The organism is Pseudomonas sp. SYWMCR5 (assembly GCF_057197165.1).
In genome coordinates this window covers 565,366-623,036 of record NZ_JBXUNH010000002.1, presented here as the reverse complement: position 1 = coordinate 623,036, position 57,671 = coordinate 565,366, and the positions used below count along the sequence as shown (strand labels likewise).

36 protein-coding genes (2 of these 36 only partly in view) are annotated in these 57,671 nt (G+C 64.6%); 9 read left to right on the top strand and 27 right to left on the bottom strand.

Features of this window, described 5'->3' with window-relative positions; translation table 11 throughout:
* On the top strand, positions 1-184 hold the end of the coding sequence (locus tag AC2CGW_RS08660) for a pirin family protein (RefSeq protein WP_484573881.1). It extends 686 nt beyond the left edge of the window; the window shows 184 of its 870 coding nt (coding positions 687-870); its start codon lies beyond the left edge, outside the window; it ends in the stop codon at positions 182-184.
* A gap of 29 nt (positions 185-213) precedes the next feature.
* Here AC2CGW_RS08660 and AC2CGW_RS08655 read toward each other — a convergent pair whose 3' ends face one another.
* The gene (locus AC2CGW_RS08655; RefSeq protein WP_186665429.1) at positions 214-441 is read right to left on the bottom strand and encodes a DUF6555 family protein; all 228 of its coding nucleotides are present in this window, start codon (positions 439-441) and stop codon (positions 214-216) included.
* A 236-nt stretch (positions 442-677) separates the two neighbouring features.
* Between AC2CGW_RS08655 and AC2CGW_RS08650 the strand changes: the two genes are divergently transcribed.
* Positions 678-956 carry a DUF1652 domain-containing protein gene (locus AC2CGW_RS08650; protein ID WP_484573880.1) on the top strand — a complete coding sequence of 93 codons (279 nt, stop codon included), beginning with the start codon at positions 678-680 and terminating at the stop codon, positions 954-956.
* 23 nt (positions 957-979) lie between these two features.
* Here the strand turns inward: AC2CGW_RS08650 and AC2CGW_RS08645 are convergent, their stop codons facing one another.
* From AC2CGW_RS08645 to AC2CGW_RS08600, 10 genes are all read right to left on the bottom strand, one after another.
* On the bottom strand, positions 980-1,267 hold the full coding sequence (locus AC2CGW_RS08645; protein ID WP_186664939.1) for a hypothetical protein: 288 nt from the start codon (positions 1,265-1,267) through the stop codon (positions 980-982).
* A 116-nt stretch (positions 1,268-1,383) separates the two neighbouring features.
* Complete coding sequence (locus tag AC2CGW_RS08640) at positions 1,384-2,220, bottom strand: ABC transporter permease (protein WP_186719272.1); 837 nt, start codon at positions 2,218-2,220, stop codon at positions 1,384-1,386.
* A gap of 1 nt (position 2,221) precedes the next feature.
* A complete protein-coding gene (locus AC2CGW_RS08635; RefSeq protein WP_484573879.1) occupies positions 2,222-3,007 on the bottom strand; it encodes an ABC transporter ATP-binding protein in 786 nt (261 codons plus the stop codon).
* A complete protein-coding gene (locus AC2CGW_RS08630; protein WP_484573878.1) occupies positions 3,004-4,014 on the bottom strand; it encodes an ABC transporter substrate-binding protein in 1,011 nt (336 codons plus the stop codon). Before AC2CGW_RS08630 ends, AC2CGW_RS08635 begins: the two co-directional genes overlap by 4 nt.
* A 114-nt stretch (positions 4,015-4,128) precedes the next feature.
* Complete coding sequence (locus tag AC2CGW_RS08625) at positions 4,129-4,746, bottom strand: START domain-containing protein (RefSeq protein ID WP_186664932.1); 618 nt, start codon at positions 4,744-4,746, stop codon at positions 4,129-4,131.
* 121 nt (positions 4,747-4,867) lie between these two features.
* On the bottom strand, positions 4,868-5,704 hold the full coding sequence (locus AC2CGW_RS08620) for a bifunctional allantoicase/(S)-ureidoglycine aminohydrolase (RefSeq protein WP_054890674.1): 837 nt from the start codon (positions 5,702-5,704) through the stop codon (positions 4,868-4,870).
* A gap of 159 nt (positions 5,705-5,863) precedes the next feature.
* Entirely contained in the window at positions 5,864-6,559 is a 696-nt protein-coding gene (locus AC2CGW_RS08615; protein WP_484573877.1) for a sel1 repeat family protein, read from the bottom strand.
* 158 nt (positions 6,560-6,717) lie between these two features.
* Positions 6,718-7,812 carry a hypothetical protein gene (locus AC2CGW_RS08610; RefSeq protein WP_484573876.1) on the bottom strand — a complete coding sequence of 365 codons (1,095 nt, stop codon included), beginning with the start codon at positions 7,810-7,812 and terminating at the stop codon, positions 6,718-6,720.
* A gap of 25 nt (positions 7,813-7,837) precedes the next feature.
* Complete coding sequence (locus AC2CGW_RS08605; protein ID WP_186664924.1) at positions 7,838-8,476, bottom strand: LysE family translocator; 639 nt, start codon at positions 8,474-8,476, stop codon at positions 7,838-7,840.
* A 2-nt stretch (positions 8,477-8,478) separates the two neighbouring features.
* Positions 8,479-9,255, bottom strand: coding sequence for a YqcI/YcgG family protein (locus AC2CGW_RS08600; protein ID WP_186719279.1), 777 nt, complete (start codon positions 9,253-9,255; stop codon positions 8,479-8,481).
* A gap of 163 nt (positions 9,256-9,418) precedes the next feature.
* Between AC2CGW_RS08600 and AC2CGW_RS08595 the strand changes: the two genes are divergently transcribed.
* Positions 9,419-10,339, top strand: coding sequence for a LysR substrate-binding domain-containing protein (locus tag AC2CGW_RS08595; protein WP_186708153.1), 921 nt, complete (start codon positions 9,419-9,421; stop codon positions 10,337-10,339).
* A gap of 62 nt (positions 10,340-10,401) precedes the next feature.
* Here AC2CGW_RS08595 and AC2CGW_RS08590 read toward each other — a convergent pair whose 3' ends face one another.
* The 5 genes from AC2CGW_RS08590 to AC2CGW_RS08570 all read right to left on the bottom strand — a co-directional run bounded on the left by AC2CGW_RS08590 (position 10,402) and on the right by AC2CGW_RS08570 (position 15,861).
* The gene (locus tag AC2CGW_RS08590) at positions 10,402-10,866 is read right to left on the bottom strand and encodes a nuclear transport factor 2 family protein (RefSeq protein WP_063544979.1); all 465 of its coding nucleotides are present in this window, start codon (positions 10,864-10,866) and stop codon (positions 10,402-10,404) included.
* Positions 10,867-10,995: 129 nt separating this feature from the next.
* A complete protein-coding gene (locus AC2CGW_RS08585; RefSeq protein WP_288376659.1) occupies positions 10,996-11,211 on the bottom strand; it encodes a hypothetical protein in 216 nt (71 codons plus the stop codon).
* Positions 11,212-11,311: 100 nt separating this feature from the next.
* Positions 11,312-12,493 (bottom strand): MFS transporter, encoded by a 1,182-nt coding sequence (locus AC2CGW_RS08580; protein WP_484573875.1) that lies wholly within the window; start codon positions 12,491-12,493, stop codon positions 11,312-11,314.
* Positions 12,494-12,572: 79 nt separating this feature from the next.
* Positions 12,573-13,376 carry a 2,5-didehydrogluconate reductase DkgB gene (gene dkgB, locus AC2CGW_RS08575; protein WP_186708149.1) on the bottom strand — a complete coding sequence of 268 codons (804 nt, stop codon included), beginning with the start codon at positions 13,374-13,376 and terminating at the stop codon, positions 12,573-12,575.
* Positions 13,377-13,611: 235 nt separating this feature from the next.
* Entirely contained in the window at positions 13,612-15,861 is a 2,250-nt protein-coding gene (locus AC2CGW_RS08570; protein WP_484573874.1) for a TonB-dependent siderophore receptor, read from the bottom strand.
* On the opposite strand from AC2CGW_RS08570, the gene AC2CGW_RS08565 reads away from it, so the two are divergent.
* Complete coding sequence (locus tag AC2CGW_RS08565) at positions 15,839-16,009, top strand: hypothetical protein (protein ID WP_484573873.1); 171 nt, start codon at positions 15,839-15,841, stop codon at positions 16,007-16,009. The two genes, AC2CGW_RS08570 and AC2CGW_RS08565, sit on opposite strands and share 23 nt — an antisense overlap.
* A 127-nt stretch (positions 16,010-16,136) precedes the next feature.
* Here the strand turns inward: AC2CGW_RS08565 and AC2CGW_RS08560 are convergent, their stop codons facing one another.
* From AC2CGW_RS08560 to msuE, 8 genes are all read right to left on the bottom strand, one after another.
* Positions 16,137-17,786: a cyclic peptide export ABC transporter gene (locus AC2CGW_RS08560; RefSeq protein ID WP_484573872.1), complete on the bottom strand. Its 1,650-nt coding sequence runs from the start codon at positions 17,784-17,786 to the stop codon at positions 16,137-16,139.
* A gap of 16 nt (positions 17,787-17,802) precedes the next feature.
* Positions 17,803-19,137, bottom strand: coding sequence for a lysine N(6)-hydroxylase/L-ornithine N(5)-oxygenase family protein (locus AC2CGW_RS08555; protein WP_186664914.1), 1,335 nt, complete (start codon positions 19,135-19,137; stop codon positions 17,803-17,805).
* A gap of 115 nt (positions 19,138-19,252) precedes the next feature.
* Positions 19,253-20,113 (bottom strand): formylglycine-generating enzyme family protein, encoded by an 861-nt coding sequence (locus AC2CGW_RS08550; RefSeq protein WP_484573871.1) that lies wholly within the window; start codon positions 20,111-20,113, stop codon positions 19,253-19,255.
* A 14-nt stretch (positions 20,114-20,127) separates the two neighbouring features.
* Entirely contained in the window at positions 20,128-21,405 is a 1,278-nt protein-coding gene (gene pvdN, locus AC2CGW_RS08545; protein ID WP_484573870.1) for a pyoverdine-tailoring periplasmic protein PvdN, read from the bottom strand.
* Between the two features lie 15 nt (positions 21,406-21,420).
* Positions 21,421-22,773, bottom strand: a complete 1,353-nt coding sequence (gene pvdM / locus AC2CGW_RS08540) for a pyoverdine-tailoring dipeptidase-like protein PvdM (protein WP_484573869.1) — start codon at positions 22,771-22,773, stop codon at positions 21,421-21,423.
* A 194-nt stretch (positions 22,774-22,967) separates the two neighbouring features.
* Complete coding sequence (locus AC2CGW_RS08535) at positions 22,968-24,083, bottom strand: sigma-54 interaction domain-containing protein (protein ID WP_484573868.1); 1,116 nt, start codon at positions 24,081-24,083, stop codon at positions 22,968-22,970.
* A 10-nt stretch (positions 24,084-24,093) separates the two neighbouring features.
* Positions 24,094-25,281 carry an acyl-CoA dehydrogenase family protein gene (locus AC2CGW_RS08530; protein WP_186708137.1) on the bottom strand — a complete coding sequence of 396 codons (1,188 nt, stop codon included), beginning with the start codon at positions 25,279-25,281 and terminating at the stop codon, positions 24,094-24,096.
* A gap of 9 nt (positions 25,282-25,290) precedes the next feature.
* A complete protein-coding gene (msuE, locus tag AC2CGW_RS08525) occupies positions 25,291-25,839 on the bottom strand; it encodes an FMN reductase (RefSeq protein WP_484573867.1) in 549 nt (182 codons plus the stop codon).
* Positions 25,840-26,203: 364 nt separating this feature from the next.
* Between msuE and AC2CGW_RS08520 the strand changes: the two genes are divergently transcribed.
* The 4 genes from AC2CGW_RS08520 to AC2CGW_RS08505 all read left to right on the top strand — a co-directional run bounded on the left by AC2CGW_RS08520 (position 26,204) and on the right by AC2CGW_RS08505 (position 53,808).
* The gene (locus AC2CGW_RS08520; protein ID WP_484573866.1) at positions 26,204-39,106 is read left to right on the top strand and encodes an amino acid adenylation domain-containing protein; all 12,903 of its coding nucleotides are present in this window, start codon (positions 26,204-26,206) and stop codon (positions 39,104-39,106) included.
* Positions 39,103-50,505: an amino acid adenylation domain-containing protein gene (locus AC2CGW_RS08515; protein ID WP_484573865.1), complete on the top strand. Its 11,403-nt coding sequence runs from the start codon at positions 39,103-39,105 to the stop codon at positions 50,503-50,505. Before AC2CGW_RS08520 ends, AC2CGW_RS08515 begins: the two co-directional genes overlap by 4 nt.
* 136 nt (positions 50,506-50,641) lie before the next feature.
* On the top strand, positions 50,642-51,799 hold the full coding sequence (macA, locus tag AC2CGW_RS08510) for a macrolide transporter subunit MacA (RefSeq protein WP_484573864.1): 1,158 nt from the start codon (positions 50,642-50,644) through the stop codon (positions 51,797-51,799).
* Between the two features lie 2 nt (positions 51,800-51,801).
* On the top strand, positions 51,802-53,808 hold the full coding sequence (locus AC2CGW_RS08505; protein ID WP_484573863.1) for a MacB family efflux pump subunit: 2,007 nt from the start codon (positions 51,802-51,804) through the stop codon (positions 53,806-53,808).
* A gap of 52 nt (positions 53,809-53,860) precedes the next feature.
* Here AC2CGW_RS08505 and AC2CGW_RS08500 read toward each other — a convergent pair whose 3' ends face one another.
* The 3 genes from AC2CGW_RS08500 to AC2CGW_RS08490 form a co-directional block, all read right to left on the bottom strand.
* Entirely contained in the window at positions 53,861-55,180 is a 1,320-nt protein-coding gene (locus AC2CGW_RS08500) for a hypothetical protein (protein ID WP_484573862.1), read from the bottom strand.
* 88 nt (positions 55,181-55,268) lie between these two features.
* Positions 55,269-56,600 (bottom strand): hypothetical protein, encoded by a 1,332-nt coding sequence (locus AC2CGW_RS08495; RefSeq protein ID WP_484573861.1) that lies wholly within the window; start codon positions 56,598-56,600, stop codon positions 55,269-55,271.
* A 132-nt stretch (positions 56,601-56,732) separates the two neighbouring features.
* Complete coding sequence (locus AC2CGW_RS08490; RefSeq protein WP_484573860.1) at positions 56,733-57,389, bottom strand: helix-turn-helix transcriptional regulator; 657 nt, start codon at positions 57,387-57,389, stop codon at positions 56,733-56,735.
* 206 nt (positions 57,390-57,595) lie between these two features.
* On the opposite strand from AC2CGW_RS08490, the gene hisN reads away from it, so the two are divergent.
* Positions 57,596-57,671, top strand: the 5' end (the start) of a protein-coding gene (hisN, locus tag AC2CGW_RS08485) for a histidinol-phosphatase (RefSeq protein ID WP_186719302.1). It continues 716 nt past the right edge of the window; only the first 76 of its 792 coding nucleotides appear in the window; it begins with the start codon at positions 57,596-57,598; the stop codon falls past the right edge of the window.

The window sequence follows — 57,671 nt, the reverse complement described above, 5'->3', positions numbered from 1 at the left end:
GCGCGAGGGTGAGCATGCCAGGGTCACTGCATTGGAGGACGCCACGCTGTTGCTGCTCAGTGGCGAGCTGATCGATGAGCCGATCGTGGGTTATGGCCCCTTCGTAATGAACACCCAGGCTGAAATTGCCGAAGCATTCGACGACTTCCATGCAGGGCGTTTTGGGCAGATGGTGCCGTCCTGACAGCACACCCCGCGGGGTAGCCGCAGCCTTCAGCCAGAAGCGCGCCAGCTTACCTCGCTGATGCCATAGCGCTCGGCCATGGGTCTGCTGACTTTCTTGATCTTCTCTCGGCCATAGCGCCCGATCTTGCCAACACCGGCATCGCAGCTCGCCCAGTGCCACGCTTCGGCATTATCCATGCGCTCGGCGCGAATGATGAATGACTTGTGCTGGCCATGCAGCGCATAGTCGATCACGAAAAGTTTTGCATCAATCATCGCTACCCGATTCCTCAGCGCAACGCGCAACACGACGGTCCATGGCTTGATGTTGTGAAATCGAGACGGCCGATAAAGTTTGCGCCACCTTCGTCGAACACGACGAACGGTAGTTTTACCGCCGTTTGTCGCATCGCCCAGGTAACCGATTGAACGGGCCATCGTGCAACGGTTTCACTCGCTAGAGTGGATAGGGCTTTTACATCACAGGCCAATATTGAAGAGAGGGTCATGACATGTCGTTGATCGGCGTTTCGATGCTGGAGATGCGTCAGATGATCGAGCAGGCCTGTCTGCCCGATCGTTGCGAGGTCAGCAGCCCGGATGGCGTCAACCTGACCATCCGCGTGGGGCGTGGTGAGAGCCTTGAAGAGGGTTACACGCTGACCGGAATACCGCTGGCCAGCCTGAACAGTTGTCGTGACCTGGTAGCCTTGGTCTGGCAGTTGCGTGAGGGGCAACGAGCAGGGCATGGCCCTGACGGCAAACTGACTACGCAGAAGGTAGCGTTCTAGCGCGCTACCGGCCGTTGACCGAATCACTGCAGCTCAAGCAGCAGATTCAAACCACCATCGCCGCATTTGCCCCGGTCCCGCACTATCCCCCGATATCGGCGTCCCTCCCACGCGAAGGTAACGCTATGGGCACGTTCAACCTTGTCGGGAAGTGGCGGGTGTATGTGCAAGCGCAGCGCGGGACGCCCTTGTAGATCAAGAGCGGCGAGCTGGGCGTGACATTCGACACTCTGTGCCACCGGGCCGAACAGCGTGTCGCGAACATAGTCGAGCTGCAGGCAACTGCTGGGCGCGCGGCCGGGCATCTTCATGGCTGTTGCCTGCGCGTCCGGTGATCATACGCACCAAAGAGTGATTGCATGGGGAATTCTCCGAAGGACCTAAGCATGTTGAGGGCGGCGGCCGGGCGGTGTTCCATTGGTATTTTCTACCGCCGTCCAGGTTCATCGTCCGGCTGCTGGCGCCAGGCTGACAGACGCCGTTCCAGGCCGGCGAGCAAGACATCGAAGAGCAGGGCACAGCATGTGAGAACGATGATGCCCGCCAACACGGTGTTGACATCGAAGGTGGCCTCGGCTTGCAGGATGAGGTACCCGATTCCGCGAGTCGATCCCAGGTATTCACCCACCACGACCCCAACGAACGCCAGGCCGATGACGGTGTTCAGGCTGGAAAACACCCAACCTAGGGCGGCAGGCAGATACACGATACGAACCAGTTGCCAACGGTTGGCGCCAAGCAGTCTCACGTTAGCCAACAATGCAGGGCTTACCTCGCGCACACCCTGGTAGACATTGAAGAACACCGCAAAGAATACCAGCGTGATACCCAGCGCGACTTTCGAGGCGATGCCCAGCCCCAACCACATCACCAGCAAGGGCGCCAGCACCACCCTGGGGACCGCATTGGCGGCCTTGATGAACGGTGACAATACCCGTGCCAGCGTGGGGGTCAGCCCTAACCAGAGGCCGACTGCCAAGCCTGAGGCGAGTCCGAGCAAAAAAGCCAGTATCGTTTCGGTCAGTGTGATCAGCAGGTGAGGGTAGAGCGTGCCGGGAAAATTCAGTGTAGTCAGCAGGTGGTCCCGCCAGTACAGCTCCAACGAGCCGTTGCCAGTGCTCAACCAGCGCCAGAGTTGCTGCAGAACTGCGTGGGGGTGACCGACAAAGAACGCCAGATCGTCGTCGGCAGCCAACCACGACCAGAGTGAAAGCATTGCGAGCAGCAGGGCGGCGCGCAGTAGCCAGAGGGTGGTCCACGACATGTCAGCCTCGGTCGTTTGTGGGGGTGGGAGGCAGGTGCCCCAGCGCGTGCCAGAGACGCTGGTACAGGGCTGCGGACTCGGGATCCTTGCGTAGTGACAACGTGTCGCGTGGGCGTGGCAGGGGAATTCGAATGTCTTCGATGCACCGGGATGCGGGGCCGGCGTTGAATACCAGGACGCGGTCAGCGAGGGTGATGGCTTCGTCGAGATCATGGGTGACGAATAGCACCGATTTGCGTCGTTCGCCCCACAATTCGAGCAACAATTGCTGCATGGCTTGGCGCGTTTGCGCATCCAGCGCAGCGAAAGGCTCATCCATGAGCAGCAGCGAAGCGTTGTGGATCAGCGCCTGGGCTAGGGCAACACGTTTGCGCATGCCGCCGGACAATTGATGAGGGTAGTGATCGGGAACGTCGGTCAGCCCGACCCGCCTCAACCATTGAACGGCTTGCTGGTTGGCGTGTCGCTTGTCCAAGCCGCGCAGTTGCAGGGGGAGGCTCACATTGTCGAGCGCCGTGCGCCACGGCAACAGCGCATCGTGTTGAAACATGTAGGAGGCGTGGCGGTTCAACCCGAGCAAGGGTTTTCCATGGCAGCGGATCTGCCCGCCGTGGGCCGGTTTGAGCCCTGCGGCGAGGTCGAGCAGGGTCGATTTGCCGCAACCGGTAGGGCCAAGCACGCAGACGAACTCACCTTCACGTACAGTGAGATCGACCCGTGCCAATGCCAGCAAGCGATCGTGGCGGGCTTCCACGTCGAGCATTTCCAGAGCGAGGGTGGATGTCATGGTTGCAAGGCTTGATCAACGAATTGATTGGTCCAGGTTGCCTGGAGGTCGATCTGGCGTTCGGCCATGATCGGGTCGAAACTCTGCAGTGCCTGCAAGGCGTTGCGCGCCCCCTCTTCAGGGAAGCGGCCGTTTACGCTGAGGGATGACTGGATGTTTCGAAACGCCTGGCGATAAAGCGCCGCGTCGCCCATCAGGTAGGGTGTTGGCACCAGTTCGGCGACTTCGGCATCCGTGGCGTCGTGTAGCCAGGTCAGTGCCTTGAGCATGGCATTGGTCAGGGCTTGGATGGTCTGTGGGTTGTTCTGGATATAGATGCTTTTGGCATAGAGGGTGTTCGCCGGCATGGGGCCGCCGAACAGGGCTGCGGTGCCGGCTGGCGTGCGCGCATCTGCGATCAGGCGTATTGCCTGTTGTTGTTCCAGCAGGCTGATCAAGGGTTCGGCGTTGGCCAGTGCGTCGATCTTGCCGCTCAGCATCGCCTGCACGGCTGTCGCGCCGGTGCCAACGGTGGCAAATGCAACGTCCTCGGGGCTGAGCCCTCCCTGTGCCAGCACGCGGTTGGCGAGCATCTGGGTTGAGGAGCCGGGCGCACTGATGCCGATGGTCTTGCCTCGCAGGTCTGCGATCGACCGATAATTCGACAGAGTTTTGGAGGAGATGCCCATGGCGAGCTGGGGGGTCTCGCTTGCCAGCACGAACGCCTGAAGTGCCTGGCCGCGAGCCTGCAGACGCAAGGTGTGCTCGTAGGCACCGCTGACCACCTGTACGGCATCGGCCACCAGCGCTTGCGCCGCCTTGCCGCCACCGGTGAAGTCGATGACTTTCACATCGAGGCCTTCATCGCGGAAATAACCCTGCTCCAGTGCGACTGTCAGCGGCAGGTTATAAATGACCGCCTGGCCACCGACGCCCAGGTGGACAGGGGTCAGAGCCTGTGGTTGCTTCTTGGCCGTGGCGGATGCTGCAACCAGCAGCATCAAGCAACTGAAAACAAATGCGCGCATGGCACCTCCTTGTTGTGGAGGTTCACAGGGTAGGGCATCAAGGCTTGGGTGAGAGGGTGAGACGCTCCGAATTGCGTGTAGGAGTGCTCCTAAAACCCCTTTGGCTACTGAGCGTCAGGGTTGACGTTCGGCTACCGCTCTCAGCGTTCTGAGCGTGACCATTGGCGCGTCGACCACAAAGCGATTGGCCAGCCAGCCCGGTACATCGCCAGCGGGATCGGCTTGCAGGCGATAGGTGACCTGGGTATCGCGTTCGGCCAGTGGGTGCATGATCCACTCACCTTGCAATTGGCGCACGCGAATGAAGCCAGGGGCCTCGGGCACCTTTTCCGGGTCAGCGCTGAGCCTGCGAACCAGCGAGCCGTCGTCCAGCCGCTCGGTGCGTACGCGCAGGACCATGTCCCGCGGTTGCGCGGGCCAAGGCAGCTCGGTGGTGAGGTAGACCCAGGTACTGTCGCCATCGACCTCCAGCAGGCGCATCTGTGCGCAGGCATACAACCATTTGCAGGCGACACGCAGGTTTTCCTGAAGGTCGCTCAGGGTGCGAACACTGGCCTTGATCCGGACAACGCCGCGAAATTGCTGGTAGGGGGAGCCCTGGACGTCGCCAAGATAAATGTCGATGCCGCTTTCCTGATGGGCGAGGCGCCAGTTGTCGGCAGACAACGCAAGCGTCGGCAGCAGGAGTGCGCAGAGCAGGGCGAGGTGAAGTCGGGACAGGAGCTGCGGCATGTTCGGGCTCCACACTGGGGATCACCGTAGTATGCGCGGGAACAGGCAGAACGATCATGAAGATGGTGTTGCGCCGATCAGGGCCGTGGCCGACCCCGATCGGTTGATGCAGGCGGGCGCCTCAGCGCTGCGGATTGAGCGTCAGGTGCACGTGGCGGTTCACGTCCTTGTACAGCAGGTAGCTGAACGGACCGGGACCACCCGAATAGCAGGCTTGCGGGCAGAACGCACGCAGCCACATGAAGTCACCGGCTTCGACTTCCACCCAGTCCTGGTTGAGGCGATATACCGCCTTGCCTTCGAGCACATACAGGCCGTGTTCCATGACGTGGGTTTCGGCAAACGGAATCACGCCGCCTGGCTGGAAGGTCACGATGTTGACGTGCATGTCGTGACGCATGTCGGCCATATCGACGAAGCGGGTGGTGACCCAGCGTCCTTCGGTGCCCGGCATCTCGATGACCGTGGCGTTATCGCGGTGGGTAACGAACGATTCTGGAACCGCCAGGCCTTCGACCTTCTGGTAGTGCTTGCGCAGCCAATGGAACGTGACGTTGGCCTTGCTGTTGTTGCGCAGGCTCCACTCGGCCCCTGGCGCGAGGAAGGCATAGCCGCCAGGCACCAGGGTGTGGTGCTTGCCTTCGACAGTGATGTCGATCTCACCTTCGACGACGAACACCACGGCTTCGGCATTAGGGTCCAGCTCAGGGCGTTCGCTGCCGCCCTCAGGGGCGACTTCGACGATGTACTGCGAGAAGGTTTCGGCAAAGCCGGTCAGCGGGCGAGCGATGACCCACATGCGCATCTTGTCCCAGAACGGCAAGTGGCTGGTGACGATGTCACGCATTACGCCCTTGGGAATGACGGCATAGGCCTCGGTGAACATGGCACGGTCAGTCAGCAGCTCGGTTTGAGCCGGGTGCCCACCGTGGGGGGCGAAGTAGGAGTGATTCGACATGGACAGTCTCGACTTGTTGTTCTCTCCCCGTGCCGTGAACCGCACCGGCCGGTGCGGCGCAGGGGATGCACGGACAGCATAGGGGCGAGGCCCTGGCATCCACAAATTAAATGTTGGAATACCCGGTATTTGCTTGCTGAATGCTGAGCGGCCGTGCTGTCAGCGATTGCTGGTCAGCCGCTGCTGGGCCGCCACGCAACCGTTGATCTCCACCGCCCTCTGCAGCAACGCCTGACGCCGTTGTGGGTCGAGTTCACCTAGCAGGCGATAGACCTCCGCCTGGTAGTCACGCTGACGCCCCCACTGGAGCTCCAGGCCTTGCGGACGACTGCGGTTGCAAGCCAGGCGAGTGGCGGGCTGCGGATAGTAGGCGGCGTAAAGGGTCGCCATGCTCGGAATGGCTTCCAGCGCCTCGCGGTAGGCGGGGGTGGTGTTGTAGGACGGACACCAGTTGGCGATCGCCGTCGCTGGTGGGGCGAAACCCTGGCGCAGGCTGGCTTCGAGCAGTGGACAGGCCGCGTCGGCAATCTTCCCGGCGGGCAGGTAGGTCATGTAGTACAGCGCCAGACGGTACTGCGCCACGGGATGGCCCAAGGCAACCGACTTTTCCAGCAAGGCTACCGCCGTTGGCAATGTGCGTGCCATCGCCTGGCCCTGGCGGCTGAGCTCCGGATCATTGGTATCGGCTGTGCGCAGTGGGCTGGCGCTGTCATCCTCGGTGTCGGCCTGCTCGAGCAGTGGCAATGCCTGGCGGTAGAGCAGGTCGGCATGGGGATCGATGCGAACGTCGAGCGCCTGGGCGGCAAACGGCGTCAGCGCCGCGAACAAGCCCGAAAGGAAGACGGCTCGACTCACGAATGGGCCTCGCAGGCTGGCGCCCAGGTGAGACGAACCAGAAGCGTTTGGGCAGCAAGAGTGTTCATGACGTGTACGCGTTTGCCTCGGGCGACCGGGAGCGGTGATGGATCATTCTAGCCATCCCGAGGTGCTGTCGAAAGAGTCTTTGTTTGCTGTCAGACGAGCTTGAAAGGCGTGACCTTGCGGTTAGCGTACTTTTCCTGGGCCAACCCCAGCTTTGCGGTGATGACCTTGGCCAAGGCGTTGTTGCCCAGATCATTGAAATGCAGACGATCGATGAACAGATGCTCATTGAATACCGGTGAGCTGCTGAGCATGCCGTTCATGTCATAGCAGGGTACGGTCTGCGCCTGACTCTTGATGCGCCGGAAGAAGGTTGAATGCAATTGACTGTCGTAGACACCCTCCAGCAAGCGGTCGAAGTTGCCCGGCTGACGGTCCAGCGCCGACAGCATGGCATGTTCGCTGGCGGGCAACTGCTCGCGGCACCAGGGCAGCAGTGGCTGAAGGATGAACGTCAGGGTGGTATGGCTGTCGGCCAGTAGTTGCTCCCATTGGCACAGGGTGCGGCCGATGCAATCGGCGGCACGAAGCAGGCGTTTTTCCGGCGCTGACAGCGGCCAGGCGCAGGGTGACGGTGGCGAACGACGGGGCGCGAGACTTTGCCCTAGGCGCTGCCAAAACGAGGCCCGCCCGGGTTTGGCCGGTATTTGCACGCCTTCGTTGAAACTGTTGAGAAAACGCTGGTACGGCCGTGCTCCTTCAGGTTCCTGGTCGCCTGCGAGGATTTCGCCAAGCCCTTCCTGGGCCAGGGTGTTGAGGCCACTGAGGACCACGACATGGCCGATCTGGCCGAGGCGATGCTGATGACTGAGGAACATCAGCAGCTCCTGGGTGGCGTTCAGACCGCAGCCGGCCAGGTTCAACCAGATCTCGCCGGTGAGCATCGACAGGTAGGACGCCACGGTGTGTTCATCGGAACTGGCGCCGATACCCAGGGCGGTAGAGCCGCCCACCAGCAGGTTGATACGCGCCGCGCCGCCGCGCTCGGCCAGTGAAAAGCGCTTGCCGGCACAGTGGCTGTAGCGCAGGCCCAGGGCGTCGGTGTTGATGGTGTCGGAGCGGTAGCCACGCTCATGCACGTAAAGGGTATGCGGCGCGCGACGTCCGCCCAGCAGCAGGAAGCGCTGGTAGTCTTCTCGCAGGGGAATGGCGCTGCCCACGTCCGGGGTGATGTCGATCGGTGTCATGGGCGCTCCTGGGTATCGGGCGGGCTCAGGCGGCCAGTTCCTTGAGGTTGTAGAGCAGCCCCCCCGCGGCGATCAGCAGCAGGGCGACGCCAGACGCCAGGCTGATCAGGCGGTTGCTGCGCTGCGAGGCGATCTTGCCGATGGCGAAGATGTAGAGGCTCAAAACCGCGAAGTCGATGGCGATCCACAGCAGCGACAGCACTACCATGCTCTTCTCGAAGGATTCAGTGACCTGGATGAACTGCGGGAAGAAGGCAATGAAGAAGATGATGTCCTTGGGATTGGAAATGCCCACCATGAAACCTTGCAGCAGGCCGCCTCGGCCAGTGCTGCGCGGTGTTTCGACCGTTTCGGCAGCGTGCTCCCGGGGTTGCTGCTGCAGGGCTTCGCGCAGCGTGCCCACGGCAATGTAGCCAATGAACAGGCAGCCCAGCAGGCTCATGCCGCTGAGCCAGGCTTTGTCGATGGCGGCGCTGGTCATGATGATCCAGGCTGCAGCACCAATCAGCACCAGTGACGCCCAGTTGGTGCCGACGGCGGTGAACAGGGCTTTGCGCGAACCGGAGGCGGCAGCGGTATTGACGATCAGCGCCACTACCGGGCCTGGCGTGGCGATCAGCAGCAGGACGGTGAGGGCGTAGGTAGCAGTCAGTGCGGTATTCACGTTCAGTTCTCGATCTGGTTTTCAGGCGTTGCGGTGGCATGGAAGGGGCAGCGCGAAGGTTTGAGCGAGCCCATCTCCTGGAGTTGATATTGCTTCCATTCGAAGTTGTCGTCCTGGCCGAAGAAACCCAGGCTGTCGGGTATTACCCCGTCGTTGTACTGCGCAACCCGTTCACGGATCCGCGCGCGGATGCGCTGGCCACTTTCGGTGCTGGCACTGGCCACTTCGTCGAAGCTTTCCCGTGGATTGATGACGAAAGCGATGCTGTTGCCCAGGTTGCGGCTTTTCATCTGGCGATGGGCGGGAAAACTCATGTTGATGAACAGTGGCATGCCGGCAAAGCAGAATGACCATTGGGTGTCATGCGGGTCACGGGGCACATCCTGCGGCCAAGGCTGGGGATCGCGGGCGTGGACCTGCTGGAGGATCTTCCAGGCTAGCGCTTGCTGTTCGGCCAATGTGCCGTCGATGGTGGTTTCAAGAAACACCAGCAGCGGGTTGCCGATGCGCTGCTTGAGCGGGATCGGCGCGATGGTGCGGACATAGTCGGCGAGACCGCGGGCGATGTCATTGGCAGGATCATCGGCGCGTGCGAAAAGAATGTGGCAGGTGGCGGCGGCGACCGCCTTGCGTCCGAAGAGGCAGGGAAAGCCAGGGTTGCCGAGGATTTCCTTGAAGTGCTCTATGGTCTTGTACGTCCAATGCTGCTTGTTCCGAACATGTTCATCGGCCAGCTCTAGCGCATCCAGGCGATAGCAGTTTCCATAACCCGTAAACATGGTTTCCCCAGGAAATTTCTATAAAGTGGTTTTTCTGCCTTATCGCGGCGTGTTGGTTAGCTGTAATTGTTATTTACCGGCATTTTCGAAGAACCTCCCTAGGTTGTAAAATGCCTGGAACTATGACCTACTATTAGTTTCACTCATGCTTTGGAAGGCGACGATGTCAGAACGGATTCAAGCCCTGCATGCCTTGCGTGCCTTCGAAGTGGCTTCTCGTTACGGCTCTTTCACCCGCGCAGCGGAAGAACTGGCCTTGACCCAAGGGGCGGTAAGCCATCACATCAAGACCCTCGAAGCCATGTTCGGTTGCGACCTGTTCGAGCGCCGCGGCCCCAAGCTGCGCCTGACCGAGCACGGTCGGTTGCTGGCCCAGGAGCTCAAGGTCGGTTTCAAGATCATCGAGAATGCGTGCGCCTTGTTGCGCCAGGACCGTTACGGCCTGCGTCTGAAAGCCGCCTCTACGCTCACCGTGCGCTGGCTGCTCAAGGCTTTGGATGGTTTCAAGAAGATCGACGACAGCTGTAGCGTGCAGTTGTCGAGCGTCTGGATGGACATCGACACGGTGGATTTCTATTCCGAGCCCTACGATTGCGCCATCCTGCTGGGCAGCGGCAAGTTCCCTGCCGATGTCGAGAGCCTGAAGCTGTTCGATGAGTGGCTGATCCCGGTCTGTCACCCCGACTACCTCCAGGAGCCTGAGCCAGACCTGTCGGTGCTGCGCAACTGCGAATTCCTCCATCCCTCGTCCGATCGCCGAGACTGGCGGCGTTGGCTGGCGCGGGTCGATGCACTGGACATCAGCATCGATCAAGGGCAGGTGTTCGACACCCTTGACCAGGGAATTTCCGCGGCGCAGCAGGGCTTGGGCATTTCGGTGGTCGATCTGGTGCTGGCCAGTGCCGACCTTGCCGCCGGGCGCCTGATCACACCCTTCAAGCAGGCCGTGGCGACGGGCGATGGTTACTACATGACCTGGCTCAAGGCCAGCCCCAAGGCCCGGCAGATGAGCAAGCTTCGTGATTACCTGCTTGGCCAGGTACCAGCGCTGGCGCTCAAGGACATCAACTATCTGTACGGCTGAATACCGTTAAAGCACTTCGCCCAGGCCTGTCACGACGGGCCTGGGCGAATGCGTTCGCGAGGTCAGAAACCGAAGCTGCTCAGCCCCGGATGGTCATCCGGACGACGCCCCAGCGGCCAACGGAACTGGCGTTCCTCTTCGGTGATCGGCATTTCATTGATGCTGGCGTGGCGGTTCTGCATCAGCCCATCGGCGGCGAACTCCCAGTTCTCGTTGCCATAGGCGCGGTACCACTGGCCGCTGTCATCGCGGTACTCATAGGCATAGCGCACGGCGATGCGGTTTTCGGTGAAGGCCCAGAGCTCCTTGATCAGGCGGTATTCGTGCTCACGATTCCACTTGCGGGTCAGGAAGGCCTGTGCCTCGTCGCGGTTGGTGGCGAAGTCGACCCGGTTACGCCAGCGGGTGTCTAGGGTATAGGCGAGGGCAACCTTGGCCGCATCGCGGCTGTTCCAGCCATCCTCGGCCAGGCGGACTTTTTCGATAGCGGTTTCGCGGGTAAACGGCGGCAATGGTGGGCGGGACATCGCGGTACTCCTCATGTGCAGGTCCGGAAGAAGTGGCCTGATGGATGAAGCGTAGGCTCAAGCGTGTTCGGAGAGAATCGATGCTGGTGGCAGTTCATAATTGCGGCAAGTGGAATAATCCGACCCGTTTCAGGGCTCGACCTCGTCCACATACGCTTCGAAGAACCAGTCCGGGATCTCCTCGGTGCGATATTGCAACTGCGTACCGTCGGTGATCTCTGCGAGCCATAGTGCGCTTTGCTGCGAGTTGTCGAATATTGCCCGGCAAGTCGCTTGCTGATGATCAAGGGGGGCTCGAGGGGCATCATAGCGCTGGCGGTGCAGGAAAACATCAGGCGGTGTCATGGCGAAGGTCCTGGGGAGGGCCTATTGGAGACTGGCAGAAGACGCGGTTCAGCGTTTCCCCATTACCTGTAGTCCCCCTCCGAAGAACCCTGGACGGCGCTTACAGCGCTTCGCTGATGGTGCCGTTCGCCACCTTGTTGCGTCCACCCAGCCACACCAGCAGCAGCGCGGTCGCCGCCAGCAAACCGCCGGCCATCGGCACCGCGGCGTAGCCCAGGTCGAGGCTGATCACCGCGCCGCCCAGGGCGGCACCGACAGCATTGCCCAGGTTGAACGCGCCCACGTTGATCGAAGAAGCCAGGCCTGGGGCCTCGGCAGCCGCGATCATCACTCGCATCTGCAGCGGCGGTACCACGGCGAAGGTGAACACCCCCCAGACCAGCAGGGCCAGCGCAGCACCGACATGGCTACCCAGCACCAGCGGCATGAGCAGCATGATCACCGCCAAGGTGCCGAGGAAGATCCGTGCCGCGCCGTCCAGTGACCAGTCGGCCAGACGACCGCCGAGGTTGTTGCCGATGGTGAAACCGACACCGATCAATACCAGGCCGAGTGTGACGAACGCATTGGAGGCGCCGGTCAGTTCCGCGAGCACCGGGGCAACATAGGTGTACAGCGTGAACATGGCGCCTGCGCCGAGCACGGTGGTGGCCATCGCCAGCAGCACGCTGGGGCGGGCGATCACCGCCAGTTCCTTGCGCACGTGGGGCACGCTGCCGCGCTCGCCCTTGGGCAGGGCGTACCACAAGGCACTGATGGCGATCAGGCCGAGTACGGCGGTGCCGGCAAAAGCCATGCGCCAGCCGATCTGCTGGCCGATCCAGGTGGCGGCCGGGACGCCGCCGATATTGGCGATGGTCAGGCCCATGAACATGGTGGCAATGGCACTGGCCTGCTTGTCCTTGGGCACCACACTGGCCGCGACCACCGCACCCAGGCCTAAGAAAGCACCGTGGTTGAGGCTGGTGATCAGGCGCGAGGCCAGCAGGGTGTAGTAGTCCGGCGACAGTGCCGACAGCAGGTTGCCGACGGTGAAGATGCTCATCAGCATCATCAGTGCAGCACGCTTGCCGAAGCGGCTGAACAGCAGGGTCATGATCGGTGCGCCGACCATCACGCCAATGGCGTAGGCGGTGACCAGCATGCCCGCAGTAGGGATGCTGGCGTTGACACCTTCGGCAATGACCGGCAGCAGGCCCATGGGGGCGAATTCGGTGGTGCCGATGCCGAAGGCGCCGATGGCCAGGGCAAACAGGACCCGTTTAGAGGAAAGCGCGCTCATCGGAAACTCCGGGTTATGGCGAATTCAGGAATGTCGGGTGTGGCGTCGACCGCAGTCGACGCCCAAGTGCGGTGTGGGATCAGTCCCAGGCCGGCGCCAGGCCATCCGGGCTGACCTCGCGGCCGTTGCGTTCCAGGTCTGCGATCTGCGCCATGTCTTCTTCGTCCAGGCGCAGGTCACGGGCAAGCAGGTTGCTGGCCAGGTTCTCGCGCTTGGTGGAGGAGGGGATGACGGCATAGCCAAGCTGCAGGGCCCACGCCAGGGCGACCTGGGCCACCGTGGCCTTGTGCTTGGTAGCGATCTTGGCCAGTACCGGGTCCTTGAGCACCTTGCCATAGGCCAGAGTCATGTAGGACGTGACGGTGATGCCCTGTTCCTTGAGGAAAGCCGTGAGCTTGCGGTTCTGCAGGTACGGGCTGAGCTCGATCTGGTTGGTGGCGATCTCGCCCTTGCCGACCACCTCGATGGCCTGGCGGGTCAACTCGATGTTGAAGTTCGAGATGCCGATCTGGCGGGTCAGGCCAAGTTTCTTGGCTTCGGCCAGGGCGCCCATGAACTCGCGCAGCTCGACACCGTTGCCTGGGGCTGGCCAATGGATCAGGGTCAGGTCGACATAATCGGTGCGCAGCTTGGCCAGGCTCTCGCGCAGGCTGGGGACCAGCTTGTCGGCAGCGTAGCTGTCGGTCCAGATCTTGGTGGTGATGAACAGCTCGTCACGAGGCACACCGCTTTCGGCGATGGCCTGGCCGACGTCGGCTTCGTTCTTGTAGATCTGTGCGGTGTCGATGACACGGTAGCCCAGCTCCAGTGCGGACTTGACCGAGTCGATGACGGCTTGGCCGGTGAGACGGAAAGTGCCGAGGCCGAAGGATGGAATGCTCATGGATCTGCTCCTGCTATGGGGGAATTCGGGGTCGATCGAGAGGCATTGGCGCCTGGATACATCGACCATTCGAGTGGGGAGCAGTTTGAAGGTTGCAGCGGGGTTGATTAAGAGGGGCGTGGGGCAAGGTCTTTTGACCTGGAATCATGAATAGCCGGTGATTGCTTCGCGCAGCGGGCATTTCGACGGCCTCAGAGCACATCGGGCCTGGCTGGCAGGCCCGATGTAGCAAGGGTTACAGCGTCCACCTCATGGTGACGGTGAAGTTGCGCGGATCGCCGAAGATGTTGGCCCCGGCCGGGTTGCTGATGTTCTGGTAGTAACGTTTGTCGAACACGTTGTTCAGGTTGCCTTGCACGGTGAAGTGCTTGTTGATCCGGTAGGCTGTCATCAGGTCGGTCACGCTGTAGCCGCCCTGCTGCACACCGAAGCTGGTGTAGGCCCGGCTCTGGGTACGGAAGCCGCCACCGATGCTCCACTGGCTCAGGTCACCCGGCAACTGGTAAACGGTGTTGACCTTGAACAGGTTGTAAGGGGTGTCGCTGTCGAAGCGGTCGCCCTTCTGTTGAGTACCGGTTTCCTTGGTGTACTTGGCGGCGGCATAGGTGTAGCCGACCGACGCCTGCCAGCCCTCGGCGAGCATGCCTTGCACTTCCAGCTCGACGCCCTTGGTCTCGACTTCGCCCGCCGCCTCGTAGCAGCTATCGGAGAGGTCCTGGCAGGACGACTGTGGCAGGGCCTTGGCGAGGTTTTCCTGGTTCAACTGGAAGTAGGCCAGGCTCACGTTCAGCGCGCCGCCGAAGTATTCGCCCTTGATGCCGGTCTCGTAGTTGCTGCCGGTGACCGGATCGAGGATGGAGCCGGTGGCCGAGCGGGATTCCTGAGGCTTGAAGATGCGCGTCCAGCTGGCGTACACCGAGTAGGTGTCGTTCAGGTCGTAGACCACGCCGGCATAGGGCGTGAACTCGCGGGTGGCCTTGGAGCTGTTGCCGAAGGCGTAGGTGCCGGATTGGGTCTGCTGTTCGTATTCATACCAGTCCAGACGCGAGCCAAGAGTCAGCTTGAGGTCGTCCTGGATGTTGAAGCGAACGGTGGCGTAGGTGCTGGACTGCTCGACCTTGCCCTTGCGCGACCAGTTGAAGTCGATCTCGGGCTTGGGCACCGAGCCGAAGTCGAACGACAGCGGATCGACCGGGTAATCGAAGGTGCCCAGCGGGCCGCCGCCAGGGCCGTCGTCGGTGCGGTCGTGGCGGTAGCTGCCACCGAGCACCAGTTCATGGGTGCGACCGAACAGGCTGAATGGGCCGCTGACATAGCCATCGACGCTCTTCTGGGTGTGCTCGTAGGTGTAGCGGCCTACGTTGAGCTGCAGCGTGTCGGCGGCCTGGTCGAGGCGATAGAAGCTGGTGCCGAGCATGTCCATCTCGCCACGCAGCCAGGTGGTATTCAGGCGCAGCTTCCAGTCGTTGTCGAAGCGGTGCTCGATCTCGGCGAAGACGCTCTTGTTCTTCTTGTCCCAGTAGGTCCAGGACGGGCTCATGCGGTGCGAGCGGGAGATCGGCAGGAAATTGCCGTTGGCGAAGGTCGGCAGGCCGGACCAATCGGCGCCAGGGTTGTCCTCGCGGTTGTAGTAGCCGCCCAGGGTGAGGGTGGTGTCCTCAGTCAGGTCGAATTCGGTGATGCCATACATCAACTGGCGTTTGTTGCTGTAGTCGTCGACGAAGCTGTCCTTGTCCTGCAGGGCGACGACAGCGCGACCGCGTATGCTGCCGCTGTCGTTGAGCTTGCTGCTGGCGTCGAGCTCGGTCCGAAAGTTGTTCCACGAGCCTGCGCTGGTGGTGATCGACATCTGCGGCTCGACGGTCGGCCGCTTGCGGATCAGGTTCAGCGTACCCGACGGGTTGCCGGCGCCGACCATCAGGCCGGAGGCGCCGCGCACCACTTCCACGCGATCGAACATCGACAGCATCGAGGTGCCGAGGGTGTCGGTGTCGTAGGCCACCGGCAAGCCGTCGATCATGATGTTGTCGACCGAGGTGCCGCGCGAATAGAAGGTCGGACGTTCACCGCCGGTCTTGCGCAGGGTGAGGCCGGGGGTATACAGCGAGACGTCTTCGAGGGTCTGCATGTTCTGGTCGTTCATGCGCTGGCGGGTCAGTACCGTGACCGACTGCGGCGTGTGGCGCAGGGACGTCGGCAACTTGGTCGCCGTGCTCATCGAGCCTGTGGTGTACGAGCCTGTGCCTTCGGTGGTCTCGCCCAGTACGCCGGCGTTGACGTTGGTCGCCCCCAGTTCCACCGCGCCGCCTTCCCTACGGCCGCTGATGGTCACTGTGGTGCCGTTGACGCTGTAGCCAAGGCCCGTGCCGCCGAGCAATTGGCGCAACGCGGCATCGGGCTCCAGCGAACCCTTGACCGCGGTGCTGCGCAGGCCGCTGATCTGGTCGGGGGGAGTACAGCAGTTGCCACTGGCTTTGCTGCCCAAACGCAATCAACGCGCTACCAAGCGCCTGCTGGGGAATGTTGAAGGCCACTTGCTGGGCCTGAGCAACCATCGGCGCCGCCAGCATCATGCCGACAGCGGTGGCGGGCAAGCCGGACGCCATGAGGCGCCGGACAAGCATGGCCTTTGACAACGGGCGAAGGGTAGGGAAGACGTGCATTGGCAGACTCTGTGATTATGTTGTGGATAATGATTTGCATTACATGTGGTGAGACGCACAAACACAGCAGAACCGGAAAAATCCGGTTCTGTTTTTTTCAGGCGTGTGTTAACTCCTCGACGACCTTGCCGGCCTCCAGCCTCACGAGCTGGTCGGCCATGTCGAAGTAGCGGTCATCGTGGGAGATCACGATGATGGTCTTGCCCAGGCGCTTGAGGTCCGGGAGCAGCTCGGTATAGAAGATGCGACGGAAGGTCGGATCCTGGTCGGCGGCCCATTCGTCGAAGACCAGCACCGGGCGTTGTTCGATCCAGGCATTGACCAGCGCCAGGCGCTTGCGTTGCCCGGTGGACAGGTCGGTGGTGCTGAACTGGCCGTCGCTGACCTTGACCTTGTGGGCGATTTCCAGACGCTCCAGGTACTGGTTGGCATCCTCGGGAATCGCCTGGTCACCCTGCACCAGGTCGTCGAACAGGTAGTAGTCGGCGAAGACCGTGGTGAACAGCTGGCGGTAATCGTCCCGCGATTCGGCATCCACAGCCTTGCCATTGACCTTGATCTGGCCCTGCTGTGGGGCATACAGCCCCAGCAGCAGCTTGATCAGGGTGGTCTTGCCGCAGCCGTTTTCGCCGACGATGAACACGATGTCGCCCAGGGCGATCTTCAGGTTCACAGGCCCAAGGGTGAAGGGGCGGGCATCGCCGACCGGCGGGAAGGCAAAGCCGACATTGCTCAACTCCAGGCTGTGCACCTGCGCTGCGGCCTGTCCGGAGTCGGCCAGCAACAGGTGAGGCTCCGGGGTCGCGAAACGCTCCGACAGCTCGGCAATGCGCTGGAAGGCGATGCGCGCCCGGCCGATGATCGGCAGGGTGCTGATCAGGTGTTCCAGCGGCCCTTTCATGTACAGCAGCACCAGCACGAAACCGCTCATGACGCTGGCATCGGCACTGGGCCACAGCGACTGCAGCACCAGGGCCAGACCGATGACCACGAAGAACAGCATCGAGCCCAGGCTCTTGGCGACCACGAAGGTGTTGATCGAGCGTGTCTGCAGATCGCGGATCCGTTCGGCCGTGTCGCTGATGCCATGCTGGAACATGCGCTGGCGGCGCGGACGGTGGATACGCAGCTCCTTGGCACCGGCGGCGATTGCACTGTAGTGCTTCTGCAACTGGTCTTCGGCATCGCGCGCTGCCATGAACCCACGAATACCGCGGGACTGCGCCACCGACTGGATAGCGATGCCGATGGCCAGCGCGGCCAGCATCATCAGGAACATCGGCCAGGACAGCATCGCCAGGTAGCCCAGGCAGCCCAGGGTGACGGTCAGCGAAATCGCCAGTGGCGCGAAGGCGAAAGCGAAGTCGCTGATGGTGTCCACATCGTGGGTCAGGACCGGGATCAGGCGGTGGCTGCGAAAGCGCTCGATCTGTTCGATCGGTGCCGCCAGCACCTTCTCGCCCAGCTCCTTGCGCAGCTTGGCGATGATGTGCTGGCCCACCTGGTTGGTGCCGATGTCGGAGAGGATGCTGCTGACCAACGCCAGGGCGCACAGCCCGACGAAGCCCAGCACCAGCCCCTGGCTCAGCCCGCCTTCGGTGTGCAGCCCGTTGTTGATGGTGGCCAACAGGGCGGTGACGCTCAAGCCACCGACCATGCCCAGGGCAATCGACAGGGCGACCACCGGCCAGAAGGGCCGCAGCAGCGTCAGCAGCTCGCGCACGGCCCCACGGGGTTGTTTGCTCATCGGAAGGTTCCTGTCTTCAGGCGCTGGTCATGCGCAGTGCGGCCGGGGCGTTGCTGGCGTGCTTGCCCAGGTGCTGATACAGCGACTGACCGATTTCTGCGGCACGTGCCGGCAGCACCGACAGCAGGGTGTCGCTGAGCCCGTGCGAGGCTTCGCAGAAGCCTTGCAGGTATACGCTGGCACCGAACTCGGGGCTCGCCAGGGCGCGGTAGTCGCGGTCGACCTCGAAGTCTTTCAGGTGCTGCTGCAGCGGAGCCAGCAGGTCGCGGTGGGAGCGACGCTCGTAGCCGGTGGCGAGGATCACCGCGTCGTAGCGGTGGGTCTGGCGGACATCGGTGGCCAGGTCGCGCAGGGTCAGCTCGATGCCTTCGGCGGTGTCTACCACTGCTTCGATGGTGCGGCGGCACAGCACGGCATGGCGATACTGATGGGCGACTTTCTGGCGATACAGGATGCCGTAGATGCGCTCGAGCAGGTCGACGTCGACCACCGAGTAGTTGGTGTTGTGGTACTCGCCGATCAGTTTCTCGCGTTCGGCGTGCGGCTGGTTGAACACCAGGTCGGTGTACTCGGGGGCGAAGATTTCATTGACGAAGGGGCTGTCGTCGGCAGGCTTGAGTGCCGAGGCGCGCAGGATCATGTCGACCTTGACCGACGGGTAGCTGTCGTTGAGGTCGATGAAGGCCTCGGCGGCGCTCTGGCCCGAGCCGATCACGGCGATGCGCATTGGCTTGCCGCTGTTGCACGGCAGTTGCTGGAGGGCGCTCAGGTACTGGGAGTGGTGGAACACGCGCGGGTCGTTCTTGAACGGGCGGAAGGCATCGGGAACCTTGGGCGTGCCGCCGCTGCCGACCACCACCGAGCGGGCCCGGCGCTGGTGCTCCTGGCCGTGCTGGTCACGCGAGACCAGGCGCAGGTGATCGACCCGGCCATCACGCAGTTCCGGCTCGATGCGCAGCACTTCTTCGCCATACACCGCCTGGGTGGCGAAATGCTCGGCGGCCCAGCGCAGGTAGTCGTTGTACTCCAGGCGGCAAGGGTAGAAGGTGCCCAAGTTGATGAAGTCGGCCAGGCGCTGCTTCTGGTGCAGGTAATTGACGAAGCTGTAGGGGCTGGTGGGATTGCGCAGCGAGACCAGGTCCTTGAGGAAGGAGATCTGCAGCTCGCTCTGGGTAGCCAGGGTATTGCCGTGCCAGCGATAGTCGCTCTGCTTGTCGATGAACAGCGCGTCGAGGGCGTGGCCGTTGGTTTCGGCGAGCTCTTCCAGGGCAATGGCCAGTGCCAGGTTGGAAGGGCCGAAGCCAACGCCGATGAGGTCGTGGATTTTGTCGGGCGAAGAGGTCTGGCTCATGGTTGCGGTTCCTTGGATGGTCGAGTGGGGGCGCCGCGTGGGGCGCCCCGAGTCCTGCGCAAGTACACCGATAGGAACGAGCCGGGGGTGGGAGAATTTACCGCCGTGTGGCGCCTCAGAGCTCGCGGGCTACCCGGAAACCAAGCCAGTCGCCACGGTCTTCGCGTACCGTGGTGTTGCGGTTGCCCGAACGCGAGAAGATCGGCGCTTCACCCCAGTCGTTGCCACGGATGGAGATCTGCGTGCAGCCCGCCTCGGTGCGCGCGCTGCCGTCGGCGGGGGCGCCGAAATAGCTGTCGTGGTAACAGTCGGCGACCCATTCGTAGACATTGCCGTGCATGTCGTATACGCCGAAGGCGTTGGCCGGGAAGCTGCCGACCGGCGAGCTGAAGCTGTAGCCATCCTTGGGGCCGTAGACGTTGGCGTTCTTGCTGATCTCGAAGTTGGCGTCCGGCTCGAATGGGAACATGCCGGTGCTGCCGCCGCGTGCGGCGTATTCGCGCTGGGCTTCGCTGACCATGGCGTAGTGCTTGCCGGTCTTCTTCGACAGCCAGGCGACATAGCGCTCGATGTCGACGTAGCTCATGCACACCGCCGGCTGGCGAGGGCCTTGCGGGTAGCTGGGCTTGCTGTTGGTGCAGCGCCGCCCAGGACGATCGTCGCCGTCGGCGATGACGATGCCAGTGGCCTTCTGGTAGTCGGCCCATTCACCGGCGGTGATCTGGAAGCGGCTGATGGCGAACGGCTTGGCGAATGTCACCGGGTGCTGTGGACCTTCGTCGTCCTGGCGGCCCATTTCGTCGGGCGGGGTGCCCATGGTGAAGGTGCCGGCAGGCAGCACGACCATTTCCGGGCAGGTCTTGTCGCAGTCGCGGAACACTGTGCCGGGCTGGTCCGACGGCGGCGCGGCCAGGGTCGGCAGGCTGCAGGCGGCCAGCACGGCGGCCAGGGTGAGGCGGTGCAGAGGTGCGCTCATGGGAGATGCCTTGTTCAAAGTTGCTGGGTAATCAGGTTCATGACCCGGTCGATCTGTTCTTCGTCGTTGAGCAGGCCTGGCGCCAGGCGGATGACAGGACCAACGTCGCGTTCGACGGCATCGCACATCACCTTGCCGGCGATCAGCTTGGCGGCGAAGGCATCAGGGTCTTTGCCGGGCACACGGAAGAAGGTGAAACCTGCCGAGAACTGCGCGCTGCGCGGCGTCACCAGCTCGATGCGACGATCTTCAAGCAGGCGCTCCTTGAGCCGGGCGTTGAGCTGGTGGATGCGCGCCTGCACATCGGCCTTGCCCAGTTGCAGGTGCAGCTTGAACGCCTCGCCCAGCGACCAGCGGTATTCGAAGGCGTGGTAGCCGCCGGGGGTCATGATGGTGGCGAAGTCTTCATCGCGGGAGAAGGTGGCGACGCTGGGGGTGAGGTGATCCATGCTGGTCGAGGCTGCGCAGATGATGCCGGTGCCGCGCGGGCCGAACATCCACTTGTGGGTGCCGGCGATGAAATAGTCGCAGTTGAAGTCGGCGAAGCGCTGGTTTTCCACGCCGAAGCCATGCACGCCATCGACCACGTAGAGGATGCGCTCGGCCTCGCTGCGGTCGCGGTTGTGACGGCGCACCAGTTCGCCGATCTCGCCGACCGGCAGCTTGACGCCGCTGCTCGAGTGCACCCAGGTCATGCCCAGCACGCGGGTCTCGGGGCGGATGTTGCGCTCCAGGGTGGTCAGCACCTGGTCGGTGGACACCTCCCAGGGGTTGTCGAACAGGCGGATCTTGCGCACCTGCGTACCCTGGCGCTTGGTACGGAAAGCCAGGGTCTTGTGGGTGGAGTAATGCTCGTGCTCGGTGGTCAGGATTTCCTGCTTCGCGCCGACCTGCAGGCCGCCATAGATCATGGCCAGGCCTTCGGTGGTGCTGCCGGTCAGGGCAATCTGCCGCGGGCCGACTTCCAGGTAGCGTGCGGCCCAGTCACGCACTTCGTCCTCGCGCTGCCATTCGTACTGGCTTTCCCAGTCCATCAGGGCGGCGGGGTTGCGGTCGAGGTCGGCGCGGTGGCGGTCGATCGCTTCCTGCACCGGACGCGGGTGGGCGGTGACCAGGAAGTTGGCGAAGTGGGCGATGTCCGGGTCCAGCGGGAACAACGTGCGCAGGTTGCGCCATTTGTCCGTGCCGGTGAGCGCTGCTGGCGACGAGGTTGCAGCCAGGGCGCCAGGCAGCAGCGGCAGGCTTGCGGCGACCAGGCCGGCCTGCTTGAGAAAGGTACGACGGTTGCTCATGCGGGCAGGCCTTGATCAGTGTTGGGTGGTGGCGACAGGTTGACCGGCTTTTTGCACCTGGTCCCAGACCCGCAGGAAGTTGCCCGCCCAGAGTTTGGCGATATCGGTTTCGCTATAGCCGCGGCTAAGCAGCTCGGCGGTGACATTGCGGATCTCGCTGACATCCTTCCAGCCATCGAGGCCGCCGCCGTCGTTGAAGTCCGAGCTGAGGCCGACGTGGTCGATACCCACTTTCTTCACCGTGTAGTCGATGGCGTCCGCGTACTGCTTGAGGGTCGCCTTGGGTTCTTCTTCAAGAATCCCGTACAGGCTGCTGGCGTACTCGCCGAAACGTGACTCAGGCCAGATGGCGATCACCGCATCGCCCGGCATCAAGGCATTGGCCAGGCCCTGCAGGGGCTGCAGGTCGAAGCGCGAGCGCAGCGCCTCGAGTTTTTCCAGCACCGGCTTTTCCAGCGGCTTGAGGTATTGGCCGAAGCCGACCACCTGGATCACGCCGCCGCTGTCCTTGATCAGTTGCATTTCCTTGTCGGAGAGGTTGCGCGGGATGTCCACCAGCGCCCGCGGCGCGGAATGCGAGGCCACGATTGGCGCGCGGCTCAGGCGCACGACGTCTTCCAGGGCCAGGGTCGACATCTGCGAGACATCGATGATCACGCCCAGATCGTTGAGTCGCTTGACCGCCTGTTCACCCAAGGGCGACAGGCCGCCCAGGGCGTCGGCGGTGTCATTGAAGAACGGCAGTGGGCGCGAGGAGTCGGCCCAGTCGTTGTTGCCGGTGTAGCTGAAGCCGAACATGCGCATGCCGCGTGCAGCCCACAGATCGAGCTGGGACAGGTCATGGCCCAGCGGGTAGGCGTTGAGCATGCTGATGAAGATGGCGAACTTGCCTTCGCCGTTCAGGCGCCGGAAGTCGTCGGGGGTATAGGCGATACCGACCTGGTTGGGGAAGTCGCGGACCATGCCGCTGATGATCTTGTAGCGCACTTCCTGCTGCTGGCGCGCCTCGTCGACGAAGCCCGGGGTTGGGCGGTGCGGGGCGTTGGGGCCGTTCCAGATCTCTGGCCAGCCGAAGATGGTAAGGGCCGCACCGGAAAGACGACCGCGATTGGCCTTGACCAGGTCGAACTGCCCCGGGCCATCCTTGTCGATCTCGTTGCCGGCGCTGCCCAAGTCCAGCGGCACCGTGATATGGCTGTCGAACGAGAGCATGTGTTCATGCAGGGCGTTGGCCTGTTCGACGATCTTGTGCGGGTAGCCGGCATCCTGGCGTTGCCAGTAGAAGTAGCCGGCGGCACTGCCCAGGGCGGCCACCAGGGCCAGAGGCAGGCCTATGTACAGGGCTTTGCGGGAGCGGGTCTTGGTCATTGCCATCTCGTTGCAGGGCTGATCGCAACCGCCTGGCGGGCAAAGGGCGGCGCCGGGCAGGGTTCGGGTATCAGGTGGACGAATGGCGTGGGGAGAGATTTACGTGCAGCAGCGGGTTTACCCGCGAAAAGCCCACCACGGCGGGTGACGCAGGCCTCGCCAGCGCAAGGCCATGGGCGCAGGCAATGACGCGATCAGATCGACAGGCGCACCATCCGGTTGTCCAGCGGCTGCTCCGGTGCGCGGCGCTTGTTCACCACCAATTCGCCAATGGCGATCAGCCGCGTACGCGTGACGTTGCGCGACAGCCCCAGCAACTGCGCGGTATGCACCTGGTTGTAATGGCAGAAGTGATAGGCCGAGCGCAGCAACGCATTCTCTACCTTCTCGTACAGGTCGCCCGGCTGTTCCTCGTACAACCGGCTGAACGCCTGCTGCAGCAGTTCATCGATGCCGCCGCCCCTGCTGGCAGAGGCCGTCGAAGGCGGATCGTCCTGACGCTCCAGGCGCAGGTTCGACAGGCGCAAGTCGCGGGCATGGATCAACCCGTCGCCGCAGGTCAGCAGGCTGTGGTGAATCACGTTCTCCAGCTCGCGGATGTTGCCCGGCCAGCTATAGGCCACAAGCTTTGCCTGGGCGTCGGCTGCCAGCTCCACCGGGCCGTAGCCCAGGCGTTCGCTGTAGCTGCGAATGAAGTGGCGCGACAGCGGCAGGATATCGCCCGGCCGCTCACGCAGCGGGTGCAGCGAGAGGGTGACAACGTTCAGGCGGTAGTACAGGTCTTCGCGAAAGTGCCCGGCGTTGATGGCCTTTTCAAGTTGCACGTTGGTGGCGGCCAGTACCCGCACATTGATCGGAATGCTCTTGCGTGACCCCAGGCGCACCACCTCGCGCTCCTGCAGCAAGCGCAGCAGCTTGACCTGGATGGGCAGCGGCAGGTCGCCGATTTCATCGAGGAACAACGTGCCGCCGTTCGCCTCCTCGAACCAGCCGGCCTTGGACGCCAGGGCGCCGGTGAAGGCGCCTTTCTCATGGCCGAACAGCTCGGCCTCGACCAGCGACTCGGAAAAGGCGCCGCAGTTGACCGCAACGAACGGGCCGTCGCGGCGAGCGCTGAGGTTGTGGATGTGGCGTGCGACCAACTCCTTGCCCGTGCCGGTCTCGCCAATGATCAGGACGCTGGCCTCGCTGGGAGCGACCTGTTGCAGGTGGGCGAGCAGCGCCTGCGACCTGGGGTCTTCGAAGACCTGTGCGGTCGCCCTGATCGAGGTAGCCAATGACGGTGAAGGGGGGAGGGTCAGCAATTGCATGGACGTGCCTTTAGGAATAGAAGGACGGGGCAGGGCGTTTGTCGTTCAGCGCCCACTCGCCGAGCTCATGGATGCGGTAGTCCACCGGATCGTGCAGGGTCTGGGTCCTGAGGTTGCGCCAATGCCGATCGAAGCGCAGTGAGGCATGGGTGGCGCGGGCGCCGGTTACTTCGAACAGGCGGTTGCAGATGTCCAGCCCGTGGCGCGTTGCGGCAACCTTGGCGGTGCCGATGGCCAGGGCCAGGTCGCCACGCGCCTCGGCGCTCAGGTTGTGTTCGAGGGCCCAGGCCGCATCGAGCTGGTCGCTGGCGCGGCGGATCAGCAGGCGCACGCTTTCCAGACCCACCCAGAACTCACCATAGTGGCGCAGCACATAGGGGTCTTCGCGGCTCTCACTGGCGCTGGAACGGAACCAGGGGCGACTCTCCTTCAGCGTGTACTGGCGCGCTTCGTCGAAGGCGCCTTCGGCGATACCCAGGAACAGGTTGGCGAAGTGCAGTTGCGCGATCAACGGACGCAAGGCGGCGAACGGCGTGCTCAGCGGGCCGGGGTCGAGCAGCAGTTCGTTGTGCTCGACCCGCACCCGTTCGAAGGTGGCACTGCCACTGTCGGTCTGGCGTTGGCCGATGTTGTCCCAGTCACCGTGCAGGCTGATGCCGGTACGGCCACTGGGGATTGCCGCGATCAGCAACTTGCCGCCGGCGCGCTCGTCCACCGCCGAGGCGATGAGCATTTCCGAGTCGCTGGCGCCGGAGCAGAAGCTCTTCTTGCCGGAGAATTCGCACCACCCCTCGAAATGCTTGGCCTGGGTTCGCGTATCCAGCGGGTTGAGGGCATTGCCCCAGAACCAATGCTTGCGCGCGGTCTGCTCGAACCAGGGTTGCCATTGGTCAGGGCGGGAGAACAGGCGCACGGTGGCCAGCATCAGGTGGTGGAAACCGAACACGTGGGCAATGGAACTGTCGACCCGGGCGAACTCACGCACCACATCGAAGGTTTCGCGCCAACTCGCGCCCTGGCCACCGAAGGCCGTGGGGATGGCCAGTGACAGCAGGCCGCTGTCGCGCAGGGCATCACGCTCGGCCTTGGGGGTGCCGCCGCGTTCGTCGCGTTCGACAGCCGTGAGGGCGAATTGGGCGGCCAGGTCGCGGGCAATGGCAAGCGCCGGACGCGTGGTGGGGGTCACGGGTGCATTCATGGCGGTCACTCAGGCACTCTTGCGCAGCTGATGGTGGGGGGCGAACAGCGGTACGGCACGTTCGGCGGCCAGGCCGATGCGCGCAGCCAGGGCATCACTGGAAACGCGATAGTCCTGCAGCTCGGCCTGACTGGCATAGACGCCGATGGGCAGGGTCAGTGCCTGCAGGAAACTGAACAGTGGCCGCAACTGATGATCCAGCACCAGCGCGTGGCGCTCGCTGCCGCCGGTTGCGGCCAGCAATACCGGGGTGTCGACCAGGGCGTCCTGGCCGATCAGGTCGAACAGGTGCTTGAAGTGCCCCGGGAAGCTGCCCCGGTAGACCGGCGTGGTCACCACCAGCAGGTCGGCCTGTTCGATGTGCTGCAGTTGCTGCTCGACGGTGTCGGGCAGTTCGCTACGCCACAGTGCAGCACCCAGTGGGCGGGCAATATCGCCCAGCTCGATGAGGTGCGGCCGGATGTGCAGATGCTGGCCAAGCTCGGCGAGGATGGCTTCGGTCAATGCCAGGGTGCGCGAAGGGCGGGAAGTACCACCGGAGATGGCAACGACGTTCAAGGGGGGGGCTCATGGCGAGTCTCCTGTTCGGGTGAGCGGGGGACTTTGCTTGAGCAATCGTCGTGCCGAAGTTTCGATGCCTTTTGAATCAACGCGTTGCCGCGTTTTCTGCGACAACCGCCGTGTTGCCGGAGCAGCGGGGTTGTTGATCGGGTGTTGCGCTGCAAACAGTTGGCCGGTGTTGGCTGCTGCACAGTTGGGAACGTTATAGAGGAAGTTTTAACCGCATAAAAGGAATAAGAATTTATATTCTTATTCATTTTTTTATAGTCTGCGCTTTGTCCCCCCTTACCCTGTCACCCCTTGCACCCCTGATCCTTTAGCTTGGCGCCATTTCCGACTGGCAAAAGCAGGATGCTTACCCATGCGCTTCAGCGAACTGATGGCTGTGCTCTCCACCCGTGCAATCCGACTTCACCGTGACGATCAGGACCTCGTCGTCCATGGTGACGACGATGCCCTGGAGGACGCCCTGTGGGATGCATTGGCCGCACACAAGCCGGCGTTGCTGGAGATGCTCGCCCAACAGAACGACGACTGGCTGAGCCCGGCGTTCAAGATCACCCCGCAGATGCTGCCGCTGGTGGACCTCGACCAGCAGGCCATCGACCGCATTGTCGCCAGCATTCCCGGCGGCGCGGCCAACGTGCAGGACATCTATCCCCTGGCCCCGCTGCAGGAGGGCATGCTCTACCACCACCTGTCGGCCGATGCTGGCGACCCCTACCTGTTGCAGGCCCAGCTGCGCTTTGCCGACCAGGCGCATCTGGAGGCCTTCGCCGATGCGCTGGACTGGGTGATCCAGCGCCACGACATCCTGCGCACCTCGATGTACTGGGAGCGCCTGGACGAGCCGGTGCAGGTGGTCTGGCGCGAAGCACCGCTGGGGCGCGAAGCGCTGCAACTGCCTGGCCAGGACGAGCCGCTGGCGCAATTACGCAGGTTGCATGACTCCCGCCACTATCGCCTCGACCTGCGCCAGGCGCCGCTGTTGCGCCTGGTGCATGCCCAGGGTACGGGCAAGGAGGTCGCCGCTCTGTTGCTGTTCCACCACACGGTGATGGACCACACCGCACTCGACATCGTGCGCCGCGAGATCGGCGCCTGGCTGGCCGGCAATGCCGAACAGGTCGGGCCGGCGGTGCCGTTTCGCAACCTCCTGGCGCAGGCGCGTCAGGCGCTGGACGTGCCGGCGCATGAAGCGTTCTTCTCCGCGATGCTGGCTGATATCGACGAGCCTACCCTGGCCTTCGGCGTGGCCGAGGTCGAGGACCCGTCGGTGGAAGACGCCCGCCTGACCCTCGAGCGTGGGCTGAGCCTGCGCCTGCGCGCCCAGGCACGCCGTCTGGGCGTGAGCCCTGCAGCCATCACTCACCTGGGCCTGGCCCGTGTCCTGGGCCAGTTGTCGGGGCGCGAGGCGGTGGTGTTCGGCACCGTACTGCTCGGGCGCATGGAAGCCGGCGAGGGCGGCGAACAGGCGCTGGGCATGTTCATCAACACCCTGCCGCTGCGCATCGACGTCGGCGAGCAGGGCGTGCGCCAGGGGTTGCAGGCGACTCACACACGCTTGACTGGCGTGCTCGGCCATGAACAGGCGCCGCTGGCGCTGGCCCAGCGCTGCAGTGCGGTGGCGGCGCCTGCGCCGCTGTTCAACACCGTCCTCAACTACCGCCATAGCGATGCCGCCGACGCCGCCGAAGTCATTGACATCGCCCCTGGCATCCAGGTGCTGGGCGCCGAAGAGCGCACCAACTACCCGCTGACGATCAACATCGACGACCTCGGCGAAGACCTGCGCATCACCGCCCTGGTCGGCGGCGGGCTGGGCGCCCAGCGGATCGCGGGTTACCTGGCGCGGGCACTCGAGCAGATCGTCGAGGCCTTGGACAACGACCCGGATGCTCCGCTGAACGGGATCGATATCCTGCCTGCCGACGAGCGTGAGCAACTGATCCATGGCCAGAACCGTCCCTTGCTCGAGTTCGCCCTGACGCCGCTGGTGCACCAGCGCTTCGAGGCCCACGCCCAGGCGCGCCCGCAGGACACTGCGCTGATCTTCGAGCAGCAGAGCCTGAGCTACGGCGAACTCAACCAGCGGGCCAACCAGCTCGCTCATCGCCTGATCGAACTGGGCATCGGCCCGGATGACCGCGTGGCGATCTGCGTCGAGCGCGGCCTGGGCATGCTGGTCGGCCTGCTGGGCGTGCTCAAGGCCGGTGCGGGCTATGTGCCTATCGACCCTGCCTATCCTGCCGAGCGCATTGCCTTCACCTTGAGCGACAGTGCCCCGCGGGCCATCCTCACCCAGGCCGACAGCCTGGCACTGCTGGGCGAGGTAACGGCACCGGTGATCGACCTGGACGACCCGTCGTTGCAGCTACAGCCCACCGGCAATCCGAAGCTCGCCGGGCTGCTGCCTTCGCACCTGGCCTATGTAATCTACACCTCCGGCTCCACCGGGCTGCCCAAGGGCGTGATGGTCGAGCATGGCAATGTCTCGCGCCTGTTCTCGGCGACCCACGACTGGTTCGCCTTCAACCGCCAGGACACCTGGGCGCTGTTCCACTCCTTCGCCTTCGACTTCTCGGTGTGGGAAATCTGGGGCGCGCTGGCCTTCGGAGGCCAGTTGCTGATCGTGCCGCAACGCATCAGTCGCTCGCCGGACGAGTGCTATGCCTTGCTTTGCCGCACGGGCGTCAGCGTTCTCAACCAGACGCCCAGTGCCTTCCGCCAACTGATCGCAGCGCAGGAGCGCAGCGAACTGCAACACTCCCTGCGCCAGGTGATCTTTGGCGGTGAGGCGTTGGAGCCCGGGATGCTCAAACCCTGGTACGCGCGCATCGGCAATGCCGGTACGCGTCTGGTGAACATGTACGGCATCACCGAAACCACCGTGCACGTCACCTACCGACCGTTGCAGGCCGCCGACGCGCAACTGGTTGGGGTAAGCCCGATCGGTTCGCGCATTCCCGACCTGCAGCTCTATGTACTCGACGCCCGCCGCCAGCCTGTGCCGACCGGTGTCACCGGTGAGCTGTACGTGGGCGGTGCCGGTGTCGCCCGCGGCTACCTGAACCGCGAAGCGCTCAGTGCCGAGCGCTTCATCGCCGACCCGTTCAACCCTGGCGGGCGTCTGTACAAGACTGGCGACCTGGCGCGCTGGGCCGCCGATGGCAGCCTGGATTACCTGGGCCGCAACGACGATCAGGTGAAGATTCGTGGCTTCCGCATCGAGCTGGGCGAGATCGAAGCACGCCTGGCGGCCTGTGCGGGGGTACGCGAGGCCGTGGTCATGGCGCGCCGCGACAGCGCCGGCGAGCAGCGCCTGGTCGCTTACTGGCTGGCCGCCGCAGGCGCCGAGCCCGATGCTGCCGCGCTGCGTGACAGCCTGCTGTGCCACCTGGCCGAGTACATGGTGCCGGCGGCCTTCGTGCGCCTGGAAAGCTTCCCGCTGACCGCCAATGGCAAGCTCGACCGCAAGGCCTTGCCCGAGCCCGATGGCGAGGCCTTCGCCCGTCGCGCCTTCGAAGCGCCGCACGGGGAAGTGGAACAACGCATCGCGGCGATTTGGCAGCAATTGCTGGGCCTGGAGCAGGTGGGCCGGCACGACAACTTCTTCGAGCTGGGCGGCCACTCGCTGTTGGCGGTCAAGCTGGTGGAGCGCATGCGTCAGCAGGAACTGGCGGCCGACGTGCGCGTGCTGTTCGGCCAACCGACGTTGTCGGCGCTGGCGGCTGCGGTGAGCGCCGATCTACCGACGCAGGTGCCGATCAACCGCATTCCGGCGAACTGCCTGCGCATCGAACCGCACATGCTGCCACTGGCCGACCTCAGCCAGGACGAGATCGACACATTGACCGCCGGCATTCCGGGGGGTACGACCAATGTCCAGGACATCTACGGCCTGGCACCGCTGCAGCAGGGCATTCTCTACCACCATCTGGCCAGTTCCGGCGCCGACCCCTACGTGTTGCGGGCACGCTTCGCCTTTGCCGGCGAAGTGGAGCTGCAAGGCTTCGTCAAGGCGCTGGATTTGGTGATCGCCCGTCACGATATCCTGCGCACCAGCCTGCACTGGGAGGGACTGCAGGAAGCGGTGCAGGTGGTGCATCGCCAGGCGCAACTGCGCATCAGCGAGCAGGCCGACCTGCATCGCCTGGACCTGACGTGCGCGCCGTTGATGCAACTGGTGCGTCATGCCCAGGGTGAGCGGCTGGAGGCGACCTTGTTGCTGCACCATATCCTGCTCGACCATACCGCCGTCGAACGGCTGGTGGCCGAGGTGGGTGCCGCACTGCAAGGTCAGCCGATGCACATCGACAGCGTGCCGTACCGCAACTACGTGGCGCGTGCGCGGCTGGATGCCGATCCTGCGGCCGATGAGGCGATGTTCCGCGAGATGCTCGCAGATATCGACGAGCCGACCGAGGTGTTCGGCCTGCGCGATGTGCAGGGCAACGGCGTGGAGGTGATCGACAGCCACCAGGCGCTGGACGCCACGCTGGCCGGGCGCCTGCGGGTGCAGGCCCGCGCGCTGGGGGTGAGCGTCGCCAGCCTGGTGCACCAGGCCTGGGGGCAGGTATTGGCGCAACTGAGCGGGCGCAGCGAGGTGGTGTTCGGCACTGTGCTGCTGGGCCGCCTGCAGGGTGGCGCCGGGGCGGATCGGGCGTTGGGCATGTTCATCAACACCTTGCCGCTGCGGGTCAGTGTCGATGCCGTTGGCGCCGCCGAGGGTGTGCGTCGTACCCATCAGCGTCTGGCACGCCTGCTCGGCCACGAGCAGGCGTCGCTGGCGCAGGCCCAGCGCTGCAGCGGTGTTCCGGCGTCCCAGGCGCTGTTCACCAGTTTGCTCAACTTCCGCCACAGCAGCGCCAAAGGCGCAGGGGATGGCCTGGGTTGGTCGGGCATCGAACTGCTGGCCTCGCGTGAGCGCAGCAACTACCCGCTGGTGGTCAACGTCGATGATCTGGGGCAGGGCCTGGAACTGACCGTGCAGGCTGTGCCGCAGGTCGATGGCGTTCAGGTGTGCGCCTTGCTGGGCAGCGCCCTGGCGAACCTGGCCGATGCCCTGGAGACGGTTCCGGAAACACCCCTGCATGCGGTGTCCTGCCTGTCGCCCGAGGCGCGCGAGCAGGTGCTGCACGGATTCAACGCCACCGGCCGCGCCTACCCACGCGAACACGCGGTGCAGAGCTTGTTCGAGGCGCACGCCGCCCAAACCCCGGACGCGGTTGCCGTGGTGCACGGTCAGCGCCAGTGGCGTTACGGCGAGCTCGATCAGCACGCCAACCGGCTGGCTCGTCACCTGCTGGAACTGGGCGTGCGCCCGGGGCACCGTGTGGCGCTGCTGCTGCCGCGCTCCTTCGACCTGCTGGCCAGCCAGTTGGCCGTGATCAAGTGCGGCGCGGTCTATGTGCCACTGGATGCCAATGCACCGGTCGAGCGTCAGGCGTTCATGCTCCAAGACAGCCGTGCCACGCTGCTGCTGACCCAGGCCGATCAGCCGCAGGTCGGCGCAACACGCAGGCTAGAGCTGGATACCTTGGATCTGGCGGCCTATCCCGCCCATGGCCTGGACATTCCCGTGGATGCGCGGGCTGCGGCCTACATCATGTACACCTCCGGCTCGACCGGCCTGCCCAAGGGTGTTCTGGTGGCCCATCGCTCGATCGTGCGGCTGGTCATCAACAACGGCTTCGCCGACCTGCAAGGCGAGGACCGCGTGGCCTTTGCCTCCAACCCCGCGTTCGACGCCAGCACCCTGGAGGTCTGGGCGCCGCTGCTCAACGGCGGGCGCGTGGTGGTGATCGATCAGCATCAGGTGCTGTCGCACGAGGCCCTGGGCCAGGCATTGCTGGAGCATGAAGTCACGGTGCTGTGGCTGACCGCCGGGTTGTTCCACCAGTACGCCGCGCACCTGCTGCCGGTGTTCCGTTCGCTGCGTTACCTGATGGTCGGTGGCGATGTGCTCGACCCCCAGGTGATTGCCCGTGTACTGCGCGAAGGCGCTCCGGCGCACCTGCTCAATGGCTATGGCCCGACCGAAGCCACGACCTTCAGTACCACCCATGAAATCCTCGCAGTGGGCGAGGGGGCGATCCCGATTGGCCGGCCGATTGGCAACAGCCTTTGCTATGTGCTCGATGCCTGGCGCCAGCCGGTGCCGATCGGTGCCGTCGGTGAGCTGTACATCGGCGGGGACGGGGTTGCCCTGGGCTACCTGAATCAGCCGGCCTTGACCGCCGAGCGCTTCTTCGAGGATCCGTTCAGCCAGACGCCGGGCGCACGCCTGTACCGTAGCGGCGACCTGGTCAGTTGGCAGGCTGACGGCACCTTGCGTTACCTGGGCCGCAACGACCAACAGGTCAAGCTGCGCGGCTTCCGTATCGAGCTGGGTGAAATCGAAGCGCGCCTTGCGGCGTGCGCCGGGGTGCAGGAAGCCGTGGTGCTGGTGCGCGAAGAGGGCCCGGGCGACAAGCGCCTGGTGGCCTGGTTCAGCACCGAAGACCGCGTCCCGCCGATCACCGAGCTGCATGCGCAATTGCAAGGCCAGTTACCCGACTACATGCTGCCGTCGGCCTATGTCCATGTCGGCCAGTGGCCGTTGACCGCCAACGGCAAGCTGGATCGCCAGGCGTTGCCGCAACCGGGCCAGGCCGCGGTGGTGAGTCGTGCCTTCGCCGCGCCTGAGGGCGAGGTGGAGATCGCGCTGGCCGCGATCTGGGCCGAAGTGCTCAAGGTCGATCGTGTCGGCCGACACGATCACTTCTTCGAGCTGGGTGGCCATTCGCTGCTGGCGGTCAGCCTGATCGAGCGCATGCGAAAGGCCGGCCTTGCCGCCGATGTGCGCGTGCTGTTCGCCCAGCCGACGCTGGCCGCGCTGGCCGCTGCGGTGGGCAGCGGACGCGAGGTGCGGGTGCCGGACAATCGCGTACCCGCCGGCGCCCAGCAGATCACCCCCGACATGCTCAGCCTGGTCGAACTGGACCAGGCCACCATCGAGCGCATCGTCGCCACGGTGCCCGGCGGGGCAGCCAATGTGCAGGAGATCTATCCCCTGGCCCCACTGCAGGCGGGCATCCTGTACCACCACCTGAGTGCCGGACAGGGTGACCCCTACCTGCTGCAGTCGCGCCTGGCCTTCGACACCCTCGAACGCCTGCAGACCTGGGCTGATGCCCTGCAACAGGTCATCGATCGGCACGACATCCTGCGCACCTCGCTGGTCTGGGAAGGCCTGGCGCAGCCGGTGCAGGTGGTGTGGCGCCAGGCGAAGCTGGCCGTGATGCCGGTCGAGCTGGAGGGCGAAGGCGAGGTCATCGACCAATTGCAAGCGCGCTTCGACGCCCGCCAGCACCGGCTCGACCTGTCCCAGGCACCCCTGATGCGCCTGGTCTACAGCCAGGATCCGCGCAACGGCCAGGTCGTGGCAATCCTGTTGTTCCACCACCTGGCCCTCGACCACACCGCGATGGACGTGGTCGGCGCCGAAATGCACACCCTGCTGTTCGGCGACGTGGCCAACCTCAACGCGCCGGTGCCGTACCGCAACTACGTGGCCCAGGCGCGTCTGGGCAGCGATGCGGCGGGCGCCGAGGCGTTCTTCCGCGACATGCTCGGTGATATCGACGAACCGACCCTGCCATTTGCCCAACAGGATGTTCAGGGCGAAGGCCACGGCATCGCCGAGGCGCACCAGGCCCTCGATGGCACGCTGGCCCGACGCCTGCGCGAACAGGCGCGTACCCTGGGCGTAAGCGCCGCGAGCCTGATGCATCTGGCCTGGGCGCGCCTGCTCGGTGTGCTGGCCAACCGCAGCGAGGTGGTGTTCGGCACGGTGCTGATGGGCCGCCTGCAAGGTGGTGAGGGGGCCGACCGGGCACTGGGCGTGTTCATCAACACCTTGCCGCTGCGGGTCGACACCCAGGTGGCGGTGGCCGAAGCAGTGCGTGCCACCCATGCCCGGCTGTCGGCACTGCTCGGCCATGAGCACGCGTCGTTGGCCATGGCCCAGCGTTGCAGTGGCGTACCGGCCGGGCAACCGCTGTTCAGCGCCTTGCTCAACTACCGCCACAGCGCTGCCGATGCGCCACGCGATGGCGAGGGTATCTGGCAGGGTGTGCGTCTTCTGGGCGGCGAAGAGCGCAGCAACTACCCGCTGACCTTGAGTGTCGACGACCGGGGCGAGGGGTTCACCCTGAGCGTGCTGGCCGTCGCCGACATCGGCGCTGAACGTGTTGCGCAGTGGATGACCAACAGCATCGCGCAACTGGTCGCGGCCCTGGAACAAGCGCCGGGCACGCGGCTGGATGACCTGTCGGTGCTGGGTGCCGATGAACGTCGCCGCCTGCTGGTCGATTTCAACAGCAGTGCCCGTGGCTATCCGCAGGGCCAGACCGTGCATGCGCTGGTCGAAGCCTGCGCGGCCTGCTCACCAGAAGCTCAAGCGGTAGTGCAGGGTGACGAAGTGCTCAGCTATGGCGAGCTCAATCGTGCCGCCAACCGCCTGGCCCACCACCTGATCGGCCTGGGCGTGCGGCCCGGGGCCCGGGTTGCGTTGTGCCTGCCGCGCACGCCGCAGCGCCTGGTGGCATTGCTGGCGGTGCTCAAGGCGGGCGCCGCCTACGTGCCGGTCGACCCCGGTTACCCGGCCGAGCGTATTGCCTATCTGCTCGAGGACAGCGCCCCGGCACTGGTGCTCGCCGACACGCACCAGCACAGCCTGGCGCAGCACATCGCACGCCTGGACCTGGACCGCGGCGACTGGCAGTCCGCTGCCGAGCATGATCCGCAGGTGCCGGGCCTGGAGGCCGATGCGCTTGCCTATGTGGTCTACACCTCCGGTTCCACCGGCCAGCCCAAGGGCGTGATGGTCGAGCACCGTACCCTGGCCAACCTGGTGCACTGGCACTGCGAGGCCTTTGCCCTGCGCGCCGGTAGCCACACCTCCAGCGTGGCCGGCTTCGGTTTCGACGCCATGGCCTGGGAAGTCTGGCCGGCCCTGTGCGCAGGCGCCGTGGTGCACCTGCCGCCTGCTACGCTTGCCAACGAACAGGTCGATGCCTTGCTCGACTGGTGGCTGGAGCAGCCGCTGCAGGTCAGCTTCCTGCCAACCCCGGTAGCCGAGCAGGCCCTGCGCCGCGAGCGTCAGCACGCCAGCCTGCGTACGTTGCTGATCGGTGGTGACCGCCTGCGTCAGTTCGAGCGTGATCCGGGCTTTGCCGTGATCAATAACTACGGCCCGACCGAAACCACCGTGGTTGCCACCTCGGGGCAGGTGCAGGTCGGTGGTGCGCTGCACATCGGCACCGCCATCGCCAATACCCAGATCTATGTGCTCGACGAGCGCCGCCAGCCGGTGCCGGTAGGCGCGGCGGGCGAGCTGTACATCGGTGGCGACGGGGTTGCCCGCGGCTACCTGAACCGGCCCGAACTGACCGAGCAGCGTTTCGTCGCCGATCCGTTCAGCGCGCGAGCTGATGCGCGGATGTACCGCAGTGGCGACCTGGTGCGCTGGAACGCCGACGGCACGCTCGACTACCTCGGACGTAACGACGACCAGGTAAAGATCCGTGGTGTGCGCGTAGAACTTGGCGAGATCGAAGCGGCCGTGGCCGCCCAGCCTGGCGTGCGTGACGCGGTGGTACTGGTACGCGGCGAGCGCTTACTGGCCTGGTACACCGAGGACGCACCGGTCGAGGGCTTGCGCCAGGCCTTGCAGGCCAGTCTGCCGGGCCATCTGGTGCCGTTGGCGTTCATCCGCCTGCAGGCCTTGCCGTTGACCAGCCACGGCAAGCTCGACCGCAGGGCGCTGCCAGATCCGGATCCGGCCGATCTGCCGGTGGCGGCCTATGTAGCCCCGCAGGACGAGACCGAGCAGGTCATGGCGCAGGTCTGGGCCGAGCTGCTGGGCCTGGAGCGGGTAGGGCGGCATGACAACTTCTTTGAACTGGGTGGGCATTCGCTGCTCGCTGTCAGCCTGATCGAGCGCCTGCGCCAGCTGGGCCTGGAGGCTGATGTGCGCTTGCTGTTCAGCCAGCCGAGCGTGGCGACGCTGACCGCAGCGCTTGGCCAGGGCCGCCAGGTACAGGTGCCGGCCAACCGCATTGCCCCCGGCTGCACCCGTATCACACCCGACATGCTCAGCCTGATCGAACTGGACCAGGCCGCCATCGACCGTGTGGTGGCGAGCGTGCCCGGCGGTGCGGCCAATGTGCAGGACATCTACCCACTCGCACCGCTGCAGGAGGGCATTCTCTACCATCATCTGAGCGCTGCCGGTGCCGACCCGTACCTGCTGCAATCGCAGCTGGTATTCGACAGCCCGGCGCGGCTGCAGGCGTTTGCCGGCGCGCTGCAAAGCGTCATTGCCCGTCACGATATCCTGCGCACCGCCGTGCTGTGGGAAGGGCTGGCGCAGCCGTTGCAGGTGGTCTGGCGCCAGGCCGAACTGCCGATGATCGACACCGCCTGCGAGTCTGCGCAGCGTTTCGACACCCTGGCGCTGAACCAGGCGCCGCTGGTGCGCCTGCTCTATCGCCGTGCAGGGGAGCGCATCGAGGCGACCTTGCAGTTCCATCACCTGGTGCTCGACCACACGGCGCTTGAGGTGGTGCGCGCAGAGATGCTCGGTTACCTGCACGGGCTGCCCGCGCCGAGCGAGCCGGCCGTGCCGTACCGCAACTACGTGGCCCAGGCGCGCCTCGGCGTCAGCGAGGCCGAGCACGAGGCGTTCTTCCGTGAACAACTGGCCGATATCGACGAGCCGACCCTGCCGTTCGGCCTGCGTGACATCCAGGGCGACGTGCACAACATCGAGCAGGCCCAGGTGCACCTGGACCCGCAGCTGAACCAACGCCTGCGCAGCCAGGCACGCCAGCTCGGCGTGAGTACTGCCAGCCTGCTGCACCTGGCCTGGGCGCGCCTGCTGGGCAGCGCCAGTGGTCGCGACAACGTGGTGTTCGGCACGGTGCTGCTGGGGCGCATGCAAGGTGGCGCGGGCAGCGGGCATGGCCTGGGCATGTTCATCAACACCTTGCCACTGCGCGTTGACCTGGCGGGGCACGGTGTCCGTGAAGGTGTGCGAGCCACCCACGCACGGCTGAGCGCGCTGCTGACCCATGAGCATGCAGCGCTGGCCCTGGCCCAGCGTTGCAGCGGCGTGGTCGCACCGATGCCGTTGTTCAGCGCCATGCTCAACTACCGGCACAGCGCCGGCGCTGAGGAGGCCGAAATCCAGCGTCAGGCCTGGCAGGGTATCGAGACACTGGCCAGCGAAGAGCGCACCAACTACCCCTTGAGCCTGAACGTGGATGACCTGGGCGATGGCCTGCGCCTGACCGTGCAGGTACTGCCTGCGGTAGGTGCCGAGCGGGTCTGCGGGCAACTGCAGCAGGTGCTGGCGGGCCTGGTGGATGCCCTCGAGCGTCAGCCCGACCTGCCGCTGAACCAGCTGCCGGTGCTGGAGCACGAGGAACGCCAGCGCCTGCTGCTCGGCTTCAACGCGACGGCCGTGGACTACGACCTCGCGCAGACCGTGCACGGCCTGTTCGAGGCCCAGGTCGAGCGCACGCCTGAGCGCATCGCGCTGATCGCTGAGCAAAGCCAACTGAGCTACCGCGCGCTGAACGCGGAGGCCAACCGCCTGGCCCATCACCTGATTGCACTCGGGGTGAAGCCGGATGATCGCGTGGCAATCTGCGTCGAGCGCGGTCTGTCGATGGTCATTGGCTTGTTGGCGATCCTCAAGGCGGGCGGTGCCTATGTGCCGGTCGATCCGGATTATCCGGCCGATCGTATCCGCCATATGCTCACCGACAGCGCGCCGGTGGCAGTGCTGGGGCATGCGGCTACCCGTGGGGTGCTGGCAGCGTTCGAGGTGCCGCAGGTCGATCTGGACCTGCCCGTGTGGCATGCGCTTTCCAGCGACAACCCAGAGGTTGTGGGCCTCACCCCACAACACCTGGCCTACGTGATTTATACCTCTGGCTCCACCGGCCTGCCCAAGGGCGTGATGAACGAGCACGCCGGGGTGGTCAATCGCCTGCTCTGGACCCAGGACGCCTATGGCCTGGGCGCTGACGACGTAGTACTGCAGAAAACCCCGTTCAGCTTCGACGTGTCGGTGTGGGAGTTCTTCTGGCCGCTGCAGACCGGTGCACAACTGATCATGGCGTGCCCAGGTGGCCATCGCGATCCGCAGTACCTGGCTGACGTCATCGCCGAGCGTGGTATCACGACCCTGCACTTCGTGCCGTCCATGCTCGATGTCTTCCTGGCCCACGGCGACCTGCAGGCCGCACGCCTCAAGCGCGTGCTGTGCAGTGGTGAAGCACTGCCCGGCAGCCTGGTACGGCGTTTCAAGGCGCAGTTGCCGAGCGTCGAGTTGCACAACTTGTACGGCCCGACCGAAGCTGCAGTTGACGTCAGTGCCTGGCACTGCGCCGAGCCACTGGAGCAGACCCCAGACAACACCCCGATCGGCAAACCGATCGCCAACACCACGCTTTACGTGCTCGACGCGCAGGGCCAGCCAGTGCCGCAGGGCGTTGCCGGTGAGCTGTACATCGGCGGCGTACAGGTCGCCCGCGGCTACCTGAATCGCGAGCAACTGAGTGCCGAGCGCTTCATTGAAGACCCGTTCAGCACCCGCCCCGGCGCACGCCTGTACCGCACCGGAGACCTGGCCCGGCATCTGGCCGACGGCACCCTGGAGTACCTGGGGCGCAACGACGACCAAGTGAAGATCCGCGGCCTGCGCATCGAACTGGGCGAGATCCAGGCCTGCCTGACTCGCATTGCGGGGATCAAGGAGGCGGTGGTGCTGGCCGTGGATCAGCGCCTGGTCGCTTATTACACCGGCGCTATGCAGCCCGTCGAGGGCCTGCGCCAGCAGCTGTCGGCGCAACTGCCGGAATTCATGGTCCCGGCGCTGTTCATGCACCTGGACGCCTTGCCACTGAGCCCCAACGGCAAGCTTGACCGCAAGGCGCTGCCGGCCGCCACCGTGGCCGACGCGCGTCCCTATGAGGCCCCCCAAGGCGACACCGAGCAGTTGCTGGCTGCGCTCTGGTGCGAGCTGCTGGGTGTGGAGCGGGTAGGGCGGCACGACAACTTCTTCGAACTGGGTGGCCACTCGCTGCTGGCGGTGACCCTGACCGCCCGCCTGCGCCAGGAGGGTCTGGAGGCCGATGTGCGCGCGCTGTTCGAACAACCGACCTTGGCGGGCTATGCCGCCATCACAGACAGAATGGAGATCGTCCTGTGAGCATCAACGACCTACTGGCGACATTGTCAGCCAACGATATCCAGCTGGCGCTCAAGGATGACCAGCTGGTGGTCCAGGGCAACCGCCAGGCGCTGACCGATGCGAGCCTGGTGGCGCGCCTGCGCGAGCACAAGCCGGCGCTGATCGCACTGCTCGAGCGCGGTGAGTACGTGGCCAGGGCCGGCAATGCCGGCGCCCCGGACAACGCCATCCCGGCCGACTGCACACGGATCACCCCGGCGCTGCTCAACCTGGTCGAGCTCGGCCAGGGCGCCATCGATGCGCTCGCCGCGCAGATTCCCGGCGGCCACGCCAATGTGCAGGACATCTACCCGCTGGCGCCCTTGCAGCAGGGCATTCTCTATCATCACGCCAGCGCAGAGGGCAGCGACCCCTACGTGATGCAGTCGCAATTCGCCTTTGCCAGCCAGGCGCACCTGCAGGCGTTCGTCCAAGCGCTGCAGGCGGTGATCGACCGCCACGATATCCTGCGCACTTCGGTGCATTGGCAGGGACTGGAGGCGCCGGTGCAGGTGGTCTGGCGCGAGGCCCGGCTGCAGGTGTGCCGCGGCAGGCCACTGGACGAGCGTATCGATCTCGGCCAGGCACCGCTGATCCGCCTGCATTGCGCGCCTGCGGCCAGCGACGGTCGCGTGCAAGCCACGCTGCAGTTCCACCATATCGCCATGGACCACAGCGCCCTCGAGGTGGTGCGTAACGAAATGCAGGCCGTGTTGAGCGGTGACGGCCACCTGTTGGGCGCGGCAGTACCGTTTCGCAATTACGTCGGCCAGGCCTTGCTGGGCGTCAGCCAGGCACAGCACGAGGCGTTTTTCCGCGAGCAACTGGGCGATATCGTCGAGCCGACGCTGGCCTACGGCCTGCAGGACGTGCAGGGGGACGGTAGTGCACCGCACGAAGAGAGCCTGACGCTGGCGCCGGCCCTGTGCGATGGCCTGCGCAGCCAGGCGCGGGCGCTGGGCGTGAGCCTGGCGAGCCTGTTCCACCTGGCCTGGGCACGGGTTCTTGGAGGGCTGACCGGGCGTGAGCAGGTGGTGTTCGGCACCGTTTTGATGGGCCGCCTGATGGGTGCGGAGGCCAACGACCGTGCACTGGGGATTTTCATCAATACCTTGCCGCTGCGGGTGGATCTGGCCGATCTGGACCTGGTCACGGCGATCAAGGCCACTCACCAGCGCCTGACCACGCTGATGCGTCACGAGCACGCCCCGCTGGCCTTGGCCCAGCGTTGCAGCGGTGTGGCCGCGCCCACGCCACTGTTCAACGCCTTGCTCAACTATCGGCACAGTGCGCCGGTTGCCGATGGCCAGGCCCGCGCGGCGTGGGATGGCATCGAAGTACTGGCAAGCGAAGAGCGCACCAACTATCCGCTGACCTTGAGTGTCGACGACCTGGGCGACGCTCTGCGCCTGACCTTGCTGGCGACTGCCGAAGTGCCGAAGCAGCGGGTCTGCGCCTATCTTGAGAAAGCCCTCGAAAGCCTGGTAAAGGCCCTGGCGCAGACGCCAGCGCTGGGTGTCGATCGGCTCGACATGCTGCCTGCCGCCGAGCGCGAGCGAGTGCTCGAGACCTTCAACGACCGCCCGGGTGACACCGAAACCATGCTCACGGTGCACCAGCGTATCCAGCTCCAGGCCCGCGCGCAGCCCGAAGCCGTGGCCGCCACCTGCGCAGGCAGCGCGCTGAGCTACGGTGAGCTGGAGCAACGTGCCAACGCCCTGGCCCAGCGCCTGGTCATGCTCGGCGTGCAGCCTGAAGACCGCGTGGCGATTCTGGCCCGTCGTGGTCTGGACACCTTGATCGGCCTGGTGGCCATCCTCAAGGCCGGCGCGGGTTACGTGCCGATCGATCCGGCGCATCCCGATGAACGCATCGCCTACCTGCTCGATGACAGTGCCCCGGCCGCGCTGCTCACTCAGCACGACCTGCGCGCACGTCTTGGCGAGTGTTCGGTGCCGGTGGTCGAGCTCGACCGGGCAGACTGGCCGTCGAGCGAGCACGCCCCGCAGGTCGATGGCCTGGCTGTCGGCAACCTGGCCTACGTGATCTACACCTCCGGCTCCACCGGCCTGCCCAAGGGCGTGATGGTCGAACACCGCACCCTCAACAACCTGATCGACTGGCATTGCCGCGCCTTCGACCTGTGCCAGGGGCGTCACACTTCGAGCCTCGCCGGATTCGGCTTCGACGCCATGGCCTGGGAAGTCTGGCCGGCCCTGTGCGCCGGGGCCACCCTGCATATCGCGCCGCCCAGCGAACAGGGCGAGGATATCGACGCCTTGCTCGCCTGGTGGCGCGGCTGCCCGCTGGATGTCAGTTTCCTGCCGACACCCGTGGCCGAATACGCCTTCAGCCACCAGATCGATCACCCGACCTTGCGCACCCTGCTGATCGGCGGTGACCGCCTGCGGCAATTCACCCGTCACCCCGGTTTTGCCGTGATCAACAACTACGGCCCCACCGAAACCACGGTGGTCGCAAGCTCCGGGGCGATGACCCCTGGCGGTGTGCTGCATATTGGCGCGCCGGTCGACAACGCCCGGCTCTACGTGCTCGATGCGCACCGCCAGCCCGTGGCACAGGGCGTAGCCGGCGAGCTGTACATTGGCGGCGCCGGGCTTGCCCGTGGCTACCTGAACCGTGCACAGATGACTGCCGAGCGTTTCCTCGACGATCCGTTCAGCGCGCAACCGGGCGCGCGCATGTACCGAACGGGTGACCTGGTGCGCTGGCTGGATGACGGCACCCTCGACTATCTCGGGCGCAACGACGACCAGGTGAAGATCCGTGGCGTGCGCATCGAGCTTGGCGAGATCGAAAGCCGCCTGGCAGCGCTGCCAGGCATCAACGAAGCCGTGGTACTGGCCCGCGAGGACCAGCCGGGGCAGGCGCGCCTGGTGGCCTACTTCACCGGCCAGGACAGCGTCGAGGTGGCCGCGCCTGCGCAACTGCGTGCACAGCTGCAGGCGCACTTGCCCGATTACATGGTGCCGGTCGCCTTCGTGCGGCTCGAGTCGCTGCCGCTGACGGCCAACGGCAAGCTTGATCGCCGCGCGCTGCCGGCCCCCACCCGCGCCGACCTGTTCGAGCGTCGCTTCGAGGCGCCCCAGGGCGAGCTGGAGCAGACCCTGGCGCAGATCTGGCAAGGGTTGCTGCAGGTCGAGCGGGTCGGTCGACAGGATCACTTCTTCGAGTCGGGCGGTCACTCGCTGCTGGCCATGCGCCTGGTCGCGCAGGTTCGTCAGCGACTCGGCGTGGAGCTCACGCTGGGGACACTGTTCGCCCAGGCCGAGCTGGCGGCGATGGCCGAGGTGGTGGCGGGGGCTGCGCGCAGCGAGCTGCCGCCGGTGCTGGCAGTGGCACGCGATCAGCCGCTGCCGTTGTCGTTCGCCCAGCAGCGCCTGTGGTTCCTGGCACAGATGAACGGTGCCAGCCAGGCCTACAACATTCCCCTGGCGCTGGAGCTGCACGGCGAACTGGACGCCGACGCCTTGGCGCAGGCCCTGGTGGCACTGGTCGAGCGTCACGAGGCGCTGCGCAGCGAGTTCTTCGAGGTCGATGGCGAGCCGCAGGTGCGGTTGTCGAGGCAGCGCTTGGTGTTGCTGCGCGAGCAGCTGGCCAGAGCCGATGAGCCGCGCCTGGACGAGGTGATCCGCGCAGAAGCTGCGCGGCCGTTCGCGCTGGGCGAGGCATTGCCGTTGCGGGCTCGCCTGCTGCAGGTCGCGCCACAGCACCATGTGCTGCTGCTGACGCTGCACCATATCGTCGCCGATGGCTGGTCGATGGGCGTGCTGACCCGTGAGCTGAGCGCGCTGTATCAGGCCTTGCGCGAGGGCCGCGAGGCGCTCCTTGCGCCGTTGCCGATCCAGTATGGCGATTACGCGGTGTGGCAGCGCCGTTGGCTGCAGGGCGAGGCACTGCAGCGCCAGGGCGAGTTCTGGCGCAACAACCTGGCCGGTGCGCCAGCGCTGCTGAGCCTGCCGACCGACCGGCCGCGTCCAGTGCGCCAGGATTACACGGGTGACAGCGTGCGTATCCGCCTGGACGCGCGCCTCGCAGACGATCTCAAGACCCTGTGCAAGCGTCACCAGGTCACGCCGTTCATGCTGTTCATGGGCGCCTGGTCGGTGCTGCTGGCACGTTTGTCGGGGCAGGACGAGGTGGTGATCGGTACGCCGGTGGCCGGGCGTCGACAGGTAGAGGTCGAAGGGCTGATCGGATTGTTCGTCAACTCCCTGGCCATCCGCCTGGACCTGGCGGACGCGCCGGATGTCGGCACCTTGCTGGCGCGGGTCAAGACCCAGGTACTGGCCGCGCAGGAGCATCAGGACCTGCCGTTCGAGCAGGTGGTGGACCTGATCAGGCCAGCGCGCAGCCTGGCCCACACGCCGCTGTACCAGGTGTCGCTGGAGTGGGAGGGCGGCCATGATTTCGCCACTGGGCTGGACGGCCTGAGCCTGCGCAACCTCGGCCAAGGGCAGGGCTTTGCCAAGTTCGACCTGAGCCTGAGCCTGGGCGAGACCGCAGAAGGCTTTGGCGGCGCGCTGAACTATGCCACCGCCTTGTTCGAGCGGGCCACGGTGGAGCGCTACTGCGGGTATCTGGAGCAACTGCTGTGGGCCATGGCCGGCAGCGACGGTGCAGTGCTGGCAAGCGTTGCCCTGCCGGATGCGCTGGAGCGTCGCCGACTGTTGGTCGACTACAACGACACTGCCGTGGACTATGACCTGGAGCAGACCGTTCACGGGATGATCGAGGCTCAGGTTGAACGCACGCCCGAGCGCATCGCCCTGCGTGCCGAAACCGGGGAGTTGACTTACCGCGCACTGAACGCCGAGGCCAACCGCCTGGCCCATCACCTGATTGCACTCGGGGTGAAGCCGGATGACCGTGTGGCGATCTGCGTCGAGCGCGGTCTGTCGATGGTCATTGGCTTGTTGGCGATCCTCAAGGCGGGCGGTGCCTATGTGCCGGTCGATCCGGATTATCCGGCCGACCGCATCCGCCATATGCTCACCGACAGCGCGCCGGTGGCGGTGCTGGGGCATGCGGCTACCCGCGGGGTGCTGGCAGCGTTCGAGGTGCCGCAGGTCGATTTGGACCTGTCCGTGTGGCATGCGCTTTCCAGCGAGAATCCGAAGGTTTCCGGCCTTACTCCGCAACACCTGGCCTATGTGATCTATACCTCAGGCTCCACCGGCCTGCCCAAGGGCGTGATGAACGAGCACGCCGGGGTGGTCAACCGCCTGCTCTGGACCCAGGATGCCTATGGCCTGGGCGCTGACGACGTAGTACTGCAGAAAACCCCGTTCAGCTTCGACGTGTCGGTGTGGGAGTTCTTCTGGCCGCTGCAGACCGGTGCACAACTGGTCATGGCACGCCCGGGCGGGCACCGTGACCCTGGCTACCTGCGCCAGGTGATGGCTGCCAAGTCGGTCACGACCCTGCACTTCGTCCCTTCGATGCTCGACGTGTTCCTCGCCTATGGCGATGCCGAACCTGCAGCGCTGCGTCGGGTGCTGTGCAGCGGCGAAGCGTTGCCCGGCAGCCTGGTACGGCGCTTCAAGGCGCAGTTGCCAAGTGTCGAGTTGCACAACCTGTACGGCCCGACCGAAGCCGCAGTGGACGTCAGTGCCTGGCACTGCGCCGAACCACTGGAGCAGACGCCGGACAACACCCCGATCGGCAAACCGATCGCCAACACCACGCTTTACGTGCTCGACGCCCAGGGCCAGCCAGTGCCGCAGGGCGTTGCCGGTGAGCTATATATCGGCGGCGTACAGGTTGCCCGTGGTTATCTGAACCGCGAGAAACTGAGTGCCGAGCGCTTCATCGAAGACTCGTTCAGCACCCGCCCCGGCGCACGCCTGTACCGCACCGGAGACCTGGCCCGGCACCTGGCCGACGGCACCCTGGAGTACCTGGGGCGCAACGACGACCAGGTGAAGATCCGCGGCCTGCGCATCGAACTGGGCGAGATCCAGGCCTGCCTGACCCGCATCGCAGGCATCAAGGAAGCCGCTGTATTGGCTCTGGACTTGCCGCCAGCCGGCAAGCGCCTGGTGGCGTACTACACTGGGGTCGTGCACACGGCAGATGCCTTGAGGGGGCAGTTGCAGGTTCAACTACCCGAATTCATGGTGCCAGCACAGTTCGTGCACCTGCTGGCCCTGCCGCTGAGCCCCAACGGCAAGCTCGACCGCAAGGCACTGCCTGTTCCCGCCGTCGAGGCCTTGCAACGCAAGGCCTACCAGGCCCCCGAAGGTGATACCGAGAGCCTGCTCGCCGAGTTGTGGGGCGAGTTGCTGGGCGTGGAGCGGGTAGGGCGACACGACAACTTCTTCGAATTGGGCGGCCATTCGCTGCTGGCCGTGACCCTGGTCGCTCGCCTGCGCACCCGGGGGTTGGCCTTGGATATCCAGGCGCTGTTCACCGAGCCGGACCTGGTGGCCCTTGCCGCGACGGTCGAGACCCTCGACCAGGTGCAGGTGCCTGCCAACCGCATCGCCGCCGATTGCCCGCGCATTACGCCTGAGCTGCTGCCGCTGGTGGCGCTGACGCAAGAGGCGATCGAGCGCATCGTCGGCCAGGTGGATGGCGGTACCGCCAATGTCCAGGACATCTATCCGCTCGGGCCGCTGCAGGCGGGCATGCTCTATCACCACCTGGCCGGAGAAGGTGAGGCGGCCTATGTGCTGGAGGTACGTTTCCTGCTCGCCGACCGGTGGCGTTTGCAGGCTCTGCACCGCGCCTTGGACCAGGTGATTGCGCGTAACGATATCCTGCGCAGTGCTTTCCACTGGGATGGGCTGGCCGAACCTGTGCAGGTGGTCTGGCGCCATGCACCGCTGGATGTGGTTCAGGAGGACGATGCCATCGAGCCGCGCCGCTTCGACCTGGCCCGCGCACCGTTGCTGCGCCTGGTACACCGTACTGACCCGAGTACCGGACGAATCAGCGCTACGCTGCTGTTCCACCATCTGGTCATGGATCACGTCGCCCTCGAGGTGTTGCGCAGCGAACTGCAAGCCTGCCTGCTCGAACAGGCCCATGCGCTGCCAGCGGCGGTGCCTTACCGCAACTACATCGCCCAGCTGCAGCGTGGGGCGGGCGAGGCGGCTCATGAAGCCTTTTTCCGCGAGCAACTGGCCGATATCGACGAACCCACCCTGCCTTACGGCGGCTATGCAACGCCACACCAGGATGCCCAGGCGCAGCACCATCAGCGTCTGGACCATGCGCTGAACCTGCGCATCCGCGAACAGGCCCGTCACCATAACGTCAGTGCTGCCAGCCTGATGCACCTGGCCTGGGCCCAGGTACTCGGGCAACTGAGCGGGCGCGACAGCGTGGTATTCGGCACCGTGCTGCTCGGTCGGCTGCAGGGTGGCGAGGGCGCCGAGCGGGCCTTGGGGGTCTACATCAATACCTTGCCGCTGCGCCTGGACCTTGTCGGACAGCCCGTGCTGGCGGCGTTGCAGCAAACCCACCAACGCCTGACCGGCCTGCTGGCCCATGAGCAGGCACGCCTTGCGCTGGCCCAGCGCTGCAGTGGCTTGCCTACGGGGGCTGCGTTGTTCAGTGCGTTGCTCAACTATCGCCATGGCACGCTGGCCGGGCAGGGCGAGGCTGCGCGCAAGGCGTGGGACGGTATCGAGTTGGTCGAGGCGCACGAGCGCAGCAACTACCCGTTGGCGTTGAGCGTCGATGACCTGGGCCTGGCGTTCGAGCTGACCGCGCAAACCGAGCAGGGCATCGATGCCCGGCGGATCTGCGGTTACGTGGAGCATGCCCTGCATCTGCTGTTGCAGGCACTTGAGACGGGCGCCTGCGAAGGGCTCGAGCACCTGAGCGTGGTGCCGATGGCCGAGGCCCGGCAGTTGCGCGAGGCCTTCAACGCCACCACGCGTGACTACCCGCGCGACCTGCCGGTGCATCGCCTGTTCGAACAACAGGTGGCGCGGCATCCATTGTCCATCGCCGCCCGTGACGGGGCGCACAGCCTGACCTACGGCGAGCTCAACGAGCAGGCCAACCGCCTGGCCCACCACCTGATCGAGCAAGGCGTGGCGCCGGGCGACCATGTGGCGATCCTGCTGCCGCGTTCGTTGGCACTGCTCCAGGCCCAGCTGGCCATCGCCAAGTGCGGTGCGGTCTATGTGCCGCTGGACATCCATGCACCGGCCGAGCGACAGGGCTTCATGGTGCAGGACTGCCAGGCCGTGGCGCTGATCTGCGACAGCTCGGCGACCCTGAGCTACCACGCGCGCCGCATCGACCTCGATCGCCTGGACCTGAACCGTCAGCCCGGTCACAACCCGCGGCTGGCCCAGGGTGGGGATACGGTCGCCTACGTCATGTACACCTCAGGTTCCACCGGTACGCCCAAGGGCGTGCGTGTGCCCCATCGTGGCATCGCCCGCCTGGTGCTCAACGATGGCTACGCCGACTTCAGCGCCCAGGACCGCATCGCTTTCGCCTCCAACCCAGCGTTTGATGCCAGCACCATGGATGTCTGGGGGGCGTTGCTCAACGGTGGCCAGGTGTTGGTCATCGATCACGACACCTTGCTCGATCCCGTGCGACTGGGCGCGACCCTGCGTGAAGGAGGCGCCACGGTGCTGTTCGTCACCACGGCGTTGTTCAACCAGTATGTGCAGATGATCCCTGACGTGCTGGCAGGGTTGCGCGTGCTGCTGTGCGGTGGCGAACGGGCGGATCCGGCAGCGTTTCGCAGCTTGCTGGGGCAGGCACCGGGCCTGCGCCTGGTGCATTGCTACGGGCCGACGGAAACCACCACCTATGCCACCGCCGGGCAGGTTCGCCACGTGCCGGCGGACGCCGAACTGGTGCCGATCGGAGGGCCGGTCGGCAGTACCCAGGTGCATGTGCTGGACGCGCACCTGCGTCCGGTGCCGCTTGGGGCAGTAGGTGAGTTGTACATCGGTGGCGATGGAGTGGCGCTGGGCTACCTAAACCGTCCGGAACTCACCGCCGAGCGCTTTGTCGACGACCCGTTCAGCGCGCAGCCGGGCGCACGCCTGTACCGCACCGGCGATCTGGGCCGCTGGCGCGACGACGGCCAGCTGGAGTGCCTGGGGCGCAACGACGACCAGGTGAAGATCCGCGGTTTCCGTATCGAACTGGGCGAAGTCGAGCAGCACCTGGCGCTGTGTCCGGGCATCGGCGACGTGGTAGTTATGGCCCTGACCCTGACGCAGGGGCCGGCTCAGCTGGTCGCCTGGTTCACCCGCACAGACCCGACTCTCGATGCCGCCGCTGTGCGGGGTTGGCTGCAGGGACGCCTGCCGGCGTACATGGTGCCGTCGGCCTGCGTCGCGCTCGATACGCTGCCGCTGACCAACAACGGCAAGATCGACCGCAAGGCGTTGCCGCGTCCAGCGATGCAGGACCTTGCCGAGAGCCGTTACGAGGCCCCGGCCACCGCGCTGGAGCAACAGCTCGCGACGCTCTGGGCGCAGGTGCTGGAGGTCGGGCAGGTGGGACGCCATGACAGCTTCTTTGCTCTGGGCGGTCATTCGCTGCTGGCGATCCGGCTGGTGGGCCTGTTGCGCGAACAGGGGCTGCAGGTATCGCTTGCCGAGCTGTTCCAGCATGCCAGCGTGGCGGCGTTGGCCGGGTATCTGCAGGCGGCAACGCCGGAGACGGACCTGGTGTGCGTGCGCGCTGAGGGCGACGAACCGGCGCTGTTCCTGATCCACGAGTTCAGCGGCATGGACTTCTACTTCCCGGTACTGGGCCAGCAACTGGACGGTGATTTCCCGATCTACGGCGTGCCGGGCCTTGCCTTGGGCGAGGCGCAGCCGGACACCCTGGAGGCCCTGGCCCGCGCACAACTGGAGCGTATCCGCAGGGTCCAGCCACACGGGCCATACCGGCTTGCCGGCTGGTCGTTCGGCGGCGTGCTGGCCTATGAAATCGCCGCGCAACTGCTGGGGGCGGACGAGCAGGTCGAGTTCCTGGGCTTGATCGACACCTGGCAGCCGCGCCTGGTCGACCAGGGCAAGGCACGCTGGCAGGGTGCGCGCCTGCTGCAACAGCAACTGCTGCTGCACTGCGCCGGGCACTGGCAAGGGCTCGGCGCAAACGGCGCGGCGCAACTGGCCAGGGTCAATGCCCTGGAGGCTGGGCAAGCCGACTTCGCCACCTTGCTGGCGGCCTGTCGTGAGCAGGGGTTGCTGTATCCGCAACTGGCCGCCGCAAGCGATGACGCACTGAAATTGTTCTTCGAGCGCGAGATCGCCCACGGCCATGCCATGGCCCACTACCGCCCGGAACCGCTTGGCATTGCCATCCACCTGCTGCGTGCCGAGCAGGGTGGGCCGCGTCACGCCGAGCAGCCGAACCTTGGCTGGGAGCGCACGGTGCCGGCTGGCCAGTTGCAGTGCATCGCGGTGCCCGGCGATCACCTGAGCATGATGCAGGCGCCCCACGTGCAGGGCCTGGGACGTGCGCTCGGTGCAGCGCTGCGGGCCGCCCGTGCGGGCATCGGCGAGAAACCGGTGGTGGCTTATCAGCCGCTGGTGGCGATCCAGAGCGGGCAGGTCGGCCAGGCGCCGCTGTTCTGTGTGCCGGGGGCCGGCGACAGTGTGACCAGCTTCATCGGCCTGGCCGAGGCGCTGGGGGCCAACTGGCCGGTGTACGGCCTGCAATCGCGTGGCCTTGATGGCTCCGCCACACCCCACAGCAGCATCGAAGCTGCGGCGGCCTGCCATGTCCAGGCCATCGAAGCCCTGTACCCGCAGGGGCCGTTGAACCTGGTCGGGCATTCCTTCGGTGGCTGGGTGGCGCATGCCATGGCGGCGCGGTTGCAGGCACAGGGGCGCGAGGTGCGCTCACTGACCTTGATCGACAGCGAGTCACCGGGTGGCAACAGCGTCTGCGGTCGGCCCTACACCGCAGGTGCAGCGCTGAATCGGCTGATCGAATCGTTGCAGCTGGCCAGTGGGCGCTCGCTGGACATCGACGGCCAGGCCTTTGCCGCGCTGGACGACGAGCAGCAGCTCGAGCGCTTGCACCAGGCCATGGTTCGCGTCGGGCTGATGCCCGCGCGTTCTTCCGCCAGGGCGCTGCATGGGATCGCCCGGACCTTCTCCAGCGCGCTGCGTACGCCATACCTGGCACAGGCCGATTACAGCGGCCCGGCAAGCCTGGTGCTGGTGGCCGACGCGACCCTGGATGCGGCCGGCAACCAGCGCGAACAGTCGGCGATGCTTGCCGGTTGGCAGCGTCTGCTGCCGCAACTGGCGGTGTGGTACGGCCCTGGCAACCACTTCAGCATCCTCAAGGCACCGGATGTGTTCAGCCTTGCGGCCTGGTGGCATGACGGGCAGGCGCTGCAGCGGGTCACTCATTGATTGTGGGAGCGGGCTGGTCCCGCGATTGCAGCACTGCGGTATCTGGCACCGGCTTTGACCGGTGATTGCGAGGCCAGCCCGCCCCCACAAGGGGCGGTGCGGCACGCAGGCCTTTGGAACGGATGAACGAGCATTTATGGACAAGAGCAGATTTCGCAAGATAAGCCTGGGCTGCGCCCTGGCGCTGGTGGCCGGGATCACGCTGTACGCGGTACAGGCCCCGGCCACGCCGCCGCGCTACATCACTGTCACGGTCGAGCGTGGTGACATCGAGAACGCGGTGCTGGCCACTGGTGTGCTCGAGGGCATCCGCCAGGTGGATGTCGGGGCGCAGGTTTCCGGGCAGTTGCGCTCGCTGAAGGTCAAGCTGGGCGACAAGGTGACCAAGGGCCAGTGGCTCGCCGAGATCGATCCGCTGGTGCTGCGCAACACGCTGCGCCAGGCCCAGGTCGATGAAGAAAAGCTGCAGGCCGAGCGGCGCTCGACCCTGGCCCGGGTCAACCAGACCCGTCGGGTCTACGAGCGTTACAGCGCGTTGCAGGACGACGAGTCGATCTCGCGCCAGGACTTCGAGAACGCCGAGTCCGAATACCAGGTGCAGCAGGCCACCCTGCACTCGCTGGACGCGCAGATCAAAAGTGCCCAGGTGCAGATCGACACGGCCAAGGTCAACCTCGACTACACCCGCATCAGCGCGCCCATCGACGGCGATGTGGTGGGCATCGTCACCCAGGAAGGGCAAACCGTGATCGCTCAGCAACTGGCGCCGGTGATCCTCAAACTGGCCGACCTGGACACCATGACGGTCAAGGCTCAGGTCTCCGAAGCCGACGTGATCCATATCAGCCCCGGCCAGCAGGTGTACTTCACCATCCTCGGCGAAGACAAGCGCTACTACGCGACCTTGCGCGGCACGGAACCGGCGCCGCAGAACTACCTGGAGAGCACCGACAAGAGTGGCGCTGGCGCGCCGAAGCAGAACACCGCGGTGTTCTACAACGCCTTGTTCGAAGTGCCCAACCCTGACCACCGCCTGCGCATCTCCATGACCGCCCAGGTGCGCATCGTGCTGGCCACCGCCGAGGCGGTGCTCAGTGTGCCGGTGGCGGCGCTTGGGCCGCGCAGTGGTGACGGCAGCTTCCCGGTGCGGGTGGTCGACGCCAAGGGCTTTGCCCAGGTGCGCCAGGTGCAGGCCGGGATCAACAACAATGTCAGGGTCGAGATCAGGCAGGGGCTGGACGAGGGCGACCGGGTAGTGATCGGCGAGCCCATCGGCGACGCGGCGGGGGCATGAGCATGAACATGAACGTCGAGCTGGCCTCGCGGCGCACCACCGCCGTCGAAACCGGTCAGCCGCTGCTGCGCCTGGAGGGCGTGAGCCGCAGTTTCATGGCGGGAGATCGCGAGTTTCTTGCCCTGCGCCATATCGATCTGGAAATCAACGCGGGCGAGCTGGTGGCGATCATCGGCGCCTCGGGCTCGGGCAAGTCGACGCTGATGAATATCCTCGGCTGCCTGGATCATGCCAGCGCCGGTTCCTATCAGGTGGGTGGCCAGGAAACCCGCGACATGGACGATGAGGCGCTGGCAGCGCTGCGCCGTGACCATTTCGGCTTCATCTTCCAGCGTTATCACCTGCTGCCGCATCTGGACGCCCTGCGCAATGTCGAGATCCCGGCGGTGTATGCCGGTACGCCCCAGGCGCAGCGTCACGAGCGGGCCCAGGAACTGCTCAAGCGCCTGGGCCTGGCCGGGCACCTGACGCATCGCCCCAGCCAACTGTCGGGCGGTCAGCAGCAGCGGGTGAGTATCTGCCGGGCCTTGATGAACGGCGGCGAGGTGATCCTCGCGGACGAGCCTACCGGCGCCCTCGACACGGCCAGCGGCAAGGAAGTGATGGCCATCCTGCTGGAGCTGCACGCAGCCGGGCACACCGTGATCCTGGTGACCCACGACCCCAAGGTCGCAGCCCATGCCGAGCGCATCATCGAGGTCAGCGACGGGCAGATCGTCAGCGATCAGCGCAACTCGCCGCAGGCCACGCCCGATGCGGCCATCCCCGAGCCGCAACGCAAGGCCCGTTCGCCACGGCGCCTGGTGGCCAGCCTGGGCTTGTTCCGTGAAGCATTCAACATGGCCTGGATCGCATTGATCTCGCACCGCATGCGCACGTTGCTGACCATGCTCGGGATCGTCATCGGCATCACCTCGGTGGTGTCGATCTCGGCGATCGGCGAGGGCGCCAAAGGCTACGTGCTCAAGGATATTCAGGCGATCGGCAGCAACACCATCGACATCTATTCAGGCAGCAACTTCGGTGACAGTCGGGCCAAGGCCATCGAGACCCTGGTGCTGGCCGACGTCACTGCGCTCAACCAACTGTATTACGTCGACAGTGCAACGCCGGTGATCGGCCGCAGCATGCTGGTGCGCTACCGCAACCTGGACCTCGACGTACAGCTCAATGGCGTCAGCGAACGCTACTTCCAGGTGCGCAACATCAACCTGTCTGCCGGCATCGCCTTCAGCGAAAGCGATGCCCGGCGCCAAGCGCAAGTGGTGGTGATCGACCACAACACGCGCTTGCGGCTGTTCGGCGAGGGGGTCGATCCGCTCGGGCAGGTGATCCTGATCGGCAATCTGCCGTGCACGGTGATCGGCGTGACCACCGAGAACAAGAACCTGTTCGCCGCCAGCAACGCGCTGAACGTCTGGGTGCCTTACGAGACCGCAGCCGGGCGCCTGCTGGGGCAGCGTCACCTGGATAGCATCAGCGTGCGAATCAAGGACGGCATGCCCAGCAAGCGGGTAGAAGAGGAGGTCAACAGCTTGATGCTGCAGCGCCACGGCACCAAGGACTTTTTCACCAACAACCTCGACAGCATCATGCAGACGGTGCAGAAAACCAGCCGTTCGCTGACCCTGCTGCTGTCGTTGATCGCGGTGATTTCATTGGTGGTGGGGGGGATCGGGGTGATGAACATCATGCTGGTGTCGGTCACCGAACGTACCCGTGAGATCGGCATCCGTATGGCCGTCGGTGCCCGGCAGTCGGACATTCGCCAGCAGTTCCTGGTGGAGGCGGTGATGGTCTGCCTGTTCGGCGGGCTGGTGGGGATCGCGTTGTCTTATGGGATTGGCTACCTGTTCACACTGTTCGTCAAACAGTGGGAGATGGTGTTCTCGCCGGCCTCGATTGCCACCGCGTTCGCCTGTTCGACGTTGATCGGCATCGTGTTCGGGTTTGTGCCCGCACGAAACGCCGCACGGCTGGACCCGATCGAAGCCTTGGCGCGGGATTGAACTGACGTGTCGCTGACGCACGGCTTTGGTCAGCGACACGTTCAATGGGGCGTTAATCGAGGACTTTGAACATTATTGGTTCCTTGCTCGAAAACACGTTGCCTACCCCACGGATTTCATTGCCGTTCAAAAACATGTGCTTGAATGCCACCACACCCGAAAGTACGAACCTGCCGTCACCGTTAAACGTCAGGTCCGCGTTGCCCGCCCAACTAAATCGATAGATCATCGCCACGAGGGGGTCAGGGGATGTACCGAGCTGCATGTCACCGGTCAAGCCGACGAGGATGCGGTTCTTCGCATCGACGGCGATATGTGGTGAGGAAATATACACCGCGTTTTTTACCGCATCGTTCCTACTCGTGAATGTACTGTCACGTTCTCCTGACAAGAGGTAAGCGTCCAACTTCAGCAGCGGCTCAGATTGGTGGTCATTCTTTTTTGTGTGTGTTAATGGGTCCATAGAAGCGATCAGGATTCGCTCTTGATGTACGTGCATGCAGCTATTTTTATAAGCAAGACCCGGCATTTCAACGTAGCCGGAATCGTTGAATGTCTTGTCGAGCATTCCCGAGTCGGTGAACTTCGTCAGGTAAGCCTGTTGTTCTCTGTAGGCCAGCATGATAAATCCACCGCCCTCGAAGAAATGGACATCGACCGGCTCCCATGGCTTGCCTTCCAGGGGCTGCAGCGGGAGAACCGACAGCAGCTTCCCTGTGTCTTGAGCAAATTTGGAAATCCAACTTTTGAACGGTGGATCCTCAGACTCGTGGTAGCTACTGGATACTGACCACAGCGCGCCATTGATGAGTTGGGCTTCTCCACTGCTCACATCGTAGACGTGTTTTTCTGGTGTTTCGGTATGTCCGGCGGCGGGCGCTTCAGACTTGCGCGGCGCGCGGCGATCGGGGCTGTTCTTGGCCAGGTCTGCTGGTTTGATTGTCGCAATACCATTTTCGCCGAATCCTTCCTGCGGTTTCAGATTTGTCTCGAAACAACCAACGGCTGAAGTATGGACGATGGGATCGTGTTCCTCGGATGGCCAGCGTATATCCGGCACGTAACAGGCTATCCGGTCGAGTTGGTTGTATTTGAGTCGGAAGAAATAGTTGGTATTCTGTTGGTTTTCATCGGGCAGGATGACGTGTTCCAGATGGGTCCGTTTGCCGTCTTGATCGAAGCTGGCCAGGTAGTTCTCTTTCTTCTCGTGAGTCTGGATAACATGCACGCTCCCGCCATCTTGCAGGCCCGCAGAGTCGATGATTTCAAAACCGCGGTCCTCATCGAGTGGACGCAACTCCACGATGCCCCCAACTCCGAAATTCGGGTCCAGTTGCCCTGCTTTATCGCCGGTATTATCTGTCGTTTTCATGAGGCTTACTCTCGTTGGCTGGTAAGTGGTAGGAACTATTCACGGTACTGGCAAGAGTCTGCGGTACGCAGGGTGCTGCAGAAGCCGGTCAGTCGTGCAGCTTGAGCACCCTTTCCAAGAAGTACGGGCCGCTGGTAGGGAACAGCGTCAGGATGTGTATGCCGTGCCCACTGGCCAACACCTTGTTCGCCGTCCTGTAGTCAGGGCCACCGTCAAAGAGGCCCTCGTTGCCGAAGGCGCTGTCGAACTCTCCCGACCGTGTCAGGCGATACACATGCAAACGGCCGACGTTGATGGCGGTGAGCAGGGCGCCACCGAGCAAAATGCGACCCTGATCATCGATGTGAAGCTCGCCCAGGGCCAGGCCATGGCCGTCGCTGCCGAGCATCAGGGGGTGGCCGCTATTGAAGGTCGTGTCGTTCGTACCGGACTCGGTCAGTACGAACACTGTCGTGGGTTGTTGGAGCTGGAATTCCACGCCCCGGGACACAGCGATCCGACCGTTCCTTGCGAACATGCCGAGGCGCATGCTTCCTTCAAAGGCGAACAGTTCCCGCTGACCCTGGTCATCATTGAAGCGTTCATCGGCGATGGCGTGTCGGTCGTAACGCCTCACGATGACTCGCTTGGTGGCGTTCTCTGCTAGCACCAGGAAACTACCGTCGGCGAAGAAGTGCGCACGCAAGACCCGCAACGAAAAACCAGCCTTGTCGGTCAGTGGCAACATGCCGAGATCACGCGCCTCGCCGAGCTCAGGTGCCAGCTCGCCAGTCACGGGGTTGAAGACCGCCAACCAGCTTCCAGTGTGCTCGTCGTTCCCGTCGCCGAGGGTGTAGGGGAAGATGGCTCGCAACAAGCCGTTCGCTAATACCGGTGGGCGCTCCTCGGACGACAGAAGCGCTTTCGTCGAGCGCTTGATCCGATGCTTTTTGGGGTCACCTACGTCACCCTTCTGCCAACCTTCGCCCGGGTCTGGTAAAGCATGACCGTTATCGCCAAAAGACGTTACCGGTTGGAAGCTTTCATCAAAACGGCTGATACCGACGAAGTTCAGATAGCGTTCGAATTCGGCATCGAAATAGGTGGGCACGCCAACGGCGAAATAGGTCTGCTGGCCATTGATCGTGGCGCCGACAAGCCCTTTGAAGTCCAGTGCCTCATCGGGCAGATTCGCAGCGTCTACGACCACATGGCCGGTGCTTTCGTCCCAGTGGCCATCGGCGTTGAGCCGGGTGAGCAATCCTGGGCTGGAGTCTGCGGGGTTACGGCCGAATACCACCAGCCTCCCCTTGGCGTCGAGGGTTGATGGCCCGACCTGGAGAGAGGCCATGTCCGGGTTGTAGGGAGGCTCGGGCGGAACATTGGCCACTCCTTGCGTGCCGTAGGCGTGGTCAGGCGTGCCGGAAGACTGCACAGACATGCTGATGAGCTCCACCGTGTGAGGGTGGCTAGAAACTAACGCAGTCGATGTGGCACTCCAACTGGCAAAAATGATAGGTGGGGTACTGCGCCACATCGGCGGCGGGGATTGAATACCCCGGCTGCGGATGGCTTAGAGGGGTATCGATGGATGGGCGCCATACATCCAGCGCATCAACGAATGCCGCCCGCTGATCCCCAGCTTGATCGCCGCGCGACGCAGGTAGCTTTCCACCGTATTGACCTTCAACTGCAGGCGTTCGGCCTGCTGCGGTGCAGTGTGACCGGCCAGCAGGCCCAGGCAGACCTGCATTTCCCGTTCTGACAGTGCAAGGCCAGTCTGGCCCAGGCGCTCGCGGAAACGCGCCTGCAGGCTATCGCTCTGTCGTTCGCTGATGCTGGGCTGCAAGGCATCCAGGTGCTTTTGCAACATGGGCAGCAGCAGCGGCGAGATATCCTGCAGGCAGTCGCGCTCGCGCGGCGAGAAGCTGGCGCGATCAGCGCGCAGGACGTGCAATTCGTAGTGATAATCGGCAGTGCGGCGCACCAGATGCAGACGGGCCGGGTCCAGAAGCTCGTCGCAGGCGGGTTCGCCGGTGCTGAACACGGTTTCACTGAGCAGGGTGGTGCTGTCGTGCAAACCGGGTGAGGCCAGGCGTACCTGGCGGATATGCGTAGCATCGATGCTCAGGTGAGTCTGGATCAGGTCATGCAGCAGGCGCGGGAATTGGCGGCTGCCGGTGCTGGCTATGACTTTGCCGATCTGTGGAAAGAGCAGGTGAGAATTCATCGTATCGTCCATGAGTAGCGGTAATCCGAAAGTCGCGATATGGCTTTTGGCCATGATTTGGGCGCGACTGCTTGCTATCCTAGTACAACGATTCAGCTACCGCTTGATGAAATGGTCATAACCCCATGCCCGAAAGTGAGGTGCTTGTGCGCCTGCGCCGCTGGGCTGGGGTATCATGGCCGCCTTTTTCCTACGAGGCCCGCCCCATGTCCCTGAACGCTGAGCAGATCACAGAATTCCGTGCTTTTGCCGAGCAATTGGCCGATGCCGCTGCCTTGGCGA

Coding starts and splice junctions, on each gene's coding strand:
- AC2CGW_RS08655 (WP_186665429.1), bottom strand. CDS start 441: ATGATTGATGCAAAACTTTTCGTGATCGACTATGCGCTGCATGGCCAG.
- AC2CGW_RS08650 (WP_484573880.1), top strand. CDS start 678: ATGTCGTTGATCGGCGTTTCGATGCTGGAGATGCGTCAGATGATCGAG.
- AC2CGW_RS08645 (WP_186664939.1), bottom strand. CDS start 1,267: ATGAAGATGCCCGGCCGCGCGCCCAGCAGTTGCCTGCAGCTCGACTAT.
- AC2CGW_RS08640 (WP_186719272.1), bottom strand. CDS start 2,220: ATGTCGTGGACCACCCTCTGGCTACTGCGCGCCGCCCTGCTGCTCGCA.
- AC2CGW_RS08635 (WP_484573879.1), bottom strand. CDS start 3,007: ATGACATCCACCCTCGCTCTGGAAATGCTCGACGTGGAAGCCCGCCAC.
- AC2CGW_RS08630 (WP_484573878.1), bottom strand. CDS start 4,014: ATGCGCGCATTTGTTTTCAGTTGCTTGATGCTGCTGGTTGCAGCATCC.
- AC2CGW_RS08625 (WP_186664932.1), bottom strand. CDS start 4,746: ATGCCGCAGCTCCTGTCCCGACTTCACCTCGCCCTGCTCTGCGCACTC.
- AC2CGW_RS08620 (WP_054890674.1), bottom strand. CDS start 5,704: ATGTCGAATCACTCCTACTTCGCCCCCCACGGTGGGCACCCGGCTCAA.
- AC2CGW_RS08610 (WP_484573876.1), bottom strand. CDS start 7,812: ATGACACCGATCGACATCACCCCGGACGTGGGCAGCGCCATTCCCCTG.
- AC2CGW_RS08600 (WP_186719279.1), bottom strand. CDS start 9,255: ATGTTTACGGGTTATGGAAACTGCTATCGCCTGGATGCGCTAGAGCTG.
- AC2CGW_RS08595 (WP_186708153.1), top strand. CDS start 9,419: ATGTCAGAACGGATTCAAGCCCTGCATGCCTTGCGTGCCTTCGAAGTG.
- AC2CGW_RS08590 (WP_063544979.1), bottom strand. CDS start 10,866: ATGTCCCGCCCACCATTGCCGCCGTTTACCCGCGAAACCGCTATCGAA.
- AC2CGW_RS08585 (WP_288376659.1), bottom strand. CDS start 11,211: ATGACACCGCCTGATGTTTTCCTGCACCGCCAGCGCTATGATGCCCCT.
- AC2CGW_RS08580 (WP_484573875.1), bottom strand. CDS start 12,493: ATGAGCGCGCTTTCCTCTAAACGGGTCCTGTTTGCCCTGGCCATCGGC.
- dkgB (WP_186708149.1), bottom strand. CDS start 13,376: ATGAGCATTCCATCCTTCGGCCTCGGCACTTTCCGTCTCACCGGCCAA.
- AC2CGW_RS08560 (WP_484573872.1), bottom strand. CDS start 17,786: ATGAGCAAACAACCCCGTGGGGCCGTGCGCGAGCTGCTGACGCTGCTG.
- AC2CGW_RS08555 (WP_186664914.1), bottom strand. CDS start 19,137: ATGAGCCAGACCTCTTCGCCCGACAAAATCCACGACCTCATCGGCGTT.
- AC2CGW_RS08550 (WP_484573871.1), bottom strand. CDS start 20,113: ATGAGCGCACCTCTGCACCGCCTCACCCTGGCCGCCGTGCTGGCCGCC.
- pvdN (WP_484573870.1), bottom strand. CDS start 21,405: ATGAGCAACCGTCGTACCTTTCTCAAGCAGGCCGGCCTGGTCGCCGCA.
- pvdM (WP_484573869.1), bottom strand. CDS start 22,773: ATGACCAAGACCCGCTCCCGCAAAGCCCTGTACATAGGCCTGCCTCTG.
- AC2CGW_RS08535 (WP_484573868.1), bottom strand. CDS start 24,083: ATGCAATTGCTGACCCTCCCCCCTTCACCGTCATTGGCTACCTCGATC.
- AC2CGW_RS08530 (WP_186708137.1), bottom strand. CDS start 25,281: ATGAATGCACCCGTGACCCCCACCACGCGTCCGGCGCTTGCCATTGCC.
- AC2CGW_RS08520 (WP_484573866.1), top strand. CDS start 26,204: ATGCGCTTCAGCGAACTGATGGCTGTGCTCTCCACCCGTGCAATCCGA.
- macA (WP_484573864.1), top strand. CDS start 50,642: ATGGACAAGAGCAGATTTCGCAAGATAAGCCTGGGCTGCGCCCTGGCG.
- AC2CGW_RS08505 (WP_484573863.1), top strand. CDS start 51,802: ATGAACATGAACGTCGAGCTGGCCTCGCGGCGCACCACCGCCGTCGAA.
- AC2CGW_RS08500 (WP_484573862.1), bottom strand. CDS start 55,180: ATGAAAACGACAGATAATACCGGCGATAAAGCAGGGCAACTGGACCCG.
- AC2CGW_RS08495 (WP_484573861.1), bottom strand. CDS start 56,600: ATGTCTGTGCAGTCTTCCGGCACGCCTGACCACGCCTACGGCACGCAA.
- AC2CGW_RS08490 (WP_484573860.1), bottom strand. CDS start 57,389: ATGAATTCTCACCTGCTCTTTCCACAGATCGGCAAAGTCATAGCCAGC.